Source organism: Paraburkholderia sartisoli, assembly GCF_900107685.1.
GTDB classification, from domain to species: Bacteria; Pseudomonadota; Gammaproteobacteria; order Burkholderiales; family Burkholderiaceae; genus Paraburkholderia; species Paraburkholderia sartisoli.
Genome location: NZ_FNRQ01000005.1, coordinates 1 through 56,647, shown reverse-complemented (window position 1 = coordinate 56,647; position 56,647 = coordinate 1). Strand labels below are relative to the sequence as shown.

Below are 56,647 nucleotides of genomic sequence, written 5' to 3'. Positions count from 1 at the left end.
CGCCGGTGGCCGGCTGATTCGGCGATGCCGGCGCGATGCCTGTGTCGCGCGAGGGCGCGGCCGCCGTCGTCGGTGTTTCGCTGGCCGGGCGCGATGGGCGCGGCGCCTTGCGGGCCGGCTTCACGGCGTCGGAGGCGGAAATCGCCCCGGCTGCGGAAGCGCTTTTAGCGGCGGCGCGTGCCGCCTTCGACGTCGACGCCGCCAGTGGCTTCGCCGCATCCGCCGAAGACGCCGGCGACGCCCCGGAAGCCACGCCAGCCGCCGCCGCATCGGGCTTCAGCTTTATCGGTGCGCCCGGAGGCGGCGGCAGCGGCGTATAGCCCGCCGCGACCCGGGTCGGCGTGGTGGCATCCGTCGCGGGCGACGTTTCTCCGATGACCGGTGCCGATGCCTCGGCCGTGGCCGACGCCGCCGCTTCGATGGCGGCCGCTTCCGCGCCCGGCTTCGCGCGGTCGACGAGGTAATAGTCGAGCACGCGACGCGCGATCGGACCCGCCACCTGCGCGCCCCAGCCGCCGTTTTCGACGATCAGCGCCACGGCGATGCGCGGATGATCGGCCGGCGCGAACGCGATAAAGAGCGCATGGTCGCGCAGATGTTCGGCGAGCGCGTGACCGTGGTATTTCGCGCCCTGCAGCGAGAACACCTGCGCCGTGCCGGTCTTGCCGGCCGCCACATACGCCGCGTTGCGGAACACCTGATAGGCGGTGCCCGACGGATTCGTCGTCACGTTTTCCATCCCGCGCTTGACGACGTCGATGTCCTGCTGCGCCACGTTGATGCGGCCGTCGTCCTTCGGCACCGTCAGGCGCGTGGCGTGCGTGATCGGATTCTCGATCTCTTTGACGAGGTGAGGCTTCATCAGCACGCCGTTGTTGGCGAGCGTCGCGGTGGCATGCGCGAGTTGCAGGATCGTGAACGAGTTGTAGCCCTGGCCGATGCCGAGACTGATCGTTTCGCCTTCATACCAGCGCTGCTGTTCGGGCTTGCGATACGCCTTGCGCTTCCATTCGGTCGAAGGCAGGATGCCGCGCGCCTCGCCGGAAATGTCGATGCCGGTGATCTGCCCGAAGCCCCACGGCTTCATGAAATTAGCGATCGCGTTCACGCCCAGATCGTGCGCGAGCATGTAGAAATACGTGTCGTTCGACACCATGATCGCGCGGTTCATGTCGATCCAGCCCTGGCCCTGCGGCACGTCGTTGCGGAACGTGTGGCCGGCGAAGGTGTACGAACCCGGGTCCTGGAAACCCCAGCCCGGCGTGCGCTTGTGCAGCGTGAGCGCGGCGAGCGCCATGAACGGCTTGTACGTCGAGCCCGGCGGATACGTGCCGTGCAGCGGACGGTTCAGCAACGGGTGATCCGGCGAATTGTTCAGCTCGTCCCAGGTCTGCTGGTCGATGCCGTCGACGAACGAGTTCGGATCGAAACTCGGCGCCGACACGAATGCGAGCACGTCGCCCGTCGCCGGCTCGATGGCGACGAGTGCGCCGCGCCGGCCCGCGAACGCCTGCTCCGCGACCTGCTGCAGGCCGATATCCAGCGACAGCACGAGGTTGTTGCCCGGCGTCGCCTGCGTGCGCGACAGCGTGCGGACCGGACGGCCACCGGCGGTCACTTCCACTTCCTCGAAACCCGTCAGGCCGTGCAGTTCGGTCTCGTAACTCTGCTCGACGCCGATCTTGCCGATGTAGTCCGTGCCCTTGTAGTTGTTGGCATCGAGGCGCGGATCATAGTGGTCGGAATCCGTGTCGTTCTGGTCGCTGATGTCGTCGATGCGTTCCTGGTCGCGCTGCGAGATCCGTCCGATATAGCCGATCACGTGCGCCGCCGTCGGACCGAGCGGATATTGACGGAACAGGCGCGCGCGCACTTCGACGCCCGGAAAACGGAAACGCTGCGCGGTGAAACGCGCGACTTCCTCGTCGGTGAGACGCGTGCGGATCGGCAGGCTCTCGAAGTTCTTCGAGTCTTCCTGCAGCTTCTTGAAGCGGCGACGGTCGCGTGCATCGATCGTGATGACCGTCGAAAGATTGTCGATGACGTTTTCCAGCGAGTCGTTCAGCTTCGACGGGGTGATTTCGAGCGTGTAGGCGGAATAGTTCTTCGCCAGCACGATGCCGTTACGGTCGGTGATGATGCCGCGGTTCGGCACGATCGGCGCGACGGAAATACGGTTTTCGTCGGCTTGCAGCGAATACTTGCTGTAGTGCCACACCTGCAGGTACAGGAAACGAAAACCGATCAGCCCGAAGCAGACGAACACGAACAGGCCCGCCGCGGCGACCCGCAGGCGGAACTTCGAAAGCTGCTGTTGTGTGTCGTTGAATTCGGTCATGCGTGCGTGCAATGGGCCGGCGGGCGGCCGTCAGGAAAAGCGTGCCCGCGGGCGATGGCGGGCGGAAAATCCAGACGTGGCGCGTCGGGCCGGCGGGATGAATACGGGTTCAATCGGGCTCCCGACGCGTGGCGCGGCCTAGATGGGCCGGGTATCGTCCGGATCGGCGGGGCGGCGCTGCGGCATCAACAACAATACGCTTGCGATGGGCCACAGTGCAGCTTCGACGAAGCCGTCGATCAGATAACCCCATCCCGGGAACGCGGCGCCCGTCAAAAGACGGATCACGAACGGCACGATCTGCGCGCCGACCAGCAGCGGCATGACCGCGAACGTCTGAACGCCGATCGACATCCACAGCACGCGGCGGTGAATCGTGATCGCGCCGTACGACAGCAGCGTGTAGGCGAGCGCGTGTTCGCCAAGCAGGCTCGCGTTGTGTACGTCCATCAACAGGCCGAGGAAAAACGCGATGCCCATGCCGACCTTGCGCGGCTGGTGGACGTTCCAGAACAGCAGCACCAGCGCGACGAAGTCGGGCACGCCGATCATCCGCCCCCACGGCATCAGGTTCAGCAGGAACGCGGCGGCGAGACTGAACGCGATGAAGTACGGATTGACCGGCTGCAGGATGTATTGCGGGCGGTTCATGGCTTCGTCCCCTGCGCGCTTTTGTCGGCCTTTTCGGTCTTCTCGCCTTTCCTCGCGCCAGCGGCTGCCGAAGCCGGTTGCGCGGACCTGGCGTTTTTCCCGGCGGCGCGGGCGGCGGGTTTTTCAGCCGGTTTTTCCGCGGCTTTGTCCGCACTCTTTTCAGCGGCTTTTTCCGGTGCTTTCGCGGCGCCCGCGCCCTTTTCCGCGGGCTTGTCCGTTGGCTTTGCGTTGCGCCTCGCCTTCGCTTCCTTTGCGGCGGCGACGGGGTCCGGTTCCGCGGGACGCGGCGGAACGTCGTTCACGTAATGCAGCACTAGCAACTGACGCGCGCCGCGCACCTGGGCGATCGGCACGCAGATCACGCGGGCGAACGCGGTGTCCGCCTGCTTGTCGACGCGCACCACCTTCGCGACCGGCAGGCCCGGCGGATACACGCCGTCGAGGCCGCTCGTGACGAGTTCGTCGCCGGCCAGCACGTCGGCGCTGATCGGCACGAAGCGCAGATCGAGCGAATCGCCCTTCGGCGTGCCGTAGATCACGCTGCGCAGGCCCGTACGCACGATCTGCACGGGCACGGCCTGATCCTTGTCGGTGAGCAGCGTGACTTCCGACTGCAGCGGGAACACGCGCGTGACCTGCCCGATGACGCCGTCTTCGTTGACGACCGGCGAACCGTCGTTCACGCCCTGCTGCGAGCCGCGCCCGATCACGATCTTCTGCGTAAACGGGTCGCGCGTGTCGTACTGGATTTCGGCCGGCGTGGATTGCGTGGTGCTGCGCTGCGACAGTTGGAGCAGTGCGCGCAGATGGTTGTTTTCAGCGCCGAGCGCGGCGGCCAGGTTGGCCTGTTGCGACAGCTGGAGGTTTTTCGCGCGCAACTGCTCGTTCTCGCTGCGCAGCGTGGTGCTGCTCACGGCGAGGTCGGCTGCGCCCATGAACAGGTCGCGCGGCACGAGCGCCGCGCGTTGCAACGGATAAAGACCCGCGCCGAGCACGCCGCGAACGATCTCGAGGGTGCTAAAGCGTGCATCGGAGATCAGCAGGGCGAGCGCCAGCACGACGAAGAAGACCAGTCGTGCAAGTGCCGACGGGCCTTGTCTGAACAGAGGCGGCGGACTGTATTCCATGGTCGGCGCCGGGGGCGTGAGCGTGTTGGGTGAGACTGCGGCGCGTCAGATCGGCGCCTGGCGGGTGGCGACGGCGGCTGGCAAGGCCAGCCGGTAAGTCCGCGCCACTTTCATCAATTTAAACCCGCTTACTCGTAGGAGAAGATGCTACCGAGCTTGTCCATGCGCTCGAGCGCCATGCCCGAGCCGCGCACGACGCACGTCAGCGGGTCTTCGGCGACGAGCACCGGCAGGCCGGTTTCTTCCGCGAGCAGACGGTCGAGATCGCGCAGCAGCGCGCCGCCGCCCGTCAGCATCATGCCGCGTTCGGCGATGTCGGCGCCGAGTTCCGGCGGCGTCTGTTCCAGCGCGATCTTCACCGACGACACGATCTGGTTCAGCGGATCGGTGAGCGCTTCCAGGATCTCGTTGCTGGAGATCGTGAAGCTGCGCGGAATACCTTCCGACAGGTTGCGGCCCTTCACTTCCATTTCCTTGACTTCGGAACCCGGGAACGCGGAGCCGATTTCCTTCTTGATGGCTTCGGCCGTCTGCTCGCCGATCAGCATGCCGTAGTTGCGGCGGATATAGTTGACGATGGCTTCGTCGAACTTGTCGCCGCCAACGCGCACCGAACCCTTGTACACGATGCCGCCGAGCGAGATCACGCCGACTTCCGTCGTGCCGCCGCCGATGTCGACGACCATCGAGCCGGTGGCTTCCGACACCGGCAGGCCGGCGCCGATTGCCGCGGCCATCGGCTCTTCAATGAGGTAGACCTGCGAAGCGCCCGCGCCGTGCGCGGCTTCCTTGATCGCGCGGCGCTCGACCTGGGTCGAGCCGCACGGTACGCAGATGATGATGCGCGGCGAAGGCGAGAACATGCGCGATTCGTGAGCGGTCTTGATGAACTGCTTGATCATCTGCTCGGTGACGGTGAAGTCGGCGATCACGCCGTCTTTCATCGGGCGGATCGCCTCGATGTTGCCCGGAACCTTGCCGAGCATCTGCTTGGCTTCCTTGCCGACCGCCTGAATCGTTTTCTTGCCGTTCGGACCGCCTTCCTGGCGGATCGACACTACGGAGGGCTCATCGAGAACGATGCCTTTGCCGCGCATATAGATGAGCGTATTGGCAGTGCCGAGGTCAATGGCCAGGTCGTTGGAAAAGTAGCTGCGCAAAAAACCGAACATTCAAAAATCCTGTCTCGCTGGGGGCCGGGCCTCGCATCGTACGCGCAGGACGGCAGCGGAAAAAATAACAGCTTCAGGTCGGGCGCGAACATGCCACAGGAGCCTGAAACTGCGAGGGAATCTACCGGAAACTGAAACAAGGCCGCACGGTGTGCTGGAAAATGTCCGGTAAGGCCTTGGTAAGTCGGACCGGGTTTGGGTCGAACGCGTAATGATACCTTATAATTTTGGATGTTTTGGAGGAAACGGACGGTACTTTTTGCCGTCGCGAGCCCCTTTCCGAGGGCGCGCTCCAATGTCGTAACTCTCTGTCGCAGCACTCTTTTTCCGCACTGCGGCAGTCCACGTCTCTTTCCGGTGACCGCATGGCTCTGACCTTGACCGATGTGAAACGCATCGCACACCTCGCGCGGCTCGAATTGCCCGATGCCGACGCGGAGCACACGCTTGTCCAGCTCAACGATTTTTTCGGCCTCGTCGAGCAGATGCAGGCCGTCGACACCACCGGCATCGCGCCGCTCGCGCACCCGATCGAGCAGATCGAAGACGTCGCGCTGCGCCTGCGTGACGACGCCGCCACCGAGATCGTGCGCCGCGACGAATTCCAGCGCTCCGCGCCGGCCGTGCAGGAAGGGCTGTATCTGGTGCCGAAGGTCATCGAATAGGCGCTGGCCGCGCGCCCGCGTGAGGCGGGCATCCACGGCACGGCAGGCCGGCGGGCAGCCGGACGCCTTCACGGCAGCGCAACGCGCTGTCGCGCTTTCCAGGAATAAACGCAATGCATGAAAAAAGTTTGATCGAACTGCGCGCCGCGCTCGATGCGAAGGAATATTCCGCCGTCGAGCTCGCGCAGACGTATCTGCAACGCATCGAAGCGGCGAAGAGCCTGAACGCGTTCATCCAGGTCGATGCGGAACTGACGCTCGCGCAGGCAAAAGCCGCCGACGCGCGTCTGGCCGCCGGCAACGCAGGTCCGCTGACGGGGCTGCCCATCGCGCACAAGGACGTGTTCGTGACGCGCGGCTGGCGCTCGACCGCCGGCTCGAAGATGCTCGAGCACTACGAAAGCCCGTTCGACGCGACGGTCGTCGACCGGCTGGCGCGCGCGGGCATGGTGTGCGTCGGCAAGACGAACATGGACGAATTCGCGATGGGTTCGTCGAACGAGAACTCGCACTTCGGCCCCGTGCAGAACCCGTGGGACCGCAAGGCCGTGCCGGGTGGCTCGTCGGGCGGCTCGGCCGCCGCGGTCGCGGCGCGCCTCGCGCCCGCCGCGACGGGCACGGACACCGGCGGCTCGATCCGCCAGCCGGCGTCGTTCACCGGCATCACCGGCATCAAGCCGACGTACGGCCGCGTGTCGCGCTACGGGATGATCGCGTTTGCGTCGTCGCTGGATCAGGGCGGCCCGTTCGCGCAGACTGCGGCCGATTGCGCGACGCTGCTCAACGCGATGGGCGGCTTCGACGAGCGCGATTCCACGAGCCTCACGCGCGACGACGAAGACTACACGCGCTATCTCGGCCAGGCGTGGAGCGCCGACGCAAGCGCGGGCAAGCCGCTCGCCGGCCTGCGTATCGGCCTGCCGAAGGAATACTTCGGCGCGGGCCTCGTCGATGACGTCCGCGCGTCGATCGATGCCGCGCTGAAGCAGTACGAAGCGCTCGGCGCGACGCTCGTCGATGTGTCGCTGCCGAAGACCGAGCTGTCGATTCCCGTGTACTACGTGATCGCGCCGGCGGAAGCGTCGTCGAACCTGTCGCGTTTCGATGGCGTGCGTTACGGCCATCGCGCGGCGCAGTATCGCGACCTGCTCGACATGTACAAGAAGTCGCGTGCCGAAGGGTTCGGTCCGGAAGTGAAGCGCCGCATTCTGGTTGGCACGTACGTGCTGTCGCACGGCTACTACGACGCGTACTACCTGCAGGCACAGAAGATTCGCCGCATCATCGCGCAGGACTTCCAGGAAGCGTTCAGACAGTGCGACGTGATCATGGGCCCGGTGTCGCCATCGGTCGCGTGGGATCTCGGCGCGAAGGGCGACGATCCGGTGCAGATGTACCTCGCCGACATCTACACGCTGTCGGTGAGTCTCGCGGGCCTGCCCGGCATGAGCGTGCCGTGCGGTTTCGGCGCGGGTGCGAATGCACAGCGTCCGGTGGGTCTTCAGATCATCGGCAACTATTTCAGCGAAGCCCGCATGTTGCAGGTCGCCGACGCGTTCCAGCGCGCGACCGGCTGGCATCGTCAAACCCCGGCAGGAGTGTGAATCCATGACCACGCAATGGGAAGTCGTTATCGGTCTTGAGACGCACGCGCAGCTGTCGACCGTCTCGAAGATTTTTTCCGCCGCATCCACGCAGTTCGGCGCCGCGCCGAACACGCAGGCCGCGCCCGTCGATCTCGCGTTGCCGGGCACGCTGCCGGTGATGAACCGCGGCGCCGTCGAGCGCGCGATCCAGCTCGGTCTCGCGATTGGTGCGACGGTCGCGCCGCGCAGCATCTTCGCGCGCAAGAATTATTTTTATCCCGATCTGCCGAAGGGCTATCAGATCAGCCAGTACGAGATTCCAGTCGTGCAGGGCGGACAGATCACGATCCAGGTGCCGGCGAATGAAAAAACCGGCAAGCCGGCGTACGAAAAAACCGTCAACCTGACGCGCGCCCACCTCGAGGAAGACGCGGGCAAGTCGCTGCACGAAGACTTTGCCGGCATGACGGGCATCGATCTGAATCGTGCGGGCACGCCGCTGCTCGAAATCGTCACCGAGCCGGAAATGCGCAGCGCCGCTGAAGCGGTCGCGTATGCGAAAACGCTGCACACGCTCGTCACGTGGCTTGGCATCTGCGACGGCAACATGCAGGAAGGCTCATTCCGGTGCGACGCGAACGTGTCGGTGCGTCCGGTCGGTCAGGAGAAGTTCGGCACGCGCGCCGAGATCAAGAACCTGAACTCGTTTCGCTTCCTCGAAGAAGCGATCCAGTACGAGGTGCGCCGCCAGATCGAGCTGATCGAAGACGGCGGCACGGTGGTGCAGGAAACGCGTCTGTACGACCCGGACAAGCGGGAAACGCGTTCGATGCGCAGCAAGGAAGACGCGCACGATTACCGCTATTTCCCCGACCCCGACCTGATGCCGCTGATGATCGACGCAGCGTGGATCGAGCGCGTGAAGCGCACCATGCCGGAACTGCCGGCAGCGATCCAGACGCGCTTTGTCGAACAATACGGTCTCACGCCGTATGACGCGGGCGTGCTGACGTCGAGCAAGGCGACGGCCGCGTACTACGAGGCGCTCGTCGCGAAACTCGGCGCGGCGCAGGCCAAGGTCGCGGCGAACTGGCTGAACGGCGAAGTGTCGTCGCAGCTGAACCGCGAAGGGCTCGACATCGCGCAAAGCCCTGTGTCGGCCGCGCAGCTTGCGCTGCTGCTGCAACGGATCGTCGACGGCACGATTTCCAACAAGATCGCGAAGGAAATCTTCGTCGCGATCTGGGAAGAAAAAGCCACCGACGAAGCCGCCGCCGATCGCATCATCGAAGCGAAGGGTTTGAAGCAGATTTCGGACGTGGGCGCGCTCGAGGCGATTATCGACGAAGTCCTCGCTGCGAACGCGAAGTCGGTCGAGGAATTCCGCGCCGGCAAGGAAAAGGCGTTCAACGCGCTGATCGGTCAGGCGATGAAAGCCACGAAGGGCAAGGCCAATCCGCAGCAGGTCAACGATCTGCTGAAGAAGAAGCTGGGCTGATCTGCAGTAAAGGTGTCGTGGGGCGTTTCATGCAGTCGGGAAACGTCGCCAGTCATGACGGGCTGTTGCCGGACGAAGGTTGAGGCAACGGCCCGTTTCCTTTTGTCGACTCTCATTTGACGTCGCGTCAGCAAAGAGGTCCGCATGGCAAAGAAACCCGAGCTGGATGATTTTCGCGTTCCGTTTCCCGACGATAAAGGCAAGCCGGCGAAGTTCTCGCTCGGCGAGTTCGATCCCGGCGCGAAGCCCTTTTCGAGCGGTTCGAAAGAAGGCGACCGGGCGCGTCTCGCGGAAATCGGCACGCTGCTCGACGGCCTGCAGGAGCGTTTGCACGCGCAGCGCGTTCGACGCGTCCTGCTCGTGCTGCAGGGCATGGACACGAGCGGCAAGGACGGCACGATCCGCGCGGTTTTTCAGGAAGTCGATCCGCTTGGGCTGCACGTCGTGCCGTTCAAGGCGCCGACGCCCGTCGAAGCGGCGCACGATTTTCTGTGGCGCGTCCACTCGCAGGCGCCGGCTGCCGGCGAACTGACGATCTTCAACCGCAGCCACTACGAAGATGTGCTGGTGCCCGCGGTGCTCGGCGACATCGACGCCGACGAATGCGCGCGCCGCTATCGGCACATCCGCGAATTCGAGGCGCTGCTCGCCGACAGCGGCACGACCATCATCAAATGCATGCTGCACATTTCGAAGGACGAGCAGAAGAAGCGCCTGCAGGCGCGCATCGACGATCCGACGAAGCACTGGAAATTCGACGTCGCCGATCTCGATGCACGCATGCTGTGGGACAAATACCAGAACGCCTATCAGGACGCGCTCGCCGCGACTTCGACTGATCACGCGCCGTGGTACGTGATTCCAGCCGATTCGAAGACGCACCGCAACGTGATGATCGCCGAGCTGCTGCTGCGCGCGTTCGAAGGATTGAAGCTCGAGTTTCCGCCGGCCAAGCCTTCGCTGAAAGGCCTGAAAATCGAATGACGCCGGTTCTGGCCAGTTCTGGCCGGCGTGCCACAAACCATCTGATAACAGAGGAAACAACATGTTGCGTGTGATTACCGCCAACCTCAACGGCATCCGCTCGGCGTCCAAAAAAGGCTTCTTCGACTGGTTCCGCGACCAGAACGCCGACGTGCTCTGCGTGCAGGAAATCAAGTGCTCGCAGGACGACATGACGCCCGAATTTCTCGCGCCCCATGGCTACACCGGCTACTTCCAGCATGCGGTGAAAAAGGGCTACAGCGGCGCGGGTGTGTACACGCGAGTCGAACCGGACGAAGTCGTGATCGGCTTTGGCAGCGAGGAGTTCGACGCAGAAGGGCGTTACGTCGAAGTGCGCTTCGGCAATCTGTCTGTGATTTCGGTGTATGTGCCGTCGGGGTCGAGCGGCGAGGAGCGGCAACAGGCGAAATACCGCTTCATGGATGTGTTCATGCCGCACCTCGACGCACTGCGCCAGGAACGCGAAGTGATCGTGTGCGGCGACGTGAACATCGTCCACAAGGAAATCGACATCAAGAACTGGAAGGGCAACCAGAAGAATTCAGGCTGTCTGCCGGAGGAGCGCGCGTGGCTTACGAAGCTGTTCGACGAAGTGGGCTACGTCGACGTGTTTCGCACGCTCGACCCGCGCCCGGAACAGTACACGTGGTGGAGCAATCGCGGCCAGGCGTACGCGAAGAACGTCGGGTGGCGGATCGACTACCAGATCGCGACGCCGGGCATTGCCGGCACGGCGAAGCGCACGGACGTGTTCCGCGACATCAAGTTCAGCGACCACGCGCCGCTGACCGTCGACTACGATCATCCGGCCTGACGTGTCGGGAGACGCGTTTCAGTCGGTCGCGAGTTTGTGCTTCGGGCGGCCGATGCCGGCGTAATCCGGCAACGCGTCGACGCTTTTGCCGATCGCCTTCGCGTAGAGCGGCAGCATGTCGGGCAGGCGTTTCATGATGTCGGCGCGGCGCGCCGGCGGGTACGGATGCACGTAGATGAAGCCCTGCTCGCGGTTTTTGCGCGTCGCGGCTGCGAGCTTGTCCCACAGCGTGATGGCGGCGCGCGGGTCGAAACCCGCGCGTGACGCGATATCGCTGCCGATCACGTCGGCCTCGGTTTCGTCGGTGTTCTCGTATTTCATCTCGAGCAGCTGCGTGCCGATGCCAAGCGGCGCCTCACCCAGATCGGCCAGGCCGAAAAGTTGCGGGATCGGCCCGGAGCTAAGCTGCGCGGCCTGCTGTTCGCCGAGCCGCTCGCGCGCGTGTTCGCGCAACGCGTGCGCGATTTCGTGGCCGAGCAGCATGCCAAGCTCGTTGTCGTTCAGGCGCACGCGGTCCAGCAGGCCGCCATACACCACCACCTTGCCGCCCGGCAGACAGTACATCCGGATATCCGGCGACTTCACCACCGCGACATCCCACTTCCAGTTCTTTGCGCGCTCGTTCCATTTCAGCGAGAACGGAATCAGCTGATCCATGGCCGCGCGCACGCGTTTGACGTGAGCGTCGGTCGCGGGATAGAGCTTGTTGGCGTGACTGGCGCCGCGCGCGATTTCGTCGAATTCGGCCGACGCCTGCGATTCGAGCATCGCCGATGGAATCAGGTTGCGGAACACCGCCGGGCTGCCGTAGCGGACCGACTGGCTCGGGCCGTATACGTGTGGCTGACCGGCTGGGGCTGTAGCGCCCGGTGCTGGCGCAGTTGAAGCGCCGGAAGTGCCAGTGGGAACGGAAGCGCCCGAAACCGGCGCCGTGGCCGCGGCCGCCCGTGGCGCGGGCGCGCTGGCCGCATTCGCCGCGCTGACGGCTGCGTTGGCGGGCGCATCGACGGCGAACGCCTGATGCGCCGGCAACAGCGCCACGCCCGCGCACACGCAGACGCCCACGCGCGCCGCGAGTGCGGTGCGCCGGAGCATCGTGAATATCGTGAGCGGGGGGGCGGACGCAATCACGACTGCGTTCTCCAGGGAGCGATCCGGAACAAAAGTAACATGCCAGGCACGGCGAGCGCCGTACACACGATGAAGTACGTGAACCAGCCGATCTCGGCGACCGCATAACCGCTCGCCGCCGAAGCCAGCGTGCGCGGCACCGAGGCGAGGCTCGTGAAGAGCGCGAACTGGGTGGCGGTGTAGCGCGGATCGGTGGTGCTGGCGATATACGCGGTGAAGGCCGCCAGCGTCAGGCCGGTCGCGAAGGTTTCGAAGCCATAGACGAGCGCGAGCGCGACCAGACGCGGATCGAGCTGGACGGTCCAGTGGATGCCGACCCACGACAGCATCTTCGTCGTACCCTGACCCGTCGCCACGGCGAAATCGTAGATCACGGCCAGCGCGTGCGACGCGGGACCAAGCTGCGCAAGCCACGCGAAACCGAGCGTCGACACCATCTGCAGCAGGCCGAAAATCCACAGGCCGCGGCCGATGCCGATCTTCATCAGCCACACGCCGCCGACGATGCCGCCCGCGAGACTCGCGCCGAACGCGGTCGTCTTCGCGATCACGCCAATCTGCGTGCGCGAAAAGCCGATGTCGAGGAAGAACGACGTGGACAGCGTGGTCGCCATCACGTCGCCGAGCTTGTACAGGAAGATGAAGCCAAGCACGAACAGCGCGCCTTTCCAGCCGTCGCGCAGGATGAATTCGCGGAACGGCAGCACGATCGCGTCGCGCAGGTTCTTCGGCGGCGCGCCGTGTACCTCGGGTTCGCTGACGAGCAGCGTCATCACCATCCCCGGCAGCATGAACACCGCGGTGACGATAAAGACGGTGCTCCACGGCAGATGGTCCGACAGGATCAGCGCGAGCGAACCCGGCACGAGCGCCGCGATCTTGTACGCGTTCACGTGAACGGCGTTGCCGAGACCCTGCTGCGTGTCGGTGAGCAGTTCGCGCCGATAGGCGTCGATGGCAATGTCCTGGCTCGCGCCGAAGAACGCGACCAGCGCGGTCAGCGCGGCGACGGTCCAGATCGCGTCGCGCGGCGACACGAAGCCGAGCGTCGCGATCGCGCCCGCGACGAGAATCTGCGTGACGAGCATCCAGCCGCGCCGCCTGCCCGGACGCCAGCCCGGCAGACGCGGCAGATAGCGGTCCATCAGCGGTGCCCAGATGAATTTCCATGTGTACGGAAACTGGATCAGCGCAAAGAGGCCGATTTCCTTCAGGTTGACGCCTTCGGAGCGCAACCAGGCTTGCACAAGATAGACGAGCGTGAAAAGCGGCAACCCCGACGTAAAGCCGAGGAAGACGCATATCAGCATGTGTCGGTTGAAATACGCACGCCAGCCGGCGTGGTCTTCGTGAGCGGAAAGTGCAGGCGCCTCGTGTGGCGGGTTCGACATGGGGATAGTCTGCGTTAGCTTTTCTTGACCCGATAGACCGCAAGACTACCACGCCAGTTCTCGCCCCAACGGACCGCCTGGCCGCCGTGCAGCACCACGCGGTCGAGGATTTCGATGCCGACTTCCGGCGCGAGCGCCTCGAAATCCTTGATGGTCAGCACGCGCACGTTCGGCGTGTTGTGCCACTGGAACGGCAGCGATTTCGAAACCGGCATCCGACCCTGCAACACCGAAAGCCGGTGCGACCAGTAGCCGAAGTTCGGAAACGAGACGATGCATTCCTTGCCGACGCGCACCGTCTCACGCAGGATCGCGGCGGTCTGGTGGATCGTCTGGAGCGTCTGCGACAGGATCGCGAAATCGAAGCTGCCGTCCTCGAAGAGACGCAGGCCGTCTTCCAGGTTCTGCTGGATCACGTTGACGCCGTTTTTCGTCGACGCGAGCACGCCGGCGTCGTTGATCTCGATGCCGTAGCCGGACACTTCGAGTTCTTCCGTGAGCAGCGACAGCAGCGAGCCGTCGCCGCAGCCGAGATCGAGCACCGTCGAGCGCGGCTCGACCCAGCGGGCAATCGCGCGGAAGTCGGGCCGCGTCACAAGATAATCGAGCGCGCGCTGGTTCATGCGTGTACCTCGGTGGCAATGCGTTCGTAGTAGGCGCGCATCAGGTTGTGATAGCGGGCGTCGTCGAGCAGGAAGGCGTCGTGGCCGTGCGGCGCGTCGATTTCGGCGTACGTCACCGTGCGTTTGTGATCGAGCAGCGCCTTGACCAGTTCGAGCGAACGCGCGGGCGCGAAACGCCAGTCGGTCGAGAAACTCGCGACGAGGTATTTCGCCGTGGTGTGCGCGAGCGCGGCCGTCAGGTCGCCGTCGAACGCTTTCGCCGGATCGAAGTAGTCGAGCGCGCGAGTGATCAGCAGATATGTGTTCGCGTCGAAATAGTCGGCGAATTTGTCGCCCTGATACCGCAGATACGACTCCACCTCGAACTCGACGTCGAAGTTGAAGTTGTACGCATCGTGCGCGCCTTCCGCGCGGCGCAGCGCGCGGCCGAACTTCGCGGCCATGTCGTCGTCGGAGAGATACGTGATGTGGCCGATCATCCGCGCGACGCGCAGGCCGCGCTTCGGTTTCACGTCGTGCGCGTAGTAGTTGCCGCCGTGGAAGTCCGGGTCCGACAGGATCGCCGAGCGCGCCACTTCGTTGAACGCGATGTTCTGCGCGGAGAGCTTGGGCGTCGACGCGACCACGATGCAGTGCGCGACGCGCTCCGGGTACATCATGCTCCACGCCAGCGCCTGCATGCCGCCGAGGCTGCCGCCCATCACCGCGGCAAAGCGCTCGATGCCGAACACGTCGGCGACGCGCGCCTGCGCGTTCACCCAGTCTTCGACGGTGATGACCGGAAAGCGCGCGCCGTAGGGCTGCTGTGTCGACGGATCGATGCTCATCGGGCCCGTCGAGCCGAAACACGAGCCGAGATTGTTCACGCCGATCACGAAGAAGCGATTCGTGTCGAGCGGCTTGCCCGGGCCCACCATGTTGTCCCACCAGCCGACGTCCTTCGGGTCATCCGCATAGACGCCCGCGACGTGATGCGACGCGTTGAGCGCGTGACAGACGAGCACCGCGTTGCTGCGCGCGGCGTTGAGCGTGCCGTAGGTTTCGACCATCAGGTCGTAACCGGCGAGCGAGCTGCCGTTCTGCATGAGCAGCGGCTCGGAGAAATGCATTTTCTGGGGAGCGACGATGCCGATCGATTCCATTCATTCCGCCTTTTAACGACTCTGGACGGCTAGATGGTGTCGGCGATGCGCGAAGAGACGTGATGCGCGGCTGACGACCTCTTTAGCCGCATTTGTAGTGAACCCCGGGAACCCTCCCGGCAGTTCGCGCGCCCGCAATCGAGTCAGCAAATCGGCGCGTCATTCATCCTGCATGTTCCGGTGGCCGCTATCGCAGCGAATACCGCAATCAGGCGCAAATTATAGCGGAAAGTTCTGAGATAGCGGCGCGCGCCGTTCTGTGAGGGTGATGCGATCCGGCGCCCGGATCGCACCGGATTCAATGAATGTGGGCGCTCAAGCCGTCAGCCGGCGCTGGAAACGTCGCAGCTGGATGGCCGCGAGCGTCATCAGGATGCCGTACACGATCGCATAGCTGCCGATGAGCCATACCACCGACAGCACGCCCACCGGATAGACGCACATCACGATGAGCAGGCCGATCACGACCGACAGGCATCCCGACAGGCCGATCAGCCAGGGGTGCGCCTGCGCGCGACGGTACTGGATCGCGTAAATGATCTCGAAGACGCCGACGATAAATGCCCAGTAGCCGATGATCATCACGAGAACGATGACCGCGGTGCCGGGCCAGAAGAGCGCGGCGAGCCCGGCGAGTATGCCGGTCAGCCCGACCAGCACATACATCCAGCGCCGGTTGCCCGCGCCACCGATGCCGTACACCAGCGCAAATGCACCATCGACGACGGCGTAGGCGCCCCACACGATCACCAGCGTGGCTAACGTCAGGTCGGGCCAGAGGAAAGCGAGCACGCCGAAAACGATCGCGACGATGCCACGAAGCAGGAGCCATCCCCAGTGAGCCGAAAGCGAGGAAAGACCGGGCGGCAACGCAGACAGGACAGGACGATTCATCATTATGTGTTCTCCCAGATGTTTTGAACGCGGCGCGAAAGGCCGCCGCGCATCGTTGCACAGGCCACGATGCGTCGATCTCAAAAAATGGGAGAAGGTCGCGCGTTACTGGAGGATGAGCAGCAACTGCGCTTCGGCGTGTTCGCCGGGCGTGCGCGAGAAGCCGCTGCGGGCAAAGCGGTACCAGCGTCCGATGATGTAGCTCACCAGCAGACTTGCGCGAACGGCGGGATCGTAGTCCGCCGGCAGCGGCACGGCAGCGTTGCCGGCCTGCGTGTTGACGTCCATCAGTCCGAGCCGCAGGCATTGCTTGAGCGACGCCTCGACGCGCTCCAGTATCTGGTTCACGCGTTCCGCCAGCCGTTCGTGTTCGCCGACGAGCGCCTCGCCCGTCAGCACGCGCGTCATGCCGGGGTTCCGTGCGGCGAAGTTGAGCAGCATGAGCGCGATCGAACGCGCCTGAAGCACGCCGTTGGGCTCCTTCGACACGATCTGGTTGATGAGCCCGAAGATGGATTGCTCGATGAATTCGATCAGCCCTTCGAACATCTGCGCCTTGCTGGCGAAATGACGGTAAAGCGCCGCTTCCGAGACGCCGAGCCGCGCGGCGAGCGCCGCGGTGGTGATTTTTTCGCTCTTGGGCGCCTCCAGCATGGCGGCGAGCGTCTGCAGGATATGGACGCGCCGCTCGCCGGGCTTCAGGCGCGGCGCGCGGGTGCCACTGGTATCGCGGGTGTCGTGATGCGCGTCGTCTACCGGCGGGTCAGGTCTGTCAGTCGGCTGCATGGATGTCGCCTTTTCAGTCGCCCCGAGCGGATGCCCGATCGCAATGATTTTAACGAACGAATCGACCAGTCGACATAGTGCGGACGGCCGGTGCCCGGCAGACGCGCCGGCACGCCCTCCGCGCGGCGCTGCGCCGGCAGGTGGCCGGTGATCCACACCGTGCGGATGCCGAGTCGCCGGTAGCTTTTCAGATGGCTGCGCGTGTCTTCGACGAGGATGGCGTCCGCGAGACTGACGTGCGCGTCGCGCATGGCTCGACGCAGCATCGACGGATCGGGTTTCGCGCGCCACGTGCGCCGGTCGCGCATGTGCTCGATCGCGATCACGCGCTCGAACAGTGGCGCGATGCGCAGTTCGTCGAGCACCGCGCGCGCGTACTTTTCAGGCGCATTGGTCAGCACGATCTTGCGGCCCGGCAGCGCCTCGATGAGACGCGCGAGGCCGCGCTCGGCGCGCAGCATCGCGCGCAGATCGGGGAACGTGTGTACGACCTTGAGAAAGTCGTGCGGATCGACCGGATGATGGCGCGCGAGACCCAGCAGCGTCGCGCCGTAACGCTGCGTGTAGCCGGTGCGCAGACGGTTCGCCTCGTCGCGTTCGACCTGCAGGGTGTCGATGATGTACTGCGTCATCGCCTGGTTGATCGCCGGAAAGATCGCGTGCGATGCGCGGTGCAGCGTGTTGTCGAGATCGAAGAGCCACACGGGCGTGCCACCACCGACATGCGGCCGACGGCGTTTGGAATGGGAAGGACGCGTCATGCTGGCAGTGGAAACGGGAGAGGCCATGCGGGGGGCCGGTTTTGGGGCCTGTCTGGGTGCGGAAAGGCAGGCCGGAAAGCGCTGGATGCAGCGTGGTGAAATACAGCGGGCCGGTGAAGCATCGCGCCGCCGCCGCACAACGGCTGCGGGCGGCGCGGCACGGTACGCGCGCGACTGCGCGCACCGTGTTTCATGACGTGCTCAATGCGAACGGATCATCGTGCCGAACGGCTGTTCGGTCAGGATTTCGAGCAGCACCGAATGCTCGATGCGGCCGTCGATGATATGCACCGAGCGCACGCCGCTCTTTGCCGCGTCGAGCGCCGACGAGATCTTCGGCAGCATGCCGCCCGAGATCGTGCCGTCCGCGAACAGCGAATCGATCTCGCGTGCGGACAGATCCGTCAGCAGGTTGCCCGCCTTGTCCATCACGCCGGGGATGTTGGTCATCATGACGAGTTTTTCGGCGTTCAGCACGACGGCCAGCTTGCCCGCGACCAGATCCGCGTTGATGTTGTACGACAGCCCGTCTTCGCCGAAGCCGATCGGCGAGATCACCGGAATGAACGCGTCGTCCTGCAGCGCTTTCACGACCGCCGGGTTGATCGCCTCGACTTCGCCGACCTGGCCGATGTCGACGTACTGGCCCGGACTGTCGCGGTCCGGCATCAGCATCTTGCGTGCGTGAATGAGGCCGCCATCCTTGCCCGTCAGGCCCACCGCATGACCGCCGAAGTGGTTGATCAGCGTGACGATGTCCTGCTGCACTTCGCCGCCGAGCACCCATTCGACGACTTCCATCGTTTCTTCGTCGGTGACGCGCATGCCCTGGATGAACGTGCCCTGCTTGCCGATCTTCTTGAGCGCCTGGTCGATCTGCGGGCCGCCGCCATGCACGATCACCGGGTTGATGCCGACCAGCTTCAGCAGAATGACGTCGCGCGCGAAGCCCTGCTTCAGGCGTTCTTCGGTCATGGCATTGCCGCCGTATTTGATCACCACGGTCTTGCCGTGATACTGGCGGATATAGGGCAGCGCCTCGGCCAGAATCTCGGCTTTCAGGGTGGGCGCAATCTGCGAAAGGTCTGGGATCTCGGACATGGCGGCAGAGTCAGGCAGGGCAGTTGAAACAAGGGCGAATTGTACAGGAGTGGCGCGCTGCAACAGGGTTTTCGACGCGCGCCGTGGCGGCGTGCCGGGCGCATCCCGTGCGGTGCGCAACACGGCGCCGCCGCGCGGCGGGACAACACCCGCCCGGCGCGGCATGAGATGGATTTTCCCGCGCTCCCGCGACGTCGAAAAGCTGGCCGAACGGCCGGTTACCGGCGGGTGCAAGACGTGGCATTATTTCTGTGACTTCCCGACAGGTTCATCATTTCGCCATGAGCGCGTCAGATTCTTCCTCGCAGGATGTGGTGAGCGTGCGTTGTCCGCGCTGCGGCCACGCGTTCGACTGCGGCGCGCGGGCGAAAGACATCACGTGCTGGTGCCGCGCGATGCCGGCGCTGCCAGTGGCGCGGCTCGATGCGGGGAGCGGGTGCCTGTGCCCCGAATGCCTTGCCAGCGAGATCGCAAGCGTTCGGCGAAGCGGCGCGCCCGGCGCCCCGGACGGCTGACTGACGGGTAAACTGGCGGCATGCAACGCATAACCACCACCGGCAGGGTCAACCTCGGGCATCTTTTCTGGCTGCGAAGCTTCGCCATCATCGGGCAGCTTGGCACGATCGCCGTTGTCCAGTTCATGTTCGGCGTCCATCTGCCGCTCCCCGCGATGCTGCTCGTGATCGCGCTCGAAGTCGTGTTCAACGGGTTGACGTGGTTTCGCGTGGCGCGCGAGAAGCCCGAATCCAATCTCGAGCTGTTCGGCCAGATCTGGGTCGATCTGGGCGCCCTGTCGGCGCTGCTGTTCCTGTCGGGCGGCACGACCAACCCGTTCGTGTCGCTGTATCTGCCTTCGCTGGCGATTGCCGCGGCCGTGCTGCCCTGGTATCTGATGGCGTGGCTCGCCGCGTTCGCGGCGGCCTGTTACGCCGTACTCGGCTTCGATTCCGTGCCGCTCAATCTCGACAATCCGGCGAATCTCTTCGAGTACTACCGCGCCGGCATGTGGGTGAACTTCATGGTGAGCGTCGGCCTGATCGCGTGGTTCGTGGCGCGGATGTCGCGCGCCCTGCGGCTGCGCGACGCCGCGCTGGGCGAGGCCCAGCAGCGCCTGCTGCGCGATGAGCGTGCTGTGGCGCTCGGCGTGCAGGCCGCCACCGTCGCGCACGAGATCGGCACGCCGCTCTCCACGATCGCGATGCTCGCCGAGGAACTGCGCGACGCGGCGCGCACCGATCAGGGCCTCGCGCCCTATTCGGCGGATATTTCCCTGCTCGAACAGCAGATGGCGTTGTGTACGTCGGCGCTTGCGCGGCTGCGCAGTCGCGCCTCGTCGCCGGGCAGCCGGTTGACGGTCGGCGAATGGCTCGCATCGTTCGTCGAGCAATGGCGGCTGCGGCATCCACATGTCAAATTCGAACGCCCGGGAACGCCGCCCGACCACGTCAGCCTTGACGATACGGTCGCGGTCGGCCAGATTCTCACGATCCTGCTGGATAATGCGGCGCGTGCGAGCCGCGATCACGTGACGCTGACCGCCCGGCTGACGGAGCGCGGCGACACGATCGAGTTCGAGGTTTGCGACGCCGGCCCCGGTATTGCGCCGGCGCTGCGTCCTTCGCTCGGCACGATGCCGGTCGACAGCACGCAGGGCGGTCACGGCGTTGGGCTATATCTGGCGTTTTCCGCTGCGGCGCGTCTCGGCGGCTCGATCGAACTGGGCGATATCAATGAAACGAAGCCGCGCGGCACGCGCGCAGTGCTGCGACTGCCGGTAGCTGGCGACGGACATTCCGGCGCGGAGAATCCCGGCATCGCGCAGACGGCCGCTAACCAGGCGGATGCGAACCGGAACGGTCCGGCACCTACCAACACGGAGAAACAGGCATGAGCGACATGAATTTTCTGGTCATCGACGATGACGAAGTGTTCTCCGGCATCCTCGCGCGGGGTCTCACGCGACGCGGCTTCACGGTCGCCGAGGCGCACAACGCCAGCGAGGCGATCAAGCTCGCGAACCAGCAGAAGTTCGGGCAGATCACGGTCGACCTGCATCTGGGCAACGATTCCGGCCTGAACCTGGTCGCGCCGTTGCGCGAACTGCAGCCGGACGCACGCATGCTCGTGCTGACGGGCTACGCGAGCATCGCGACGGCCGTGCAGGCGGTGAAGGATGGCGCCGACAACTATCTGGCGAAGCCCGCCAACGTCGAATCGATTCTTTCCGCGCTGCAAAGCGAAGCGAGCGCGCTGCAGGCCGAAGAGGCGATCGACCACCCGGCGCCACTTTCCGTGGCGCGGCTCGAATGGGAGCATATCCAGCGCGTGCTGGCGGAAAACGGCAACAACATTTCCGCGACGGCCCGCGCGCTGAACATGCACCGCCGCACGCTGCAGCGCAAGCTGGCGAAACGGCCGGTGCGGCAGTGAGTTGCATGCAGTGACCTGCACGCCATGAACGCGTGGCGTTGACGACAAAACGGGCGGCCTTCGAATGAAAGGCCGCCCGTTTTGCTTTTGCGTGATGCCTGGTGTTCTACCCGGCGCAGGCCGGGTAGCGCTGTATTGCGCGTCGCGCGGGGCTACAGCACGTAGCGCGACAGGTCCTCGTCTTCAGCGACTTCGTTCAGCGCACGATCGACATACGCTGCATCGATCGTGACGTTCGTGCCCGCGTGATTGCCAGCGGAGAACGACACTTCTTCGAGCAGCTTTTCGATCACCGTATAGAGACGGCGCGCGCCGATGTTCTCGGTTTTTTCGTTGACCGCGAACGCGATTTCGGCGAGCCGCCGGATGCCGTCTTCAGCGAAGTCGAGATGCACGTCTTCGGTAGCGAGCAGCGCCTGATACTGTTTGACGAGGCTCGCGTCCGTTGCGACGAGAATCGATTCGAAGTCCTTCACCGAAAGCGAATCGAGTTCGACGCGAATCGGGAAACGACCCTGCAGCTCGGGAATCAGGTCGCTCGGCTTGGCCAGATGGAACGCACCGCTCGCGATGAACAGCACGTGATCCGTCTTCACCATGCCGTACTTCGTATTGATCGTGGTGCCTTCGACGAGCGGCAGCAGATCGCGCTGCACACCCTGGCGCGACACCTCGCCGCCGCCGGCTTCATTGCGTGACGCGATCTTGTCGATTTCGTCGAGAAACACGATGCCGTTCTGCTCGACGTTACGCACGGCCATGGCCTTGACTTCCTCGTCGTTGAGCATCTTGCCGGCTTCCTCGTCGGTCAGGAGCTTCTGCGCCTCCTTGACCTTCAGCTTGCGACGCGTCTTCTTGCCGCCGCCGATGTTCGCGAACATCGAACGAATCTGCTCGGTCATGTCTTCCATGCCCGGCGGGCCCATGATGTCCATGCCGACCTGCGGCTGCTCGACGTCGAGTTCGATTTCCTTGTCGTCGAGAAGCCCTTCGCGCAGACGCTTGCGGAACGTCTGGCGCGTGCTGCTGCCTTCGTCGACAGTGTCCGCCGCGCTCGAGCTTGCGCCAAAACCGACGGGGCGCGCCGTGGGCAGCAGAATGTCGAGAATGCGGTCTTCGGCCTGATCTTCGGCCTTCGTGCGGACCTTGCGCATTTCCGTTTCGCGCGTCTGCTTGATGGAGATTTCCATCAGGTCGCGCATGATGCTGTCGACGTCGCGGCCGACGTAGCCGACTTCCGTGAACTTCGTGGCTTCGATCTTGATGAACGGCGCGTCGGCGAGCCTGGCCAGACGGCGCGCGATTTCGGTTTTACCGACGCCCGTCGGCCCGATCATCAGAATGTTCTTCGGCGTGATTTCCTGGCGCAGCGGCTCTTCGACCTGCTGACGACGCCAGCGGTTGCGCAGCGCAACCGCGACCGCCTTCTTTGCGCGGTCCTGACCGATGATGTGTTTGTCGAGTTCCGAGACGATCTCGGCTGGAGTCATGGTGCTCATCGTGGGTCCTTACTCGATCGTCTCGATGACGCGGTTATGGTTCGTGTAGATACACATGTCGCCGGCAATCTCCAGTGCCTTTTCGACGATCTCGCGCGGTGAAAGATCCGTGTTCGCGAGAAGCGCCGCCGCGGCCGCCTGCGCGTACGCACCGCCCGAGCCGATGGCGCAGATGCCGCCTTCAGGATCGAGCACGTCGCCGTTGCCGGTGATGACGAGCGTGGTGTGTTCGTCGGCGGTGATCAGCATGGCTTCGAGACGGCGCAGCATGCGGTCGGTGCGCCAGTCCTTGGCGAGTTCGACGGCTGCCCGCGTGAGGTTGCCCTGGTGTTTTTCGAGCTTGGCTTCGAAGCGGTCGAGGAGCGAAAAGGCGTCGGCCGTGCCGCCGGCGAAACCGACCATCACCTTGCCGCCATAGATGCGCCGGACTTTTTTCGCACCGCCTTTCATGACGATGTTGCCGAGCGTCACCTGGCCGTCGCCGCCGAGCGCGACCTTGTCGCCGCGCCGCACGGAAACGATCGTCGTGCCGTGAAATTGCTCCATATGCGTTCCTTTTGCAAAAACGGGAAGGACGCAGCAGCGCTGTGCGCCACTACTTGAATCCGGGTCAGCGGACGGCGCGCAACGCGAAAAACCAGACGATGGCGCGCGCGCTCGTGCAACGCATGTCCGGTTTATTTTAGGGCGTGCGCGGGCATATCAAGAGTCGGCCGGATGGCTAACGGCGGAAAAAGGCAGGATAAGGAAGAAAAAAATGCGTAAAGATGGGGCCGAAACGGCCGCGCCGGCAGGCGTCAAGGTGTGCGCTCCGGAAGAAAAAAGGCGCACGGAACACCGTGCGCCTCTCGACGAAGCAGCGTGTTGGGGCGCGGACCGAAACCGCGCCGCGGCGGTCAGTCGCCGAACAGCTTCTGGCGCAGTTCGCGGCGTTCCTGCGCTTCGAGCGACAGGGTTGCCGTGGGGCGTGCGAGCAGACGCGGAATGCCGATCGGCTCGCCGGTTTCCTCGCACCAGCCGTAGTCGCCCGAATCGATGCGTGCGAGCGATTGCTGAACCTTCTTCAGCAGCTTGCGTTCGCGGTCGCGCGTGCGCAGCTCCAGCGCATGCTCTTCCTCGATCGTCGCGCGGTCGGCCGGGTCCGGCACGATCACGGTTTCACGCAGGTTTTCGGTCGTCTGGCCGGCATTGCGGAGAATTTCCGCCTGCAGCTGTTCGAGCTTGTTCTTGAAGAAAGCGAGCTGATCCGCATTCATGTAATCCTTGTCGCTCATCTTCAGGATTTCGGCTTCGGTCAAGAGTCGTTTCGTCGTCATCTGGCTTGCTTCTTCAATGTGAGGCAAAACTCATACATATTGCCCGCTCTTTCGTGTTGCCCGCAAAGACGCCCTGATTAACGCTCAATCGAGCGACGGCGAACACGGACGGTGGGCTGTCGTGACGCCAAAGGCGCCGATGCGGGGCCGAACTCCTCTGGAAACCGGTCTACAGATGCTCCTGAGGCATGATCCTTCTACTGGCAGCGCGCTCCCCGAAACCGGTGTGTCAACCGGCATGCCGGCGTGAATTCCGGATGAGACTTTCCGGTGCCGTGCGTGCCCGGTGCGGGCTGCAATGTCCCGGGCATTTCGTTGTCATTCTCCAGTGGGCCCGTATTGTAACTGAATCACAATACGGGACGACAAGCGGGGGAAATCCCTGCTGCCACTGCCGATATCGTCAAAATATAACGCGCTAACGACCAAAAAGCGATGGTCGTTCGCTGTTTTGCACAGCAGGGTTTTCACGCGCCTTTCACATATCCCGCATTTTCGAGCGGCCCGAATTTGCTGGCGAGGCCAGATTTGTCGTTTTCGGGCCGCTCCCTGTTATTGCGCGACGCGGGCGCTTCAGGCGAGACAGGCGTCGAGGCCGTCGGTAATCAGGTCCTGCGGCAGTTCGATACCGATAAATACCATCTTGCTGTTTTTCTTTTCAACCGGCTGCCATTTGGACGCGAGATCGCTGCCCATCATCTGGTGTACGCCCTGGAACACCACCTTGCGATCGACGCCCTTCATGTACAGCACGCCCTTGTAGCGCAGCAGACGCTCGCCGTAAATCTGCAGGATGCCGCCGAGGAAGTCCTCGAGGCGGTTCGGGTCGAACGGCCGCTCGCTGCGGTAGACGAACGACTTGATCTTGTCGTCGTGGTGCGCGTGGTGGTGATGCGCGTGATCGTGGTCGTGACCTTCGTGATCGCACTTGCCGTGGTCGTGGTCGCAGTTCGCGTGGTCATGATCATGGTCGTGATCGTGGTCATGATGCGCGTGGTCGTGGTCGTGGTCGTCCTCGGCGAGGAACTCCGGGTCGATTTCGAGCTTCGCATTCAGGTTGAAGCCGCGCAGGTCGAAGATTTCCTTGATGTCGGCCTCTCCGAAATTGACGACCCTGATCGCCGCTTTCGGGTTCATGTGCAGCAGACGGTGACGCAGGTCGCCCAGCGCCGTTTCGTCGACGAGATCGGACTTCGTGATGAAAAGGCGGTCGGCGAAACCGACCTGGCGCTGCACGACTTCGTGCTCGTCGAGCTGGTGATCCGCGTGCTTCGCGTCGACGAGCGTGATGATCGCGTCGAGCAGGAATTCGTCGGCGATCTGGTTATCCATGAAGAACGTCTGCGCCACGGGGCCCGGATTGGCGAGGCCGGTGGTTTCGATCACGACGCGGTCGAAATCCAGCTCGCCGGCCTGCTTTTTCGCGGCCAGGTCGCCGAGCACGCGCGCGAGGTCGCCGCGGATCGTGCAGCAGATGCAGCCATTGCTCATCTGGATGATCTGTTCGTTCGCGTCCTGCACGAGGATTTCGTTGTCGATGTTCTCTTCGCCGAACTCGTTTTCGATCACGGCGATCTTCATGCCGTGCTTTTCGTTCAGGATGCGCTTGAGCAGCGTGGTTTTGCCGCTGCCGAGAAAGCCGGTCAGGATGGTAACGGGGATCATGGTGTGTGCCTGTTAAATGCGTGAAATCAGGTGCGGGCCGCGTGCCGGCGACCACTCGATCGGTCAGTTATTGAAACATATCTGTCAAGGCGCCGCTTGCGACCGCCCGGCCAGCGGCATCCCGCCGGAATCCGTCGACGGGAAATATCCCGAAACTATGGGCGATCAGGCGATTTGCAACAGCAGGCCTTTCAGATACTCGCCTTCTGGAAACGCGGTCAGCAGCGGATGGTCGACGCCCGCGCCGAGCCGCTTCAGGATGTGCGCGTCGATCCGCGCGTCGGACGCCGCGCTGGAGACGATCTTCTGGAACAGTGCGGCATCGATCGCGCCGGAACACGAGTACGTGAAGAGCAGGCCGCCTGGCCGGAGCAGTTTCAGCCCGGTCAGGTTGATGTCCTTGTAAGCGCGCGCCGCGCGGTCCACATGTTCGCGCGACGGCGCGAATTTGGGCGGATCCAGCACGATCAGGTCGAAACGTTCGCCTTCGTCGTAAAGACGGCGCAGCGTCTTGAACGCGTCGGCATCGAGCCAGGTGGCGCGCGCCGCGTCGAAGCCGTTCGCCGCCACGTTCTGCTGCGCAAGCGCGAGCGCCTCGCCCGACGAATCGATCGACACCACGCGCTGTGCGCCGCCCTTGAGCGCAGCCAGCGAAAAGCCGCCGGTGTAGCAGAAGCAGTTCAGCACGTCGCGGCCCTGCGCAAACTGCTGCACGAGCGCGCGGTTGTCGCGCTGGTCGACGTAGAAGCCCGTCTTGTGGCCGTTGCGCACGTCGACGTGATAGCGCACGCCGTTTTCCGCCGCGATCAGCGTGGCCGGCGGTTCGTCGCCGGCCAGCACGCCGGTTGTCTGTTCGAGGCCTTCCTTCTCGCGGATCGACACGTCGGAGCGTTCGTAGACGTTCGGACAACCCGTTGCATCCGTCAGCGCCGCGACGATCGCTTCCTTCCACGCCTCGACACCCGCCGCCATGAACTGGCAGACGATCTGGCCGCGCCGGATTTCGTCGTCGGCGACGTAATAGTCGACGACGAGACCGGGCAACCCGTCCGCCTCACCGAAGATCAGCCGCACGGCGCCGGTGTTCTGCACCATCTTCTGACGATGCGCGAGCGCGCGCTGCACGCGGCGCCTGAAGAACGCATGGTCGATGGGCTCGGCTTCGTCGAAGCTCCAGACGCGCGCCCGGATCTGCGAGTGCGCGCTATACGCCGCGCGTGCCAGAAACCGGCCGTCGTGCGCCCGGACGATGACGGTCGCGCCCGAAGCCGGCTCACCGTCGACGCGATCGATCGCGTTCACATAGACCCACGGATGGCGGCGCAGCAGCGTCTTCTCTTTCGACGGTTTCAGCGTAACGGTGATCATGATTTGACTTTGCCAGGGGGCATTGCGTGCGGGAAACCGGGTGGACGCGGGTGAATGTCCGTGACCCGGGCGCCGCGGGAAGATGCATGGATATGGCCGGCGCGGACCGATTCAGGCGCCGGAAAGAGTAGGGCTAGTCGCGCTTTTTGGCGCGCGGATGCGCCTGATCGTAGACCCGCGCCAGATGCTGGAAATCGAGCGCCGTATAAACCTGCGTGGCGGTGATGCTCGCGTGCCCCAGCAGTTCCTGCACCGCGCGCAGGTCGCCGCTCGACTGCAGCACGTGCGTGGCGAACGAGTGACGCAGCACGTGCGGATGCACGTTCGCCGGAATGCCCGCGAGCATCGCGGCCCGCTTCACGCGGTCGCGCACGACGTTCGGCGACATCCGGTTGCCGCGCGACGAGAGAAAGAGCGGATGCGGATCGTGTTTCACGAATTCATCGCGCACGGCGATCCAGGCGCGCAGCGCGTCGAGCGCCTTCGTACCGACCGGCACGACGCGGCGCCGGTTGCCCTTGCCGAGCACCTCGACCTCGGTCGCGTCGAGCTTGAGCCAGCCCGCCGAGCGATAGCCGTCGCGATCGGCGAACGCGACGTCCAGCCCGACCAGCTCCGACAGCCGCAGCCCCGACGAGTAGAACAGTTCCAGCATCGCGTGATCGCGCAGCCCTTCGGCGGTGTTCGCGGCGGGCGCTTCCATCAGCGTGTGCGCGTCGTCGACGGAAAGCGCCTTCGGCAGCGTTTTCGCCTGTTTGGGGGCACGGACCGTGGCAACCGGATTCACCGGCAGATCGATCCGCCCGGCGAGCCAGCGATAGAACGCGCGCCACGACGAAAGACGATGGCTGATCGAGCGCGCCGACAGCCCGCCCGCGTGCGCCCGCGAGACCGCGCCGCGAATATCGGTGGCGGTGAGCTGCTCGAACGGGCGGCCGTTCGCGAGCTTTTTCAGTTCGTCGAGTTCGTGCGCGTAGCCGCGCAGCGTGTGCGCCGACAGCCGCCGCTCATGCTCGAGATTCGAGAGGTAGCTGGCGACGGGATCGGCGGGATTCACGGTCGGAATGGCGATGGGCTGGCGCTGGCAGGCGTCAGCGCGGCAACAGGCGGCTCAGCGCCGCGCTGGCGAGTGCGCCGATCTGTGTGAGGAAATCGGTTGCCATGCCGTCGTGAAAACGCCGGGTGTCCGGCGAGCCCATCACGAGCAGGCCGAACGCGCTTGCATCGACGGCGGCTTCCGGGTCGCGCAGCGCGAGCAGCGCGATGGATCCGGTGGACGGCGCAGCGGCTTCTTCAGCCGGCGCGTTCTCGTCCTGCGCCGCCGGGGCCGAGGGGACCGCCGCGACCGCCGGTGCGAGCCACTGCGCGGCCTCGAAACCGGTGTTCGCGCCGCAATACGGCGTAGCCAGACTGTTCGCGAAAATGCGGACTTCCTCGCCGACGTGGCGCGCGAATTCCGCATGAGCGTACGGGTCGGCGACGTCCCATACGCGCAGCGCCGCCTGCGGCACGTCGAAGATGTCGCGCAGGCCGTTGGCGATCGTGCGCGGCAGCGCGTGCGGATCGCGTTCCGACATCACGCGCGTCGTCCAGCGGCTGAACTTCGCCGCGATGCTGTCGTTTTCGTGACCGTAGCGCAGCAGCTCGGCGAGCCGCCGTTCGAGGTGTTTGTTCTTGTCGCGCAGCATGTCCATCTGCCGTTCCTGCAGCGACACCGCGGCCTTCCCGTGCGGGTTCGCCAGGCGGATGGTCGCGAGCATTTCCGCGTGTTCGGCGAAAAAATCAGGGTTGGCAAGCAGGTATTCGGCGACTTCGCGATCGTTCATGGTTTCGGCTTAAGGGATGCGCGGGGCGTGGAGTGGTTAATGATGAATTCGTGCTGGATTCTGTTTGCAGCTAGCCGGCCAGTTCGATCTCGCCTTCGAACACGGTCGTGGCCGGCCCCGCCATCATGAGCGGCGCGGTCTCGTCCTGGGCGCCGTTCCATGTGATGGTCAGCGCGCCGCCATGCGTATGCACCGTGACGGGCGAATCGAGCAGCCCGCGACGGATGCCCGCCGCGACGGCCGCGCACGCGCCCGTGCCGCACGCGAGCGTCTCGCCCGCACCGCGCTCGTAGACGCGCAGCCTGATTTCGCTGCGCGTGACGATCTGCATGAAGCCGGCGTTCACTTTCTGCGGAAAGCGCGGATGCGTTTCGATCGTGGGGCCTTCGGTGCCGACGGCAAACGCCTCGACGTCGCCGACGACCTGCACGGCGTGCGGATTGCCCATCGATACAACCGAAATCTCACGCGTGACGCCGTGTACGTCGAGCGGCCAGAGCGTGTCGCCGCCTTCGCGGCGACCTTCGAGGCCGCTTGCATCGAACGGAACGCGCGCGGGCTCGAACACCGGGGTGCCCATATCGACGGACACGTCGCCGTTTTCCTGCATGGTGAGCGTGGCAAGGCCGTTCTGCACCTGCACGCGCACGGTGTGCTTGTCGGTCAGACGCGCGTCGCGCACGAATTTGACGAAGCACCGCGCGCCGTTGCCGCAATGTTCGACCTCGCCGCCGTCGCAATTGAAGATGCGATAGCGAAAGTCGACCCCTCCCACGGTGGGCCGTTCGACCAGCAGCAGCTGGTCGGCGCCGACGCCGAAATGGCGGTCCGCGAGCGCACGCACCTGTGCCGCCGTCAGCGAGACAGGGTGCGTGTAGCCGTCGAGCACGACGAAGTCATTGCCCGCGCCGTGCATTTTGGTGAATTTGAGTTTCATCCCACTATTGTAAGGGACGCGCGAGTGTGCGCGTGGTGCCGGTTACGACGTTGACCATCCGGCCAGGATGCCGTCGGATGCGCGGCCCGGCTAACCGTCGCGTTCAGTCCGTGTTCAGTAAAAGCTCGGGTCGCCGGGTGGGCGCGTCTTGAAGCGTTTGTGGACCCAGTAGTACTGCTCCGGCACATCCGGAATCTGCTCTTCGAGAAACGCGTTCATGCGGCGCGCGTCGAGATCGTCGTCGCCGGTGGGGTAGTTGTCCCACGGCTTGAACACCTTCAGCCGGTAACCCTTGTAGTCCGGCAGCACTTCGCCGATGAACGGCACCACCTGCGCGCGGCCCACTTTCGCGAGCCGGCCCACGGCGGTCAGCGTGCATGCCGGCACGCCAAAGAAGGGCACGAATGTCGAGTTGCGCATGCCGTAGTCCATGTCGGCGCCGAGCATCACCGGCTTGCGGTCGCGCAGCCAGCGCAGCACGATGCGCGCGCTGTCGGCGCGGCTCGCCATTTCGGCGTCGAACCGGCTGCGCGCGGCCTTGGCCACCGCTTCGAGTTCCGGATTCGACATCGGCTGATAGAGGGAGCCGCAGGTCCGGTGCAGCGAATAGTTCAGGAAAATCGAGCCCGCCTCGATGCCGACGAAATGCAGGCCGAGAAAGAGCGTAGGCGGCAGATCGGGATCGTTCAGGTCGATTGCGCTCTCGACCTGCACCAGCTTTTCCAGCTTCCGCGCCGAGCCGAACCACTGGACGCTGCGCTCCAGATAGCTGCGGATCGCGTGGCGAAAATGCTTCTGCGCGACGTCTTCGCGGCGTTCGTCGCTCCATTCCGGGAAGCACAGCTTCAGATTGATGTGAACAATGCGCTTGCGGCTACTCGGAACCTGATACAGCAACCAGCCGAGGCCGTCACCGAGACGCGCGACGAAGCCGTACGGCAAGAGCGCGAACAGTTTCAGCAGCGCGATCGCGAATTTCGCCCCATAGCGGCTCAGCATGCGGCTTCCCCGTGTGGGGCGCAGCACGGAACCACCTTCAGGAAACCAGTAAAAAGGACGTAATACATCACGCGAGGTCACTCTGTGACAATCTGAGGAAGTCGCTATAATACGGGCTTCGCCGAGTTAATAGACAACTTGCGGGGCGAAGCTGGCGGGCGCCAAACCCATGTTTGCGCGCCTGACGGTTTGTAAATCCGCTAAAGCGTCGCCGCTTCAGGCTCCCGAAGCTGGCTACGTGAAACTCAACCGTAACCACATCACAGGAGTCTGCAACGTGGCAAACGATTACTTCTTTACCTCCGAATCTGTTTCCGAGGGTCATCCGGACAAGGTCGCCGACCAGATTTCGGACGCAATTCTCGACGCTATCCTGGCGCAGGACAAATATTCGCGTGTCGCAGCGGAAACGCTGTGCAACACCGGTCTCGTCGTGCTGGCTGGCGAAATCACCACGACGGCCAACGTCGACTACATCCAGGTCGCGCGCGAAACGATCAAGCGCATCGGCTACGACAACACCGATTACGGCATCGACTACCGCGGTTGCGCGGTGCTCGTCGCGTACGACAAGCAGTCGCCGGACATCGCCCAGGGCGTGGACCGCGCGCACGACAACAACCTCGATCAGGGCGCGGGCGACCAGGGCCTGATGTTCGGCTACGCGTGCGACGAAACGCCGGAACTGATGCCGCTGCCGATCCACCTGTCGCACCGCCTCGTCGAGCGCCAGGCCAACCTGCGCCGCGACGGCCGCCTGCCGTGGCTGCGTCCGGACGCGAAGTCGCAGGTCACGGTGCGCTACGTCGACGGCAAGCCGCACGCCATCGACACCGTCGTGCTGTCCACGCAACATTCGCCGGACATCGAACTGTCGACGCTGCGCGAAGCCGTGATCGAGGAAATCATCAAGCCGACGCTGCCGGCTGAACTGATCAAGGGCGACATCAAGTTCCTCGTGAACCCGACTGGCCGGTTCGTGATCGGCGGCCCGCAAGGCGACTGCGGCCTGACCGGCCGCAAGATCATCGTCGATACGTACGGCGGCGCGGCGCCGCACGGCGGCGGCGCGTTCTCGGGCAAGGATCCGTCGAAGGTCGACCGTTCGGCGGCTTACGCCGGCCGTTACGTCGCGAAGAACATCGTCGCAGCGGGTCTGGCTTCGCGCTGCCTGATTCAGGTGTCGTACGCCATCGGCGTGGCGCAGCCGACTTCGGTGATGGTTAACACGTTCGGCACGGGCCGCGTGTCGGATGCGACGATCACGCGTCTGGTCCTGGAACACTTCGACCTGCGTCCGAAGGGCATCGTGCAGATGCTCGACCTGCTGCGCCCGATCTACGAGAAAACCGCTGCTTACGGTCACTTCGGCCGCGAAGAGCCGGAATTCTCGTGGGAAGCGACCGACAAGGCGCTCGCGCTCGCGGAAGCGGCCGGCACCGAACCGGTCGCCGCGCTGGCCTGATCCAGGTCGCACGCGAAGTTCGCGTTTGATACAAAAAACCCCGCCGGCCTGCGCCGTGCGGGGTTTTTTATTACCCATCCGGAAAATCGTGCCGCGGTGGTTTGCGCCTTGCATCAGCCGGGCTCAACGCCCGGCCACCGCCTTTGACTCAGCGTGTCGCGAACGCAAACCAGCCCGTGCTCGTAACCGACACGCGACGCGGACGACGGCTCGTGCTGCGAACCACGGCAGCCGGACGCGCGTTCAGCGTGCGCAGCGTGGTCGGCTTGCGCAGCAGCGTGCGCAGCGAGAAACGATGTGAACCGCTACTTACGCGAAGCGCGGCGAAAAACGAATGAAACCAGCGGCGGATGCCGTCGACGGGCTTCGCGTCACGCCATTGTTCGGCGAGCGCGCGCGTGCGCGCCGAGTGATGACGCAACGCGCGCATGACGTTGCGGCGCGCGGGACGCGCAGCCTTTAATGCGGCGCGGGTAAAACCGGTACTCGGTAAGGTATGCATGGTTTCAGTCAGAAAAATAGGGCATCGGACACGCGAAGGCAGGTGCGTCTAAAGAAGCACCAAACAGGCCAGCGGGGTCGATGGAGAAACCGGAAAACGCGTGGATCGATGCCGCGGCAACCGTCACAGGCCGCGCGCGCACCGCAGAGGCGGGATGGGCGATCAACATGAATGCAGGCTACACGCGATTCATGACGCCAGGAAGTCGGGTTTTTCCCCTTGAAGGTGCGGAAAAAGCGGGCCATAAGGCTGTTTCAGACACCCGTCATGAACTGCAATCGCGCGCTCGTGACCATTTTTCGTGCAGGCGCCGCCCCTCTTGCGTGCGATACGTCAAGGTAGCCGCATGCGCGGCCGCCGATCGCACGCGCAGCAGGATCGGGTACGTTTTACAATCCGGTATTAGCCAGCCGAACCGGAATGTCTCCATGTCAGTACAGTCGCATCCTTCGCTTCATTCGAAAAAGGAACAGGTACAGGCGCTGCGTGAACGCGGCTTCGTGGTCGTGCCAGGCCTGCTTTCACCCGAGCGCTGCGCGCAGATGAAGCAGGTGGCGCAGCGGCAGTTGCAGGAGGCCGCCGCGCCGCTCGAATACGAGGCCGATCTGCGTTATCCGGGCGCGCCCGAATCGAAGCACGCGCCAGGCGGGCATACCGTGCGCCGCCTGCTCGATGCTTACCAGCGCGATCTGCTCTTTCGCGAATGGGCGACCGCACCGGAAATTCGTGGCTGGATGGAACTGTATTTCGGCGAGGAGCCGCGCCTGTCGCGGGCCCATCACAACTGCATGATGACGAAGCACCCGGCGTACGGCAGCCTGACGGGCTGGCACCGCGACGTGCGGTACTGGTCGTTCGAACGGGACGACCTGGTGTCGGTGTGGGTCGCACTCGGACCCGAAACGGTCGACAACGGCGCGCTCTGGTTCGTGCCACAGTCGCACACCGCGCCGTTCACGTCGGAGCGCTTCGATCAGGCGAAATTTTTCCGCTCCGATCTGCCCGAGAACCAGGCGCTGATCCAGACAGCGATTTCGCCGGAACTGAAGGCCGGCGACGTCGTGTTCTTCCACTGCAACACGCTGCATTCCGCCGGCAAGAATATCAGCGACGACGTGAAGTTTTCGCTCGTGTTCACGTATCACGGCGCGAGCAATGTGCCGTTGCCCGGATCGCGGTCGGCTTCGATGCCGGAAGTCGCGTTCTGAAGCACACGGGTCACCACGAACGATGAGCGGTGTTTCAACCACCGCTCATCGCGCGCCGGTCTAGCGCTTGCCCGACACGATAAGACCGGTGAGCCCGGCAAGTGTCGCGACCACGCCGCCTGCGATCAGAAAGATCGTCTTGTTCGTCGGCGCGCCCGTGAAGACGCGCGATACATCGTTGCTGAGCGAGTGGAACGACTGGCCGCCGAAGTACAGCAGCACCACACCGCCAGCGATCAACGCAAACGAGATCGCTCTGGTCATGAAAATCCCTCATCGTTAAATATGGTCGCCGCAGTTTAGGTGAGCGACGTGGCGACGTCCATCCTTCGTCCCGCAATCTGGGGCGATGCACTCGACGCCCCAATTGGCTACCATACACAGTTCAGCACGGCGCGCATCACGGTGCGCCTTTTCAGCCTCTACCAGGGAACTCCAGCGATGGCTTACGAAGCAGCATCAGAACGCTATTCGGACATGCAATACCGCGTTTGCGGCAAGTCGGGGCTCAAGCTGCCGGCGCTGTCGCTCGGCCTGTGGCACAACTTCGGCGACACGACGCCCTTCTCGGCGCAACGCGACATCCTGCGCACCGCGTTCGATCTCGGCATCACGCACTTCGATCTGGCGAACAATTACGGGCCGCCGTACGGCAGCGCGGAAACGAATTTCGGCCGCCATTTCAAGGACGATTTCAGGCCGTATCGCGACGAACTGCTGATTTCGTCGAAGGCGGGCTGGGACATGTGGCCGGGTCCGTACGGCCAGGGCGGCGGCTCGCGCAAGTACGTGCTTGCGAGTCTCGATCAGAGCCTGCAGCGCATGGGGCTCGACTACGTCGACATTTTCTATTCGCATCGTTTCGACGCCGACACGCCGCTCGAGGAAACCGCCGGTGCGCTCGCCACCGCCGTGCAGCAGGGCAAGGCGCTGTACATCGGCATTTCGTCGTATTCGCCGGCCAAAACGCGTGAAATGGCGAAGCTGCTCAGCGAATACAAGGTGCCGCTGCTGATTCACCAGCCGGCTTACAACATGCTGAACCGCTGGGTCGAGCATGAGCTGCTCGACACGCTCGACGACATCGGCGCCGGCAGCATCGCGTTCACGCCGCTCGCGCAGGGTCTGCTGACCGGCAAGTATCTGAACGGCGTGCCGCAGGACGCGCGCGTCAACAAAGCGGGGGGCGGCTCGCTCAAGCAGGAGCATCTGAGCGCGCAGAACATCGAGCACGTGCGCAAGCTGAACGAGATCGCGCAACGCCGCGGCCAGAGCCTCGCGCAGATGGCGCTTGCGTGGACGCTACGCGGTGGCCGCGTGACGTCGGCGCTGATTGGCGCGAGCAAGCCGGAGCAGGTGCGCGAGAACGCCGGTGCGTTGAAGAACCTGGTGTTTTCGAAGGAAGAACTGGCCGAGATCGATCGTTACGCGACCGAAGGCGGCATCAACCTGTGGGAAAAGCCGTCGACCGACCAGCACGTCTGAGCGGGTCTGGCGGTTGATGTTTGAGTGATCGCACACGCGTATCCAGAAAGCCGCCGCAAGGCGGCTTTTTCATGTGTGCATCACGTATCGGAGCGTCTGCTCCGGTGATTTGAGTAATCGGGTCGCTAGACCAGTGCGGGTAGCCCCTCGACCAGCAGTACCGCGACGACCACACCGAGTAATGCGCCCAATACGCGCAGCACGTTATGCCTGAACTCGGTTGCACACGGGCACGCGCCAAGAAAGAGCGCGCCGGCTAGCGCCATCGGAATGACCAGGATGAAATCACCGATCGTGAAATAGGTCGTCATATTTGTCTCCTGATACGTTACTGCGCGAGGCCCGCTGTAGTTGTGATGGAAGCGGCCGCGTGATTTGAGTATAGGCGACAGATTGACGGACAGCGCCGTGATGCGGCGCCGCAGCGTCGCATCACGCATAATCGCAGCCGCGCCAGGCGGGACCCGGCGCGATTTAGCGCATGTTTGAAGCGGTCACGAAAAAGTGTGGCGAAGCCTTGCAACGACCTTTCGATGCGCGCTGCGGATCATGGTTTACGCGAGCCCTTTCCGCTCACGCGCGCGCAACCACCCCGCCCCCGCGATACCACACAGCAACAGCAGCACGACGAGCGAAACCACGCCGTTCCAGCCGTGCTTCGCCCACACGTGTCCGCCGTACGAACCCACGATGCTCGATCCGAGGTAATACGCGAGCAGATACAGCGCGGCGGCCTGGCCTTTCGCTGTTTTCGCCATCCGGCCGACCCAGCCGCTTGCCACCGCGTGCCCGGCGAAAAAGCCGAACGTCAGGCACGCGATGCCGGCCGCGATCGCCGCGATCGGATGCAGCATCGTCAGCGCGACGCCGGTCAGCATCAGCACGAGGCTTGCTATCAGCACGCGTGCCCGGCCGAACGTGTCGGCCATCCGTCCCGACCACGGCGACGCGACCACGCCCGTCAGATACACGACGAAAATCGCGCCGATTTCAGCCTGACTCAGCAGGTACGGCGGCGCGAGCAACCGGTAGCCGATGTAGTTGTACAACGTGACGAAACTGCCCATCAGCACGAACGCCATCAGGAACACGACCGGCAACCCGGCGGTCTTGAAATGGCCCGCGAGCGCGGCGCGATGGTGCGAAAAACCGAGCCCGCGACGCGGCACGAAATGGCGCGAAGGCGGCAACAGCGTGCGAAACGCGAGCATCGCCAGCAGGCCGAGTACGCCGATGACCGCAATCGACGCACGCCAGCCGAACAGGTTCGCGACGACGCCGGTGATCACGCGCCCCGCCATGCCGCCGATCGCCGTGCCGCCCACGTACAGCCCCATCGCGAGGCCGAGGCCATCGGGATGCACCTCCTCGGCGAGATAGGCCATCGCCACCGCGGGCACGCCGCCGAGCGCGAGCCCTTCGAGCGCACGCAGCACCAGCAGCTGATGCCATTGCGGCGCGAAAGCAGTCGCGAGCGTGAGCAGCGACGACGCCGTGAGCGAAGCGGTCATCAGGCGATGCCGGCTCCAGCCTTCCGACACGAAGCCCGCGACGAAGATCGCGAACGCGAGCATGGCTGTCGTGAGCGAGAGCGAGAAGCTGCTTTGCGCGGGACTGACGCCGAACGTCGTCGAGAACGCGGGCAGGAGCGGCTGCACGCAGTAGAGCAGCGAGAACGTCGCGTAGCCGGCGAACAGCAGCGCGAGACTGGCACGCCAGTAGGTGCGTGTGCCGCGCTCCAGGTAGGGAATGCCGGAAGCGTCGTCCGGCGCACGACCCGAAGCAGTTGAAGAAACCGCCGGATCAGGCTGCCGGTCAGGTTTCGGTGAAGCGTTCACGAAGCGGTCTCCCGAAAAGCAAAGACCTCAACGATACGCCGGTCACGCGAGAGAGGTGGCCGGCGCGGGCAATCGATGGCGTTTCCGTGGCGGCGCGAAATGTGCGCCGCGCGCCGCGTTCGATGCAACGCAGCGCGATGCCAACGCCCGCAGCGCAACGCCACGCCAACGCCAACGCCAACGCCAACGCCAACGCCAACGCAACGCCGCACATCACGCGCGCCGCTACCCGCGCGTTGCCGACGCGCCGGACACCGCACCGGTCGGCGCGCCCGAAGCCGCATCGGGATGCACGATCTGCTCGTCGGTGGGCAGTTGCGAAGCGTCCCAGCCGCCGCCGAGCGCCTTGATCAGCGCGACGCTCGCGGCCATCCGGCGGCGCGCGATGTCGACCGACTGGCGTTCGTTCGACAGCGCGGTAGTCTGCGCGACGACGACATCGAGATAGGTGATCGCGCCGTTCCTGTAGCGGTTCGAAATCACCGCGAGCGCGCGCTCCGCGGCCGTCACCGCGTCGTTCTGCGCGAGCGCTTCCTGTTCGAGCACGCGCAGCGCGGCGAGATTGTCCTCGACGTCGCCGAACGCGCCGAGCACGGTCTGACGGTAGTTCGCGACGCTTTCGTCGTAGTGCGCCTGCGCCTCGGCCTTCACGGCCGCGCGTCCGCCGAAGTCGAGCAGCGTGCCCGCGAGCGTCGGCCCGAGCGCCCAGAAGCGCGAGGGCGCCAGCAGCCACGAACTGATGTTCGTCGCTTCGAGGCCACCGGTGACGGACAGCACCAGGTCCGGAAAGAACGCCGCGGTCGCGACGCCGATCTGCGCGTTCGTCGCGGCCATCTGGCGTTCCGCGGAAGCGATGTCGGGCCGGCGTTCGAGTAGCGCCGACGGCACGCCCGCCGGCGCCACGACCGGCACCGCGACGAGCGGCGCGACGGGCAGCGAGAACGTCGACGGACTCTGGCCCGTCAGGATCGCGATCGCGTGTTCGAGTTGCGTGCGCTGCACGTCGAGATCGATCGCCTGCGCCTGGGTGGTCTGCAACTGGGTTTCCGCCTGCGCGACATCGGCGTCGGTGGCGATGCCGCCGGCCTGGCGATGCTGCGTCAGGTCGAGCGCGTCGCGATACGCCTTGATCGTGTTGTCGAGCAGCTGATGTTCCTGATCGATGCCACGCAGCTCGAAGTAGTCGGTGGCGAGTTCGGCCTGCATCGACAGAAGCGCGGACTGCGCATCGGCGGCGCTCGCCTGCGCGCCCGCTTTCGCGCCTTCGACGGTGCGCGAGATGCGGCCCCACAGGTCGGGTTCCCACGATGCATCGGCCTGCACGAGGTAGTCGTTGAGCGTGAGACCGGCGGTCGACTTGTGCAGCACGTTGGCCGACGAACGCGCGCGCGAATAGTCGCCAGAGGCGGTCACGGAAGGAAAGAAGCTGGAGCGGAACTGCGCGACCGCGGCGCGGGCCGCGCGAAAGCGCGCCTGCGCGGCCTGCACGTCCTGGTTTTCGGTCGCGACGCGCGCTTCAAGCGCGTTCAGCGCCGGGTCGCCGTAGACCTCCCACCACGCGCCGCGCGTGCCGAGGTCGGCGGGTTGCGCGGGTTTCCAGCCGGTGCCCTCGAGTTCCTTGTACGTCGCGGCGGTGGTCGCGGTCGGCTTGACGTAGTCCGGACCCACGGCGCAGCCCGCGAGCATCGATGCCGCCGCAATCGCTGTCAGCGAAAGACGCAGCCCGCGCCGGTGAGATGAACGATGAAGTCGCATGCTCACTGCCCGGCCTGTCCTGACGAAGCGCCTTGCGCACTGGCCGTCGTCGTGGCGGAACCGCCCGCTGCGCCGCTCGCGCCGCTCATGCCACCTGCACCCCTGGCCCCGCCTGCGTTCTTCCGCTCGACGATGCGCACGGGCGCGCCGTTGACGATCGAATCCTGCGGATTGAGGATCACCTGCTCATCGCCCTGCAAACCCGATGCAACGGCCACGCGCGTGCCGAAGTCCGTCCCGAGGGAAACGCTCACCAGCTTGACGTGGTTGTCGGGTGTCACGGTGGCGACTTTCACGCCGTCCGGGCGGAACAGGAACGCGTTGCCCGGCAGCGTGAAGCGCGCGGCGCCCGTGCCGAGCGCGAAGTGGACCTGCGCGTACGCGCCTGGCAGCAGATCGCCGGCACGGTTGTCGACATCGACTTCGACGAGCATCGTCCGCTGTGTCGCATCGACGGACCCCGCCGTGCGCGCGACCTTGCCCGGATAGTGTTTCGCCGGCGTTTCCGTGAGCGTGAGGTACGCGTTCTGCTGCGCATGGATCTGCTGCGCGTATGCCTGCGGCACGTTGACGTACACCCGCAGCCGGTCCGCCTGCGCGACGTGGAACAGCTCTTTCGCCGGGCCGCCGGAACTGCCGGCATCGATCAGCGCGCCGACGTCGATGTTACGCGCCGTGACGATGCCGTCGAACGGCGCGAAGACCTTCTGGAACGACTGCGTCTTTTCGAGGCGCGCGACGTTGAAACGCGCCGCGTCGAGCGTCGCTTTCTTCGCGAGCATGTCGCCGACCTTCTCGTCGGTTTCCTGCTTCGAGACCGAGTTGCTTTTCAGCATGTCGGTCCAGCGGTCGGCGGTCGTTTTCGACAGCGCGTAATTTGCCTGTGCATTGGCGAGATCGGCGCGCGCCGCGCGCAACTGGTCGTCGATTTCCGGCGTGTCGATCTCGGCGAGCAGCTGGCCGGCCTTCACGTGCGCGCCGATGTCGGCGTACCACTTGCGCAGATAGCCGTTCGTGCGCGCGTAGATCGGCGTGTCGAGAAACGCCTGCACGTTGCCGGGCAGCACGAGATCGAGCGCCGCATCCGACTTCTGCGGATGCACGACCTCGACGCTCGTCTGGCTCGCGTGAACCGCAGCGCGTTCGAGCGCGGCGTGCGCGCTGCGACGCGACCAGATGCCCTGCGCCGCGAGCACCAGCACGACGACGATCGCCACCACGACGGGCCAGCGCGCGCGCTTCGGCCGCGTCGCCGTCGCTTCAGCCTTCAGGTGCGCGTCGTCGTGACGCTCCGGACCTTTGCCTTCCATCAATGCCCCACATCAGGATGTTTTGGAACCACGTGTTCCGACGCGCGCAGGCGTCGCGTCGCGAGCCGGTTATAGATCAGCGAGAACACCACCGGCACGAAAATCAGCGTCGCGAGCGTGCCGACCGCGAGGCCGCCGATCACCGCCCGGCCGAGCGGCGCATTCTGCTCGCCGCCTTCGCCGAGGCCGATCGCCATCGGCACCATGCCGATCACCATCGCGAGCGCCGTCATCAGCACCGGACGGAATCGCGTGAAGCCCGCTTCGATGGCGGCGCGTGTCGCGTCGCCGTGTTCGAGCAGCTGTTCGCGCGCGAAGCTGATCACGAGGATCGAGTTGGCCGTCGCGATGCCGATACACATGATCGCGCCGGTGAGCGCGGGAATCGACAGCGTGGTGTGCGTGAGGAACAGCATCCACACGATGCCCGCGAGCGCGCCCGGCAACGCGGTGATGATGATGAACGGATCGAGCCACGACTGGAAGTTCACCACGATCAGCAGATACACCAGCACGATCGCGAACACGAGACCGGTGAAGAGGCCGGAGAACGAATCGTTCATCGTCTGCACCTGGCCGCGCAGTTTGATCGTCGAGCCCTTCGGCAAGTCTGCTTTCGAGTCGGCGATGATCTTCGAAATGTCGTCGGAGACGCCGCCCAGATCGCGGCCGTCGGCGGTGCCGTAGATGTCGATCGTCGTCTGCGCGTTGTAGTGGTTGATGACGGCGTTGCCCGCTTCGCGGCGCATCGATGCAAGCGAGCCGAGGATGTTGCTCTTGCCGTTCGCGTTGAGCGGAATATTCGCGAGCGCCTGCAGCGAATCGATGGTGTATTGCGGCGCTTCCGTGATCACGTTGTAGCTGACGCCGTTCAATGGATTGAGCCAGAACGTCGGCGTCGTCTGCTGGCTGCCCGACAGCGTGATCAGCAGGTTGCTCGCCACGTCTTTCTGCGTGAAGCCGGCCTGCTGCGCGCGCGTGCGGTCGACGTCGATGAAAATGCGCGGCAGGTCGGAGGGCTGCTGGATGCGGGCGTCGGCGAAACCGGGCACGGTGCGCAGGCGGTCGAGCAGACGCGCGGCGAACGCGCGGTTGCCCTGCACGTCGCGCCCCACGACCTGGATGTCGATCGGCGACGGCATGCCGAAGTTGAGCGTCTGGCTCACGATGTCGGCGGGCAGAAACGCGAACTGCACGCCGGGGAATTCGTCGCTGAGCGTGCGGCGCAGGGTGCGGACGTAATCCGCGGTCGGATGATGGTTTTCGTTCAGCGTGATGAGCACGTCGGCGTCGGACGAACCGATGGTGCCCGTGTTGCTGTACGACAGATTGATACCCGACACCGGCAGGCCGATATTGTCGATGATCGAATGCAGTTCGGCCGGCGGAATCAGCTGACGGATCCGCGTATCGACGCGATCCGTGACCACCGCCGTTTCCTCGACCCGCATGCCGGTTTTCGCGCGCAGATGCAGCGCGATCGTGCCCGCGTCGACCTGCGGGAAGAAGTCGCGGCCAAGAAACGGCATCAGCAGCATCGACGCGCCGCAGCACGCCAGAAACGCGATGACGAACATGCCCGGCTTCGCCACGCGCGCTTCCAGAAACACGCGATAGCGCTCGCGCAGGTTCGCGAAGCCGCGCTCGAACGCGAGATGCACGCGCATGAACGGATTGCGCGTCGTTTCGCTCGCGTGCAGGTCTTCCTTGCGATGGTGATTGCGCAGCAGGTATTTCGCGAGGGTCGGCACGAGCGTGCGCGAAAAGAAGTACGACGCGAGCATCGCGAAGACGACCGCTTCGGCAAGCGGAATGAACAGATAATGCGCGACGCCCGTCAGCAGGAACATCGGCACGAACACGATACAGATCGCGAGCGTCGACACCAGCGTGGGGATCGCGATCTGATGCGCGCCGTCGAGAATCGCCTGCTCGAGATTCTTGCCCTGCTCCAGTTGATGGCTGATGTTCTCGATCGCGACGGTCGCGTCGTCGACCAGAATCCCGACCGCGAGCGCGAGCCCGCCGAGCGTCATGATGTTGATCGTTTCGCCGAGCGCGGAAAGCGCGATGATCGACGTGATCATCGAAAGCGGAATCGACACGGCGATGATCAGCGTCGCGCGCCAGTTGCCGAGAAAAAGCAGGATCATGAGGCCGGTGAGGCCGGCGGCGATCAGCGCTTCGCGCAGCACGCCCTGCACCGAGGCACGCACGAACAGCGACTGGTCCGCGACCGGATCGATGTTGAGCGACTCGGGCACGAGATTGCGCAGCGTCGGCATCATGTCCTTGATGCGCTGGACGATTTCGAGTGTGGACGTGTTGCCGCTCTTGTTGATCGTGAGGAGCGACGCGCGCTGGCCGTTCACGCGCACGATGTTCGTCTGCGGCTGGAAGCCGTCGCGCACATGCGCGACGTCGCGGATATAGACGGTGCCGTTCGCGGTGGACTTGATCGGGATGTTGTTCAGGCCGGCGAGCGAATCGGGGCTCGCGTTCATCGTCACCGAATATTCAGTCGAACCGATTTTCGCGGTGCCGGAGGGCAGGATCAGGTTTTGCGCGGTGATCGCGTTCACTACGTCCATCGGCGACAGGTTGCGCTCCTGGAGCTTGCGCGAATCGATGTCCACCATGATCTGGCGCTGCTTGCCGCCGTACGGCAGCGGCGCCGATGCACCGGGTACGGTCGCGAGCTGCGTCTTCAGGAAGTTATTGCCGAAGTCGAACAGTTCCTGCTCGGTGAGCGTCGGCGACGACAGCGCGAGGCGCAGGATCGGCACGGTCGAGGCGTTGTAGCGCAGGATGAACGGCGGCGTGATGCCAGGCGGCAGCGAGCGCACCTGCGACTGCGACAGCGCGGTGACTTCCGCGAGTGCTTCGTCGATATTCGCGTGCGGCTGGAAGAAAATCTTGACGACGGCGATGCCGTTCAGTGAAGTCGATTCGACGTGCTCGATGTCGTTGACCGCCACCGAAAGCCCGCGCTCGTAGTTGAGCACGATGCGCTTTTCCATCTCGTCGGCGGGCAGGCCGTTGTACGACCAGATCACCGACAGCACCGGAATGTCGATGTTCGGGAAGATGTCCGTCGGCGTGCGCATGATCGTCAACGGCCCGACGATCAGCAGCAGCAGCGCGAGAACGATAAAGGTGTACGGGCGCCGTAGCGCGAGTCGAACGATCCACATTGAACGGCGCGAGTCTGGGCTGGTCGGTTGAAAGCCGGGGTGGCTGCGCCGCGTACACGGCCTGCGTTGCGCAAACGAGGGCCGCGCCCGGCATGCGCGACAGGAATATAACGCGTATCGTAGTCCTCAAGCGTCATTTTCGGATATGACGCCTTCAAGGTTTATGATTGACCTGTTACGACGCATTACACGAGGGGCCGCGGGTTGCGATTTCGTAAGTCGAATGTACGAATTAAGGGGTGTTGGGCCCTTATTTTTCGCTTTCCCGAGCGGTGCAAAACGTGAACAATGAGTTTGAAGGCCTCTTCCGCGGTACGCGCGATGCAGGTTAGGTGCGCACGCAACGTTTCTGGCGACGCGGCGCTTTTTATCGCCACACGACCGGCGCTTGATCCAAGCCGGCAAAGAGAACGGGGAAACATCATGCAAGTCGGTTCTATCGTCCGCTCCGTGCATATCGCCGTGCCCCAGGGCGCGCGCGGCATCGTGATGCGCATTCTTGGCGACATGGCCATGGTGGCGTGGTACGCGGGTGAACCCGGCACGTCGATCCAGCTGAACACCGAACCCTTCTTCCTTGAAGACCTGATCGACACGGGCGAGCAGGTTCGCCCCGCCAGCGCGCAGATGCACTGAAGCACTGAACGTGGTGACCCGCGCGGCGCCTCGACGCGGCGCGCGGTTGGGGTCCCGCTGTATCCAGGGCGCGCAAGGCGCCGGCGCCCCGCGCGTCTGTCGCCTGCATCAGGGGCGTGGCGCGCACAGCGACGCCCTGACATGCCCCTGCGTCACCCGTCACCCGTCACGCGTGTCGCTCGTCATCGCGGGCGTCGCGGCGCACAATGCGGGCATGAACGACGACACTCCCGATCTCCAGGACGGCGCTTCCAGCGCTGTCCCTTTTGCCCGGCTGACGCCGGAATGCGTGCTCGACGCCATCGACAGCGTCCTGATTCCCGCTGGCCAGCGCACCGATGGCCGCATGCTCGCGCTCAACAGCTACGAGAACCGCGTCTTCCAGGTGGGTGTGGAAGACGGGCCGCCCGTTGTCGCGAAGTTTTACCGTCCCGAGCGCTGGACCGACGAAGCCATTCTCGAAGAGCACGCGTTCGTCGCGCAACTGGCCGCGCGCGAAATTCCCGCTGTGCCGGCGCGCGTCGATAACGGCCGTTCGCTGCATACGTTCGACGGCTTTCGTCTCGCGATTTTCGAGCGTCGCGGCGGACGCGCGCCCGATCTCGATCGCAGCGGCACGCTCGAATGGCTCGGGCGTTTTATCGGGCGCATTCACGCGATGGGCCAGCTAGAGCCATACAGATCGCGCCCGGCGCTCGATATCCAGAGCTTTGGCTACGAGCCGCGCGATTTTCTGCTGGCGCATCGCTTTGTTCCAGATGACGTTCGGACAGCCTGGGAAACAGTGGTCGATCTGGCGCTGGAAGGCGTCGAGCGCGCGTTCGAGCGTGCCGGCGATATCCGGATGCTGCGCGTTCATGGCGACTGTCATCCGGGCAACGTGCTGTGGACCGATGCCGGCCCGCATTTCGTCGACTTCGACGACAGCCGGATGGCGCCCGCGATCCAGGATCTGTGGCTGCTGCTGCCGGGCGAGCGGGCGTCGTCGTCGCGCGCGCTGGCGGACCTGCTGGCCGGTTATGAAGACTTCTGCGAATTCGAGCCGCGCGAGCTGTATCTCGTCGAAGCGTTGCGCACGCTGCGGCTGATTCACTACTCGGCGTGGCTCGCGCGGCGCTGGGACGACCCCGCGTTTCCCGCGGCGTTTCCGTGGTTCAACACGCAGCGCTACTGGGAAGACCGCATTCTCGAACTGCGCGAGCAGATCGGCGCGATGCAGGAAGGGCCGCTCTGGCCGGTCTGATTTTGCGCGCCCGGCAGCCGCTCACGGTGAACTGGTGGCGACGCGCGCGCCGTCGAGCGTCGATTTCACGATGACCTGCGCACGCACGTCGCGCCCGACGGTTTCCATCGCCGCGCGCATCTGCGCGAATTCATCCGGCGAGCAGACGTCGCTGTCGAAATGCGTGCTGCCGTCGCGCGTGACGTCGATGACGCGCGTCGCCGGATCGAACGTGTATTGCGAGCGGAAATCGAGGAAACGGTCCTGCGTTTGCACCGGCTCGGGCATGTCGAGCACGCGGAAGTTCGCCGGCAGCGCGATCTGCGTGTGCTCGTGCAGTTCGACATTGCGGCACACGAATGGCTGCGTGCGCTGGCGTTCGCCGAGCCAGTAGCGCGTGTCCGATTCGAAGCCGCCGGCGAGGCTCGTGAGCGCCGGGATCGACGCCGCCGTGCCCGGCACGACGAGATTCTCCAGCGTGCCGCGCATCGTCAGCACGAGCGGGCCGCCGGTCGCGGCGAGGTTGCTGGTGGTGAGCGTCGCCGCGCCGCGCAGGTTCGCGTTGCGCAATTCGCCCTGAAGCGATTCCTCGCGCTGCGCGGGCGTCTGCAGACGCAGCATCGTGCGGCCCTGTTCGGCCGCCCAGCCGGTCGCTTCCAGCCTGTAGACGAACGTCGCCGAGCCGTCCGGCATCACGACGATCGAAAGATCCGTGTGACGCGCCATCGCCGCCGTTGAGGGCGTATGCGCGAGCACGCCTTCGTGTACGAGCAGCGCCGGGCGGTTCATATCCGTCGATGGCAGAAAACCGAACTCGACGTTCGTCGCCGTCGAGTCGGCGTAGAGCTGCAGGTCGGGCAGCCACGAAATCACGTGATTGATGACACCGTAGCCCGGCACCGTCGGCAGCGAATAGATGGTGCCGCTATTGATGAGCGCCGGCTCGTTGCGGATGCCGACCGCGTCGAGCAGCGCGCCGTACAGCGCGACGTGGTCCTTGCAGTCGCCGTAGCGGTACGCGAGGATCTCGCTCGCGTGATGCGGAATCACCGCGCCGCGCCCGACGTTGATCGCGACGTAGCGCACGTTGCGGCGCATCCAGTCGTAGAGCGTCTTCGCTTTCGCGCGCGGCGTGATGTCGTTTGCGGTGAGCGTGCGGGCCAGCGCGACGACAGCGGGATCGGCCGCGCTCGCATCGACCGACGAAGCGCGGTACGTCGCCGCGAACGCCGCGTAATCGGGAAACGTCGACACCATCAGCCTGTCGCCGTACGACACGTACGCCACCGAGCCATATTCGAGCCGCCGGAAATGCGCCTTGTCATAGCGGAATTCGTAGCGCGTGCGGCCATTCGCGGTGACCGGCGCGACCGTCGTGAAGCCGCGCGCGTCGGCGTATAACGGCTTGCCGGCGGGCAGATCGTAGATGAGCGTGAAGTTGTGCGTCGGCGCGAGGTCGGGCGGCGTGAAGTCGCTGAAATGACCCGGCACGATCGGCACCTTCTGCGTTTTCCGGTACGTCAGGTGGATGCGCGCGCCCGGTTCGACCGCCGGAAAGACGATCACCTTTTCCTGGATGTCCTGAAACATCGGCGCGTTGAACGAGCGCGCTTCCTGCACGTCGCGCACCTGCTCCGGCCCGACGTCGTGCCGTACGCCGTCCGCGCCCGTCGTGAACGCCTCGACGATCGCGACGTCCGCCATGTTGCGGTTGAACCAGATGTACTGCTGCGCGACCCGCGCGACGCCGGCCTCGTTGTTGACGAGCAGCGTCATCGAATCGAGCTTGGTATAGGAGCCGTCCTCGTTGACGGTGAACGTCTGCGTTTCGCCTTCGTTCGTGTACGGCTCGACCGGCTGGGCCGAAGGCGTGGCATATACAGCACGGGCGGCCGTCGACCAGACGAGCGTCAGGATGCAGGCAAGCTGATGGAAGCGCATGGTGTGTTCAGGCATCCAGACGAACTGCGACGACGGTTATGGGGCAGGTTCGTGTACTTAAAGGTCGGACGAAGCCAAAGTCAAGCGGTCACCCCGCATAGCGCGAGCGAACGTCTTCAGTGAGCGTCGCGGCGCGGGTCGCCGGTCTGTCATGGGCCGTAACGACCAGGCAACCCGCTCCGGATTGAGAAAAAATCCGCTTTATGTAATGATAGCCATTCTCATTTGAAAGGTTCTGCCAGCCACTGTCACATTTCTCCTCTGTGATGGCCAGCCAGCCACGCCTTTTGCCGATGCGGCCGCTGTTCCAGTCTTGCCCATCTGCCGTACCCCATCCTGTTTCACGCCAGCAACGCGCCTGCAAGGGCAGCGCCGCGCGCTGGTCGTGTGCTTATTGCCATTGCGCCTGGAGCCGATGTGAACGCGCCTGAATCGATCGAAGTACAACCCGCCGCGCCGGCTGGCACGACGCGCTACACGCAGCACGCTGTCGAACCGGACCATCATCTGATGGACGATGCGCAGCAGGCCGCGCGCCGGCAGCGTTCGCGCCGCGCGACGTTCATCAAGTGGCTGCGCAAGGTGCATGGCTGGGTCGGCCTGTGGGGCGCGGCCATTGGCCTCCTGTTCGGCGTGACCGGCTTTTTGCTGAACCATCGGGGGGGACCGCTGAAGGTGTCGTCGGGCGAGCCGCAGGTCGAACAGTTGCAACTCGCGCTTCCCGAAGGCAGCAGGTTCAGGTCGCCGATGGACATGGCGCACTGGCTCAAGGGCGAACTCAAGGTCGACGGCAAGCCGGGCAGGCCGCGTCGCGAGCCGGCGCATCCCGTGGCGTGGGGCGACCATAGCGTCGTGCAGCCGGAGTACTGGCAGGTCGGCATCCAGGGCACAAAGGAGAGCGTGCAGGCGGAATACTGGGTGGGCAACGGCTACGTGTCGGTCAAGCGGGCGCAGAACACGTTCCTCGGCGAGCTGAACAACCTGCATCGCGGTGTCGGGATGAGCATCGGCTGGGTGCTGTTTATCGACACCTTCGCGGGCGGCATCCTGCTGCTTTCGCTGACGGGCGTGCTGTTGTGGACGGAGTTGAACCGTCGGCGCACGATCGGCGTCGTGCTGGTGCTCGGATCGATTGCGGCCGCGGTGCTCACCGGGATGTTCTAGGGCGCTTTCGCGCGACGGTCACACGCTGCAGGTCGCGTCGCCGCTCGCGGCGACTTCCCGCGCGGCCTTCGCGCCTTCCACCTGAAGCAGCGTGGGCAGCGAGACGCCGTTCTTCGCCGCCGTCATCTCGGCGAGAATCGACACGGCGATCTCCGGCGGCGTACGGCTGCCGATGTAGATGCCAACCGGCCCGTGCAGCCGCGCGAGTTCGGTTTCGTTCAGATCGAACTCCTTCAGCCGCTCGCGCCGCGCCGCGTTGTTGCGCCGCGAGCCGAGCGCGCCGACATAGAACGCGGGCGTTTTCAGCGCCTCCATCAGCGCGAGGTCGTCGAGCTTCGGATCGTGCGTGAGCGCGATCACCGCGCAGCGTTCGTCGAGCTTCATGTCGAGGACCGTGTCGTCCGGCATCGTGCGGACGATCTTCGTGCCCGGAATGTCCCACTCGTCGGTGTACTCCTCGCGCGGATCGCACACCGTGACCTGATAGTCGAGCCCGACCGCGATCTGACAGAGATAGCGCGACAGCTGCCCCGCGCCGATCACGAGCATCCGGTAGCGCGGGCCATGAATCGTCAGGAGACGCTGCCCGTCGAAGTCGACGCCGTCGGTGGCCTGCGCCGACGTGAGGCGTGCGGCGCCGGTCGCCATGTCGACCGTGCGCGCAACGAGCGCGCCGCGTTCCACCGAATCGCACAGTTCAGCGATACCGCTTTGCTGCGTCAGCGGTTCGAGCACGAGCTGGATCGTGCCGCCGCACGGCAGGCCGAAGCGGTGCGCTTCCTCCGCGGTGATCCCGTATTTGACGGCTTCGGGCCGCGTCTGCTCGATGCCGCACCGGCGCACGCGATCGATCAGGTCGTCTTCGATACAACCGCCCGACACCGAGCCCACGACGAGGCCGTCGTCACGCACGACGAGCATCGCGCCCTCGGGCCGCGGCGACGAGCCCCACGTTTTCACCACCGTCACCAGCAGCGCGCGATGCCCCTGTTCGAGCCAGCGGGCGCTGGATTTCAGAACTTCGAGATCCACGCTGTCCATGATTTCTTTCCTTTTCCTGCGTCTTCACCGGCGGTCGCGTCTGGGGATTCCGGTTCCTCGCCGGCGTCGGGCGGGTTTGCTTCGGCGGCATCGCCCTCGCCTGTTACCTGCGCGCTGAAGCGTTTGAAGAACTCGCCCGCGATCTTGCGCGCCGCGCCATCGACGAGCCGCGAGCCGATCTGCGCGAGCTTGCCGCCCACCTGGGCGGTGGCGGTATAGGACAGTTTCGTCGACGCCTCGCCGTCCGCTTCGAGGGTGACGTGGGCGTTGCCCTTGCCGAAGCCAGCGGCGCCGCCCTGTCCTTCGAAGACGATCGTATAGGTGTTTGGCGCGTCGATGTCGGTGAGCAGCATGCGGCCCTTGAAGCGCGCCTTCACCGGTCCGACCGACGCGCTCATCGACACCGCGTAGGCGTTCTCGCCATCCGGCTCGATGCTGTCGCAGCCGGGAATCGACGCGCGCAGGATCGCGGTGTCGTTCAGCGCTTCCCACGCGCGTTGCTGCGCGACAGGCAGCGTATAAGTTTCGGTCAGTTCCATGCGGATGCTCCTCCTGTCGACCAGAGTTCGCGCTTTAGCGCGTTACTCTGGTCCCATGCAAGCCATTGCGGTCGATCAGGGTTCACGCTTTAGCGCGTTACTCCGGTCCCATGCAAAGCACGTACTCCAGCCCCATGCAAGACGGTTGCGGTTATCGTGGCTGCCCCGGTGGCACGTGGCGCGCGCGTGAGCTGCGCGAAGTCGCGGCCAAACGCGGCGAGACTCTCCAGATTATGAACCGGCCGGTGCGCGTCCACATGCGGCAGCATGGCCTGCACGCCGCGCGCCTTCGGCGCGAACGCGCTGTAGCGCAGCAGCGGGTTCAGCCAGACGATGCGATGCGCGAAGCGGTGCAGCCTTGCCATTTCGGTTTCGAGCACGTCGATTGCTTCGTGATCGAGGCCGTCGGTCACGAGCAGCACGGTGGCCCTGCCGGTCAGCACGCGGCGTGCCCAGCGTCGGTTGAATTCGGCGAGCGCCGCGCCGATGCGAGTGCCGCCGGACCAGTCCTCCACTTGCTCCGCGATCGTCGCGATCGCGACATCCGGATCGCGTTCGCGCAGCGCGCGCGTCGCGTTCGTGAGGCGCGTGCCGAACAGGAACACCTGCAGCCGTTCGCGCGACTGCAGCAGCGCATGGCAGAAGTACAGCACGGCGCGCGAATAGCTGCTCATCGAGCCGGAGATGTCGAGCAGCAGCACGAGCGGCGGCTTGCGTTCCACGACCGCGCGGTATTTCCACACGGTCCAGTCGCCGCCCGCGCGCACCGCGTGGCGCGCGCTCGCGCGCAGGTCCGCATGCGTGCCGCGCGACGAAGCCTTGAGCCGACGCGTCGGTTCCGTCGCGAGCGGCAGGCGCTGGCCGCGTATCAGATGGCGCAGCGTGCGCCATTCGTCGGCGGTGAGCGTGTCGAAGTCGCGGTGACGCAGGCGTTCCTCGGCGCTGAAGGTGACATGCGCGTGCAGTTCGTGCTGTCCGGTTTCCTGTGGGCGGTGGCCGGGCTTCGACGGCGGTGGCCGCACCGCGAGCGCATCCGCGAGGCGGTTGTTGCGGCGCGGCGGCGGCAGGCCGCCGCGCACTTTCGGCAGCAGCAGCGCGCGCAGCTTGCCTTCCCAGTCCGGGTCGCGCCAGAAGAGGTCGAAGGCCGCGTTGAAGAGATCGCGCTCGTCGGGGGCGGAAACCAGCAGCGCCGCGAGCGCCGCGCGTACGTCGTCGCGGCGTTCGAGGTCGATCCAGTGGAGGGCCGCGAGCGCGTCGACGGCCTGGGCGGGCGACATCGGCAGACCCGCGCCGCGCAGCACGCGCACGAAATGCACGACGTTGCGCGCAAGCGTGGGAGTGCCCGGCGCGCCCTCGGCGGGCGGGCTGAGCGCGGCGGCGGCCCGCCCGTATGCGGACCGGCCGGTGGCATCGCGTGTATCGGGCGGGCGCGGGCTGGGCATCGCCGTTACTCCGGCACCGCGAGACATTGCGCGATCTGCTGCGCGTCGATGCGCGCGAGGTCGTCCTGGTACTTGAGCAGCACGCCGAGCGTGTTCTGCACGGATTGCGGATCCAGCTCTGTCACGCAGAGCGCGGACAGGGCGCGGCACCAGTCGATCGTTTCGGCGATGCCGGGCGCCTTGAACAGGTCCATGCCGCGCAGCCGGTGTACGAAATCCACCGCGCGCCGTTGCAGTTCCGCCGACGTTTCCGGCGCGCGCGCGGCGACGATTGCCAGTTCGCGGTCCCGGTCGGGATAGCCGATCCACTGGTACAGGCAGCGGCGCTTCAACGCGTCGTGTACTTCGCGCGTGCGGTTCGATGTCATCACGACGAGCGGCGGTTGCACCGCGCGCACGGTGCCGTATTCGGGAATCGACACCTGGAAATCGGAGAGCAGTTCGAGCAGAAACGCTTCGAACGGTTCGTCGGCACGGTCGATCTCGTCGATGAGCAGCACGCGGCGCGCGCCCGGGTGATGTTCGTCGGGCATCAGCGCCTGCAGGAGCGGGCGCTTGAGCAGAAATTCGCTGCGATAGAGCGTGTCGTTGCCGGGCCGCTCGCCGGCGGCTTCCGCGAGACGCAGCGCCATGATCTGGCGCGGGTAGTCCCATTCGTACAGCGCGCTCGCGGTGTCGAGCCCTTCGTAGCATTGCAGACGCAGCATCGTCGTGCCGAGCATGCCGGCGGCGGCCTTCGCGAGTTCGGTCTTGCCGACGCCCGGCTCGCCTTCGACGAAAAGCGGTCGCTCCATGCGCAGCGCAAGATAGAGCGCCGTCGCGAGTTCGCGGCTCGCGTAGTAACCCTGAGCGGTGAGCTTTTCCAGGGTGGCGTCGATGGAATCGGGCTGCGTGGTTGTCATCGGTGAACTCATGGCACGGCGGAACGGCGATACAGGTGGCGGGTGGCGGCGGACGGTGTTGCGCGGCGCCGGTCCAGGATAACTATGGACCCGCGCCGCCTGCTGTCGATGGCCGCTTGCCGCCGGTGGCGCGTCAGCCGCCGCTGCTGATGCCGCCAACCGCCCGCGCCGCCAGCACCGGGATCAGATGCCCGCGATAGTCGGCGCTCGCGTGCATGTCGGTGTTGAGGGTGCTGGCGTCGATCGTGACCGCGCGCGCCGCTGCCTGCGTGAAATTCGCGCTGAGCGCCTGCTCCAGCGCCGTCGCGCGAAACACCGACGAAGCCGCGCCCGTTACCGCCACGCGCACGCCGTCCGCACCTTTCGCGACGAACACGCCCACCAGCGCAAAGTGCGAAGCCGGGTTGTGAAACTTCTCGTAGGCGCTGCGCTCGGGCACCGGGAACTCGACGGCTGTGATCAGTTCGTCCGGTTCCAGCGCGGTCTCGTACATGCCGACGAAGAAATCGTCGGCGGTGATGCGCCGCCTGTCGGTGACGACGGTCGCGTTCAGGCCGAGCACCGCGGCTGGATAGCAGGCCGCCGGATCGTTGTTCGCGAGCGAGCCGCCGATCGTGCCGAGTGCGCGCACCTGGCGGTCGCCGATATTCGCGGCGAGCCCGGCGAGGCCCGGCAGCACGCGCTGGATGTCGGCGTTGCCCGCGACGTCCGCGTGACAGACGGCGGCACCGATCGTCACCGTTTTCGCGTCGACCTTGATCTCCTTCAGCGCGGCGATGCGCGTGACGTCGATCAGTTGCGACGGCTGCGCGAGGCGCAGGCGCATCGTCGGCAGGAGGCTTTGTCCGCCCGCGAGGTATTTCGCGTCGCTGTCCGCGTTCAGGGCCGCGACGGCGGCTTTCGCGTCGGAAGCACGTTGATAGTCGAATGCATACATGTCGGCTTCCTCTGTTCAGGTCGTCGGGTTTTGAGCGGCGCGGATCGCGGACCACACGCGATGCGGCGTCGCCGGCATTTGCAGGTCCGTCACGCCGAGCGGCGCGAGCGCATCGAGGATCGCGTTGATCACCGCCGGTGGCGAGCCGATCGCGCCCGCCTCGCCGCAGCCCTTCACGCCGAGCGGGTTGTGCGTGCAGGGCGTGCCCTTCGACGTCTCGACGGTGAAGTTCGGCAGATCCGACGCGCGCGGCATCGCGTAATCCATGTACGAGCCGGAGAGCAGCTGGCCGCTCTCGTTGTCGTACACGCAGCGCTCGAGCATCGCCTGGCCGATGCCCTGCCCGATCCCGCCGTGTACCTGGCCTTCGACGATCATCGGATTGATCACGTTGCCGAAGTCGTCCACGGCGGTGAACTGCTGGATGTGGCACTCGCCCGTGTCGGGATCGACTTCGACTTCGCAGATGTACGCGCCCGACGGATACGTGAAATTCGTCGGATCATAGAATGCGCTTTCGTCGAGTCCCGGTTCGAGCTGGTCGAGCGGATAGTTGTGCGGCACGTACGCGGCGAGTGAGATATCGGCGAACGCCTTCGTGCGGTCGGTGCCCGCGACGCGGAACACGCCGTCCTTGAACTCGATGTCCTCGGCGGCGGCTTCGAGCAGATGCGCGGCGATCTTTTTCGCTTTCGTTTCGATCTTGTCGAGCGCCTTCATGATCGCCGAGCCGCCGACCGCGATCGAGCGCGAACCGTACGTGCCCATGCCGAACGGAATGCGCCCCGTGTCGCCGTGAACGATCTCGACGTTTTCGAGCGGGATGCCGAGGCGGTCCGCGACCACCTGCGCAAACGTCGTTTCGTGACCCTGACCGTGGCTGTGCGAGCCGGTGAAGACCGTGACGGAGCCCGTCGGATGCACGCGGATCTGGCCGACTTCGAAGAGACCCGCCCGCGCGCCGAGCGCGCCCGCGATGTTCGACGGCGCGAGGCCGCACGCCTCGATGTAGCACGAGTAGCCGAGGCCACGCCGCTTGCCGTTCTTCTCCGATTCCTGTCTGCGCGCGGCGAAGCCTTTCACGTCCGCGAGTTCGAGCGAGCGGGCGAGGATGGTTTCGTAGTCGCCGGTGTCGTAGGTGAGGCCGACCGGCGTCGCATACGGAAACGCGCGGATGAAGTTGCGCCGGCGGATTTCGGCCGGATCGAGCTTCATCTCGCGCGCCGCGGTTTCGACGAGCCGTTCGACGACGTACGTCGCTTCCGGGCGTCCTGCGCCGCGGTAGGCGTCGACCGGCACCGTGTTCGTGAAGACCGCCTTGACTTCGGCGTAGATCGCGGGCGTCGCGTACTGGCCGGCGAGGAGCGTCGCGTAGAGGATCGTCGGCACGCTGGAGGCGAACGTCGACAGATAGGCGCCCATGTTCGCGATCGTGTGGATGCGCATCGCGAGGAATTTGCCGTCGGCGTCCATCGCGAGTTCGGCCTTCGTCACATGATCGCGGCCGTGGGCGTCGGAGAGGAACGACTCCGAGCGCTCGGCCGTCCATTTGACGGGGCGGCGGATTTTCTTCGACGCCCACGTGAGCGCGACGTCTTCGGCGTAGAGGAAGATTTTCGAGCCGAAGCCACCGCCGACGTCGGGCGCGATCACGCGCAGTTTCGACTCCGGCAGGCCGAGCACGAACGCGGCCATCAGCAGGCGCTCGACGTGCGGATTCTGGTTCGCGACGTAGACCGTGTAGCTGTCGTCCTGCGGCGACCAGCTTGCGTTGACCGCGCGCGGCTCGATCGCGTTCGGGATCAGGCGCTGGTTGACGATGTCGAGCGTCGTGACGTGGGCGGCTCTCGCGAAGGCGGCGTCGGTGGCGGCCTTGTCGCCGTGGCCCCACGTGTAGCAGGTGTTGTCCGGCACTTCGTCGTGAACCGCCGGCTGGCCGGGATCGGCCGCGTGCGCGGTATCGACGGCGGCGGACAGCACGTCGTAGTCGACCTCGATGAGTTCGGCGGCATCTTTTGCGGCCTTGATCGATTCGGCGATCACGAGCGCGACCTGGTCGCCCACGTGACGGGCTTTTGTGTGCGCGATGACCGGATGCGGTGGCTCGTTCATCGGCTTGCCGTCGACGCTGTGGATGAGCCAGCCGCACGGCAGGCCGCCGACGTTTTCGGCGGCCATGTCGGCGCCGGTAAAGATCGCGACGACGCCGGGCGATGCCTTCGCCGCGGCCGTGTCGATGCTTTTGATGCGTGCGTGCGCGTATGGCGAGCGCAGGAAGATCGCGTACGTCTGCTGCGGGAGGACGATGTCATCGGTGTACTGGCCGTTGCCGGTCAGGAAACGATAGTCCTCCTTGCGTTTGACGGAGGCGCCGATCATGCGATGGGTATCGGGTGCGTTCATCGTCGGCTCCTCAGGCGGTGGCTTTGGCGGATGCGGCTGCACCTGCGCTGGCGTTGCTGCTGGCGGATTTCATGCCGGCGGCGCCTTCGAGGACGGCCTTGACGATGTTGTGATAGCCCGTACAGCGGCACAGGTTACCGTCGAGCTGACGGCGCACGTCGGCTTCGCTGGCGTCGGGATGGGTGTGGACGAGCGCGGTCGCGCTCATCACCATGCCGGGCGTGCAGAAGCCGCACTGGAGGCCGTGGCAGTTGCGGAAGGCTTCCTGCATGGGATGGAGTGTGCCGTTCGCGGCGAGGCCTTCGATGGTGGTGATGGTGGCGCCTTCCGCCTGGACTGCGAGCATGTTGCAGGATTTGATGGCGCGGCCGTTGAGGTGGACCGTGCAGGCGCCGCACTGGGCGGTATCGCAGCCGATGTGTGTACCGGTGAGGCGAAGCTGGTCGCGCAGAAACTGGACAAGCAGGCTGTGGGGTTCGACTTCGGCGGTTACCGGGGTGTCGTTTACCGTCAGGCTGATGCTGATTGCCATTGACTGTCTCCTTGGGGGATAGAGACCGGTACGAAGCTCACATTTCCACTCCACTACCTGTTCCGACTGCCTGCTGTGAGGTTCGTGCGGGTTGGGGCTGGTTTTTATGCTTGCAGCGAAAAGTAGATCACAAATTGAAGGTAAGGGGTATTGGGGGTTTGCTTTTTGCCCCTTTGGCGGGGCGGCATGCTTTTTTGTTGTTCTGGCTTTTTGGCCTTTCCTTGCATTCATGTCGGTCTATTGGCGTTGCCCCTGTGCGGGGCGGTATTCCGGGTTTTTCGTTTTCTGGCCGGGTGTTTCTTTGGCCTTTCCTTGAATTCATGTCGGTCTATTAGCGTCGCCCCTGTGCGGGGCGGCACCTACTTTTCTTTGTCTTCCAAAGAAAAGTAGGCAAAAGAAAGGCGCT

General features: G+C 64.9%; 50 protein-coding genes (1 of these 50 cut by a window edge). 14 read left to right on the top strand and 36 right to left on the bottom strand.

Translation table 11 applies throughout. The features are described 5' to 3' along the window. The 4 genes from mrdA to BLV45_RS16140 all read right to left on the bottom strand — a co-directional run. Positions 1-2,338, bottom strand: the 5' portion of a protein-coding gene (gene mrdA, locus BLV45_RS16155; RefSeq protein WP_090534853.1) for a penicillin-binding protein 2. It extends 14 nt beyond the left edge of the window; 2,338 of the gene's 2,352 nt are visible here — the first part of the coding sequence; its start codon is at positions 2,336-2,338; the stop codon falls past the left edge of the window. Between the two features lie 138 nt (positions 2,339-2,476). Continuing rightward, positions 2,477-2,989: a rod shape-determining protein MreD gene (gene mreD / locus BLV45_RS16150; protein ID WP_090534851.1), complete on the bottom strand. Its 513-nt coding sequence runs from the start codon at positions 2,987-2,989 to the stop codon at positions 2,477-2,479. Beyond that, positions 2,986-4,116: a rod shape-determining protein MreC gene (mreC, locus tag BLV45_RS16145; protein WP_090534849.1), complete on the bottom strand. Its 1,131-nt coding sequence runs from the start codon at positions 4,114-4,116 to the stop codon at positions 2,986-2,988. Before mreC ends, mreD begins: the two co-directional genes overlap by 4 nt. Before the next feature lie 128 nt (positions 4,117-4,244). Beyond that, positions 4,245-5,288 (bottom strand): rod shape-determining protein, encoded by a 1,044-nt coding sequence (locus BLV45_RS16140; protein WP_004189550.1) that lies wholly within the window; start codon positions 5,286-5,288, stop codon positions 4,245-4,247. Positions 5,289-5,653: 365 nt separating this feature from the next. On the opposite strand from BLV45_RS16140, the gene gatC reads away from it, so the two are divergent. The 5 genes from gatC to BLV45_RS16115 all read left to right on the top strand — a co-directional run bounded on the left by gatC (position 5,654) and on the right by BLV45_RS16115 (position 10,856). Further along, positions 5,654-5,953 carry an Asp-tRNA(Asn)/Glu-tRNA(Gln) amidotransferase subunit GatC gene (gene gatC / locus BLV45_RS16135; RefSeq protein WP_090534846.1) on the top strand — a complete coding sequence of 100 codons (300 nt, stop codon included), beginning with the start codon at positions 5,654-5,656 and terminating at the stop codon, positions 5,951-5,953. 113 nt (positions 5,954-6,066) lie between these two features. Beyond that, positions 6,067-7,557: an Asp-tRNA(Asn)/Glu-tRNA(Gln) amidotransferase subunit GatA gene (gene gatA / locus BLV45_RS16130; RefSeq protein ID WP_090534844.1), complete on the top strand. Its 1,491-nt coding sequence runs from the start codon at positions 6,067-6,069 to the stop codon at positions 7,555-7,557. A 4-nt stretch (positions 7,558-7,561) separates the two neighbouring features. After that, the gene (gene gatB, locus BLV45_RS16125) at positions 7,562-9,037 is read left to right on the top strand and encodes an Asp-tRNA(Asn)/Glu-tRNA(Gln) amidotransferase subunit GatB (RefSeq protein WP_090534841.1); all 1,476 of its coding nucleotides are present in this window, start codon (positions 7,562-7,564) and stop codon (positions 9,035-9,037) included. A gap of 144 nt (positions 9,038-9,181) precedes the next feature. Then, positions 9,182-10,021 carry a PPK2 family polyphosphate kinase gene (locus BLV45_RS16120; protein WP_090534839.1) on the top strand — a complete coding sequence of 280 codons (840 nt, stop codon included), beginning with the start codon at positions 9,182-9,184 and terminating at the stop codon, positions 10,019-10,021. A gap of 61 nt (positions 10,022-10,082) precedes the next feature. After that, entirely contained in the window at positions 10,083-10,856 is a 774-nt protein-coding gene (locus BLV45_RS16115; RefSeq protein WP_090534837.1) for an exodeoxyribonuclease III, read from the top strand. A gap of 18 nt (positions 10,857-10,874) precedes the next feature. On the opposite strand, the gene BLV45_RS16110 is transcribed toward BLV45_RS16115, so the two are convergent. From BLV45_RS16110 to argB, 8 genes are all read right to left on the bottom strand, one after another. Beyond that, positions 10,875-11,951, bottom strand: coding sequence for a M48 family metallopeptidase (locus BLV45_RS16110; RefSeq protein ID WP_090535280.1), 1,077 nt, complete (start codon positions 11,949-11,951; stop codon positions 10,875-10,877). 32 nt (positions 11,952-11,983) lie between these two features. Then, the gene (locus tag BLV45_RS16105) at positions 11,984-13,378 is read right to left on the bottom strand and encodes an AmpG family muropeptide MFS transporter (RefSeq protein WP_090534834.1); all 1,395 of its coding nucleotides are present in this window, start codon (positions 13,376-13,378) and stop codon (positions 11,984-11,986) included. A 14-nt stretch (positions 13,379-13,392) separates the two neighbouring features. Beyond that, positions 13,393-14,001, bottom strand: a complete 609-nt coding sequence (gene metW, locus BLV45_RS16100) for a methionine biosynthesis protein MetW (protein WP_090534831.1) — start codon at positions 13,999-14,001, stop codon at positions 13,393-13,395. After that, complete coding sequence (metX, locus tag BLV45_RS16095; protein WP_090534828.1) at positions 13,998-15,143, bottom strand: homoserine O-succinyltransferase MetX; 1,146 nt, start codon at positions 15,141-15,143, stop codon at positions 13,998-14,000. The genes metW and metX overlap by 4 nt, the downstream gene beginning before the upstream one ends. Before the next feature lie 315 nt (positions 15,144-15,458). Beyond that, positions 15,459-16,040 carry an HdeD family acid-resistance protein gene (locus BLV45_RS16090; protein WP_245753315.1) on the bottom strand — a complete coding sequence of 194 codons (582 nt, stop codon included), beginning with the start codon at positions 16,038-16,040 and terminating at the stop codon, positions 15,459-15,461. A gap of 102 nt (positions 16,041-16,142) precedes the next feature. Beyond that, a complete protein-coding gene (gene slmA / locus BLV45_RS16085; RefSeq protein ID WP_090534826.1) occupies positions 16,143-16,823 on the bottom strand; it encodes a nucleoid occlusion factor SlmA in 681 nt (226 codons plus the stop codon). After that, positions 16,790-17,611, bottom strand: a complete 822-nt coding sequence (locus BLV45_RS16080) for a pyrimidine 5'-nucleotidase (RefSeq protein WP_090534824.1) — start codon at positions 17,609-17,611, stop codon at positions 16,790-16,792. Before BLV45_RS16080 ends, slmA begins: the two co-directional genes overlap by 34 nt. A 174-nt stretch (positions 17,612-17,785) precedes the next feature. Continuing rightward, positions 17,786-18,685, bottom strand: coding sequence for an acetylglutamate kinase (gene argB / locus BLV45_RS16075; RefSeq protein ID WP_090534822.1), 900 nt, complete (start codon positions 18,683-18,685; stop codon positions 17,786-17,788). A gap of 281 nt (positions 18,686-18,966) precedes the next feature. Between argB and BLV45_RS16070 the strand changes: the two genes are divergently transcribed. The 3 genes from BLV45_RS16070 to BLV45_RS16060 are packed head-to-tail and all read left to right on the top strand — an operon-like array spanning position 18,967 to position 21,115. Further along, the gene (locus BLV45_RS16070; RefSeq protein ID WP_090534820.1) at positions 18,967-19,200 is read left to right on the top strand and encodes a cysteine-rich CWC family protein; all 234 of its coding nucleotides are present in this window, start codon (positions 18,967-18,969) and stop codon (positions 19,198-19,200) included. A gap of 20 nt (positions 19,201-19,220) precedes the next feature. Beyond that, on the top strand, positions 19,221-20,576 hold the full coding sequence (locus BLV45_RS16065; protein ID WP_090534817.1) for an ATP-binding protein: 1,356 nt from the start codon (positions 19,221-19,223) through the stop codon (positions 20,574-20,576). Beyond that, on the top strand, positions 20,573-21,115 hold the full coding sequence (locus tag BLV45_RS16060) for a response regulator transcription factor (RefSeq protein WP_090534815.1): 543 nt from the start codon (positions 20,573-20,575) through the stop codon (positions 21,113-21,115). Before BLV45_RS16065 ends, BLV45_RS16060 begins: the two co-directional genes overlap by 4 nt. A gap of 152 nt (positions 21,116-21,267) precedes the next feature. On the opposite strand, the gene hslU is transcribed toward BLV45_RS16060, so the two are convergent. The 9 genes from hslU to BLV45_RS16015 form a co-directional block, all read right to left on the bottom strand. Further along, positions 21,268-22,614 carry an ATP-dependent protease ATPase subunit HslU gene (hslU, locus tag BLV45_RS16055; RefSeq protein ID WP_090534813.1) on the bottom strand — a complete coding sequence of 449 codons (1,347 nt, stop codon included), beginning with the start codon at positions 22,612-22,614 and terminating at the stop codon, positions 21,268-21,270. Positions 22,615-22,623: 9 nt separating this feature from the next. After that, positions 22,624-23,160, bottom strand: coding sequence for an ATP-dependent protease subunit HslV (gene hslV / locus BLV45_RS16050; RefSeq protein ID WP_090534810.1), 537 nt, complete (start codon positions 23,158-23,160; stop codon positions 22,624-22,626). Positions 23,161-23,510: 350 nt separating this feature from the next. Then, positions 23,511-23,930, bottom strand: a complete 420-nt coding sequence (gene dksA, locus BLV45_RS16045) for an RNA polymerase-binding protein DksA (RefSeq protein WP_090534808.1) — start codon at positions 23,928-23,930, stop codon at positions 23,511-23,513. A 573-nt stretch (positions 23,931-24,503) separates the two neighbouring features. After that, on the bottom strand, positions 24,504-25,595 hold the full coding sequence (locus BLV45_RS16040; protein ID WP_090534805.1) for a CobW family GTP-binding protein: 1,092 nt from the start codon (positions 25,593-25,595) through the stop codon (positions 24,504-24,506). 165 nt (positions 25,596-25,760) lie between these two features. Beyond that, entirely contained in the window at positions 25,761-26,963 is a 1,203-nt protein-coding gene (locus BLV45_RS16035; RefSeq protein WP_090534802.1) for a class I SAM-dependent rRNA methyltransferase, read from the bottom strand. 133 nt (positions 26,964-27,096) lie between these two features. After that, a complete protein-coding gene (xerC, locus tag BLV45_RS16030) occupies positions 27,097-28,020 on the bottom strand; it encodes a tyrosine recombinase XerC (protein WP_090534800.1) in 924 nt (307 codons plus the stop codon). A gap of 34 nt (positions 28,021-28,054) precedes the next feature. Continuing rightward, positions 28,055-28,789, bottom strand: a complete 735-nt coding sequence (locus tag BLV45_RS16025) for a DUF484 family protein (RefSeq protein WP_090534797.1) — start codon at positions 28,787-28,789, stop codon at positions 28,055-28,057. 70 nt (positions 28,790-28,859) lie between these two features. Then, positions 28,860-29,726, bottom strand: a complete 867-nt coding sequence (dapF, locus tag BLV45_RS16020) for a diaminopimelate epimerase (protein WP_090534795.1) — start codon at positions 29,724-29,726, stop codon at positions 28,860-28,862. Positions 29,727-29,840: 114 nt separating this feature from the next. Beyond that, a complete protein-coding gene (locus BLV45_RS16015; RefSeq protein WP_090534792.1) occupies positions 29,841-30,725 on the bottom strand; it encodes a lipid A biosynthesis lauroyl acyltransferase in 885 nt (294 codons plus the stop codon). A 277-nt stretch (positions 30,726-31,002) separates the two neighbouring features. Between BLV45_RS16015 and metK the strand changes: the two genes are divergently transcribed. Continuing rightward, complete coding sequence (gene metK / locus BLV45_RS16010) at positions 31,003-32,190, top strand: methionine adenosyltransferase (protein WP_090534790.1); 1,188 nt, start codon at positions 31,003-31,005, stop codon at positions 32,188-32,190. 148 nt (positions 32,191-32,338) lie between these two features. Here the strand turns inward: metK and BLV45_RS16005 are convergent, their stop codons facing one another. Beyond that, the gene (locus BLV45_RS16005) at positions 32,339-32,692 is read right to left on the bottom strand and encodes a hypothetical protein (protein WP_090534787.1); all 354 of its coding nucleotides are present in this window, start codon (positions 32,690-32,692) and stop codon (positions 32,339-32,341) included. Positions 32,693-33,120: 428 nt separating this feature from the next. On the opposite strand from BLV45_RS16005, the gene BLV45_RS16000 reads away from it, so the two are divergent. Further along, positions 33,121-33,900: a phytanoyl-CoA dioxygenase family protein gene (locus tag BLV45_RS16000; RefSeq protein ID WP_090534785.1), complete on the top strand. Its 780-nt coding sequence runs from the start codon at positions 33,121-33,123 to the stop codon at positions 33,898-33,900. Between the two features lie 60 nt (positions 33,901-33,960). Here the strand turns inward: BLV45_RS16000 and BLV45_RS15995 are convergent, their stop codons facing one another. Further along, positions 33,961-34,164: a DUF3185 family protein gene (locus BLV45_RS15995; protein ID WP_090534783.1), complete on the bottom strand. Its 204-nt coding sequence runs from the start codon at positions 34,162-34,164 to the stop codon at positions 33,961-33,963. Positions 34,165-34,341: 177 nt separating this feature from the next. On the opposite strand from BLV45_RS15995, the gene mgrA reads away from it, so the two are divergent. Continuing rightward, positions 34,342-35,385 carry an L-glyceraldehyde 3-phosphate reductase gene (gene mgrA / locus BLV45_RS15990; RefSeq protein WP_090534781.1) on the top strand — a complete coding sequence of 348 codons (1,044 nt, stop codon included), beginning with the start codon at positions 34,342-34,344 and terminating at the stop codon, positions 35,383-35,385. A 125-nt stretch (positions 35,386-35,510) separates the two neighbouring features. Here mgrA and BLV45_RS15985 read toward each other — a convergent pair whose 3' ends face one another. The 5 genes from BLV45_RS15985 to BLV45_RS15965 form a co-directional block, all read right to left on the bottom strand. Beyond that, positions 35,511-35,696: a hypothetical protein gene (locus tag BLV45_RS15985; RefSeq protein ID WP_090534779.1), complete on the bottom strand. Its 186-nt coding sequence runs from the start codon at positions 35,694-35,696 to the stop codon at positions 35,511-35,513. Between the two features lie 243 nt (positions 35,697-35,939). Then, positions 35,940-37,223 carry an MFS transporter gene (locus tag BLV45_RS15980; protein ID WP_090534777.1) on the bottom strand — a complete coding sequence of 428 codons (1,284 nt, stop codon included), beginning with the start codon at positions 37,221-37,223 and terminating at the stop codon, positions 35,940-35,942. A 225-nt stretch (positions 37,224-37,448) separates the two neighbouring features. Continuing rightward, positions 37,449-38,978 carry an efflux transporter outer membrane subunit gene (locus BLV45_RS15975; RefSeq protein ID WP_090534773.1) on the bottom strand — a complete coding sequence of 510 codons (1,530 nt, stop codon included), beginning with the start codon at positions 38,976-38,978 and terminating at the stop codon, positions 37,449-37,451. A 2-nt stretch (positions 38,979-38,980) separates the two neighbouring features. After that, the gene (locus tag BLV45_RS15970; protein WP_090534770.1) at positions 38,981-40,288 is read right to left on the bottom strand and encodes an efflux RND transporter periplasmic adaptor subunit; all 1,308 of its coding nucleotides are present in this window, start codon (positions 40,286-40,288) and stop codon (positions 38,981-38,983) included. Next, positions 40,288-43,482: an efflux RND transporter permease subunit gene (locus BLV45_RS15965; RefSeq protein WP_090534769.1), complete on the bottom strand. Its 3,195-nt coding sequence runs from the start codon at positions 43,480-43,482 to the stop codon at positions 40,288-40,290. The genes BLV45_RS15970 and BLV45_RS15965 overlap by 1 nt, the downstream gene beginning before the upstream one ends. Before the next feature lie 423 nt (positions 43,483-43,905). Between BLV45_RS15965 and BLV45_RS15960 the strand changes: the two genes are divergently transcribed. Next, on the top strand, positions 43,906-44,118 hold the full coding sequence (locus tag BLV45_RS15960; protein ID WP_090534767.1) for a hypothetical protein: 213 nt from the start codon (positions 43,906-43,908) through the stop codon (positions 44,116-44,118). A gap of 214 nt (positions 44,119-44,332) precedes the next feature. Beyond that, complete coding sequence (locus tag BLV45_RS15955) at positions 44,333-45,361, top strand: serine/threonine protein kinase (protein WP_090535278.1); 1,029 nt, start codon at positions 44,333-44,335, stop codon at positions 45,359-45,361. Between the two features lie 21 nt (positions 45,362-45,382). Here the strand turns inward: BLV45_RS15955 and BLV45_RS15950 are convergent, their stop codons facing one another. Then, positions 45,383-47,296 carry a DUF3857 domain-containing transglutaminase family protein gene (locus BLV45_RS15950; RefSeq protein WP_245753313.1) on the bottom strand — a complete coding sequence of 638 codons (1,914 nt, stop codon included), beginning with the start codon at positions 47,294-47,296 and terminating at the stop codon, positions 45,383-45,385. Positions 47,297-47,698: 402 nt separating this feature from the next. On the opposite strand from BLV45_RS15950, the gene BLV45_RS15945 reads away from it, so the two are divergent. Next, complete coding sequence (locus tag BLV45_RS15945) at positions 47,699-48,445, top strand: PepSY-associated TM helix domain-containing protein (protein ID WP_090534762.1); 747 nt, start codon at positions 47,699-47,701, stop codon at positions 48,443-48,445. Between the two features lie 18 nt (positions 48,446-48,463). Here BLV45_RS15945 and BLV45_RS15940 read toward each other — a convergent pair whose 3' ends face one another. From BLV45_RS15940 to BLV45_RS15910, 7 genes are all read right to left on the bottom strand, one after another. Beyond that, entirely contained in the window at positions 48,464-49,486 is a 1,023-nt protein-coding gene (locus BLV45_RS15940) for an XdhC family protein (RefSeq protein WP_090534758.1), read from the bottom strand. Further along, on the bottom strand, positions 49,459-50,025 hold the full coding sequence (locus BLV45_RS15935) for a CoxG family protein (RefSeq protein WP_090534756.1): 567 nt from the start codon (positions 50,023-50,025) through the stop codon (positions 49,459-49,461). Before BLV45_RS15935 ends, BLV45_RS15940 begins: the two co-directional genes overlap by 28 nt. A gap of 89 nt (positions 50,026-50,114) precedes the next feature. Continuing rightward, the gene (locus BLV45_RS15930) at positions 50,115-51,467 is read right to left on the bottom strand and encodes a vWA domain-containing protein (RefSeq protein ID WP_245753311.1); all 1,353 of its coding nucleotides are present in this window, start codon (positions 51,465-51,467) and stop codon (positions 50,115-50,117) included. A 5-nt stretch (positions 51,468-51,472) separates the two neighbouring features. Further along, positions 51,473-52,369, bottom strand: a complete 897-nt coding sequence (locus tag BLV45_RS15925; protein WP_090534753.1) for an AAA family ATPase — start codon at positions 52,367-52,369, stop codon at positions 51,473-51,475. A gap of 133 nt (positions 52,370-52,502) precedes the next feature. Further along, positions 52,503-53,306, bottom strand: coding sequence for an FAD binding domain-containing protein (locus tag BLV45_RS15920; RefSeq protein ID WP_090534750.1), 804 nt, complete (start codon positions 53,304-53,306; stop codon positions 52,503-52,505). Between the two features lie 15 nt (positions 53,307-53,321). After that, positions 53,322-55,709 (bottom strand): xanthine dehydrogenase family protein molybdopterin-binding subunit, encoded by a 2,388-nt coding sequence (locus BLV45_RS15915; protein WP_090534748.1) that lies wholly within the window; start codon positions 55,707-55,709, stop codon positions 53,322-53,324. Positions 55,710-55,719: 10 nt separating this feature from the next. After that, positions 55,720-56,241 carry a (2Fe-2S)-binding protein gene (locus BLV45_RS15910; protein WP_090534745.1) on the bottom strand — a complete coding sequence of 174 codons (522 nt, stop codon included), beginning with the start codon at positions 56,239-56,241 and terminating at the stop codon, positions 55,720-55,722. Positions 56,242-56,647 lie beyond the last annotated feature (406 nt).

What these genes read in the sequence shown, in the direction of transcription:
- BLV45_RS16025 (WP_090534797.1), bottom strand. Translation starts at nt 28,789, where the DNA reads ATGAACGATCGCGAAGTCGCCGAATACCTGCTTGCCAACCCTGATTTT.
- BLV45_RS16065 (WP_090534817.1), top strand. Translation starts at nt 19,221, where the DNA reads ATGCAACGCATAACCACCACCGGCAGGGTCAACCTCGGGCATCTTTTC.
- argB (WP_090534822.1), bottom strand. Translation starts at nt 18,685, where the DNA reads ATGTCCGAGATCCCAGACCTTTCGCAGATTGCGCCCACCCTGAAAGCC.
- BLV45_RS16120 (WP_090534839.1), top strand. Translation starts at nt 9,182, where the DNA reads ATGGCAAAGAAACCCGAGCTGGATGATTTTCGCGTTCCGTTTCCCGAC.
- dapF (WP_090534795.1), bottom strand. Translation starts at nt 29,726, where the DNA reads ATGAAACTCAAATTCACCAAAATGCACGGCGCGGGCAATGACTTCGTC.
- BLV45_RS15920 (WP_090534750.1), bottom strand. Translation starts at nt 53,306, where the DNA reads ATGTATGCATTCGACTATCAACGTGCTTCCGACGCGAAAGCCGCCGTC.
- mreC (WP_090534849.1), bottom strand. Translation starts at nt 4,116, where the DNA reads ATGGAATACAGTCCGCCGCCTCTGTTCAGACAAGGCCCGTCGGCACTT.
- BLV45_RS16035 (WP_090534802.1), bottom strand. Translation starts at nt 26,963, where the DNA reads ATGATCACCGTTACGCTGAAACCGTCGAAAGAGAAGACGCTGCTGCGC.
- hslU (WP_090534813.1), bottom strand. Translation starts at nt 22,614, where the DNA reads ATGAGCACCATGACTCCAGCCGAGATCGTCTCGGAACTCGACAAACAC.
- BLV45_RS16015 (WP_090534792.1), bottom strand. Translation starts at nt 30,725, where the DNA reads ATGCTGAGCCGCTATGGGGCGAAATTCGCGATCGCGCTGCTGAAACTG.
- BLV45_RS15955 (WP_090535278.1), top strand. Translation starts at nt 44,333, where the DNA reads ATGAACGACGACACTCCCGATCTCCAGGACGGCGCTTCCAGCGCTGTC.
- dksA (WP_090534808.1), bottom strand. Translation starts at nt 23,930, where the DNA reads ATGACGACGAAACGACTCTTGACCGAAGCCGAAATCCTGAAGATGAGC.
- BLV45_RS16110 (WP_090535280.1), bottom strand. Translation starts at nt 11,951, where the DNA reads ATGCTCCGGCGCACCGCACTCGCGGCGCGCGTGGGCGTCTGCGTGTGC.
- BLV45_RS16005 (WP_090534787.1), bottom strand. Translation starts at nt 32,692, where the DNA reads ATGCATACCTTACCGAGTACCGGTTTTACCCGCGCCGCATTAAAGGCT.
- mreD (WP_090534851.1), bottom strand. Translation starts at nt 2,989, where the DNA reads ATGAACCGCCCGCAATACATCCTGCAGCCGGTCAATCCGTACTTCATC.
- BLV45_RS15935 (WP_090534756.1), bottom strand. Translation starts at nt 50,025, where the DNA reads ATGGAACTGACCGAAACTTATACGCTGCCTGTCGCGCAGCAACGCGCG.
- BLV45_RS15985 (WP_090534779.1), bottom strand. Translation starts at nt 35,696, where the DNA reads ATGACGACCTATTTCACGATCGGTGATTTCATCCTGGTCATTCCGATG.
- BLV45_RS16105 (WP_090534834.1), bottom strand. Translation starts at nt 13,378, where the DNA reads ATGTCGAACCCGCCACACGAGGCGCCTGCACTTTCCGCTCACGAAGAC.
- BLV45_RS16080 (WP_090534824.1), bottom strand. Translation starts at nt 17,611, where the DNA reads ATGGCCTCTCCCGTTTCCACTGCCAGCATGACGCGTCCTTCCCATTCC.
- BLV45_RS15930 (WP_245753311.1), bottom strand. Translation starts at nt 51,467, where the DNA reads ATGCCCAGCCCGCGCCCGCCCGATACACGCGATGCCACCGGCCGGTCC.
- BLV45_RS16090 (WP_245753315.1), bottom strand. Translation starts at nt 16,040, where the DNA reads ATGATGAATCGTCCTGTCCTGTCTGCGTTGCCGCCCGGTCTTTCCTCG.
- BLV45_RS15995 (WP_090534783.1), bottom strand. Translation starts at nt 34,164, where the DNA reads ATGACCAGAGCGATCTCGTTTGCGTTGATCGCTGGCGGTGTGGTGCTG.
- BLV45_RS15950 (WP_245753313.1), bottom strand. Translation starts at nt 47,296, where the DNA reads ATGCCTGAACACACCATGCGCTTCCATCAGCTTGCCTGCATCCTGACG.
- gatA (WP_090534844.1), top strand. Translation starts at nt 6,067, where the DNA reads ATGCATGAAAAAAGTTTGATCGAACTGCGCGCCGCGCTCGATGCGAAG.
- BLV45_RS15970 (WP_090534770.1), bottom strand. Translation starts at nt 40,288, where the DNA reads ATGGAAGGCAAAGGTCCGGAGCGTCACGACGACGCGCACCTGAAGGCT.
- BLV45_RS15915 (WP_090534748.1), bottom strand. Translation starts at nt 55,709, where the DNA reads ATGAACGCACCCGATACCCATCGCATGATCGGCGCCTCCGTCAAACGC.
- BLV45_RS15910 (WP_090534745.1), bottom strand. Translation starts at nt 56,241, where the DNA reads ATGGCAATCAGCATCAGCCTGACGGTAAACGACACCCCGGTAACCGCC.
- BLV45_RS15940 (WP_090534758.1), bottom strand. Translation starts at nt 49,486, where the DNA reads ATGGACAGCGTGGATCTCGAAGTTCTGAAATCCAGCGCCCGCTGGCTC.
- gatB (WP_090534841.1), top strand. Translation starts at nt 7,562, where the DNA reads ATGACCACGCAATGGGAAGTCGTTATCGGTCTTGAGACGCACGCGCAG.
- BLV45_RS16070 (WP_090534820.1), top strand. Translation starts at nt 18,967, where the DNA reads ATGAGCGCGTCAGATTCTTCCTCGCAGGATGTGGTGAGCGTGCGTTGT.
- gatC (WP_090534846.1), top strand. Translation starts at nt 5,654, where the DNA reads ATGGCTCTGACCTTGACCGATGTGAAACGCATCGCACACCTCGCGCGG.
- BLV45_RS15965 (WP_090534769.1), bottom strand. Translation starts at nt 43,482, where the DNA reads ATGTGGATCGTTCGACTCGCGCTACGGCGCCCGTACACCTTTATCGTT.
- mgrA (WP_090534781.1), top strand. Translation starts at nt 34,342, where the DNA reads ATGGCTTACGAAGCAGCATCAGAACGCTATTCGGACATGCAATACCGC.
- slmA (WP_090534826.1), bottom strand. Translation starts at nt 16,823, where the DNA reads ATGCAGCCGACTGACAGACCTGACCCGCCGGTAGACGACGCGCATCAC.
- BLV45_RS15960 (WP_090534767.1), top strand. Translation starts at nt 43,906, where the DNA reads ATGCAAGTCGGTTCTATCGTCCGCTCCGTGCATATCGCCGTGCCCCAG.
- BLV45_RS16115 (WP_090534837.1), top strand. Translation starts at nt 10,083, where the DNA reads ATGTTGCGTGTGATTACCGCCAACCTCAACGGCATCCGCTCGGCGTCC.
- metW (WP_090534831.1), bottom strand. Translation starts at nt 14,001, where the DNA reads ATGAACCAGCGCGCGCTCGATTATCTTGTGACGCGGCCCGACTTCCGC.
- BLV45_RS15975 (WP_090534773.1), bottom strand. Translation starts at nt 38,978, where the DNA reads ATGCGACTTCATCGTTCATCTCACCGGCGCGGGCTGCGTCTTTCGCTG.
- BLV45_RS16140 (WP_004189550.1), bottom strand. Translation starts at nt 5,288, where the DNA reads ATGTTCGGTTTTTTGCGCAGCTACTTTTCCAACGACCTGGCCATTGAC.
- BLV45_RS16000 (WP_090534785.1), top strand. Translation starts at nt 33,121, where the DNA reads ATGTCAGTACAGTCGCATCCTTCGCTTCATTCGAAAAAGGAACAGGTA.
- hslV (WP_090534810.1), bottom strand. Translation starts at nt 23,160, where the DNA reads ATGGAGCAATTTCACGGCACGACGATCGTTTCCGTGCGGCGCGGCGAC.
- BLV45_RS15925 (WP_090534753.1), bottom strand. Translation starts at nt 52,369, where the DNA reads ATGACAACCACGCAGCCCGATTCCATCGACGCCACCCTGGAAAAGCTC.
- BLV45_RS16060 (WP_090534815.1), top strand. Translation starts at nt 20,573, where the DNA reads ATGAGCGACATGAATTTTCTGGTCATCGACGATGACGAAGTGTTCTCC.
- BLV45_RS16040 (WP_090534805.1), bottom strand. Translation starts at nt 25,595, where the DNA reads ATGATCCCCGTTACCATCCTGACCGGCTTTCTCGGCAGCGGCAAAACC.
- metX (WP_090534828.1), bottom strand. Translation starts at nt 15,143, where the DNA reads ATGGAATCGATCGGCATCGTCGCTCCCCAGAAAATGCATTTCTCCGAG.